At 70.6% G+C, this 56,850-nt stretch carries 52 protein-coding genes and 1 pseudogene (1 of these 53 only partly in view); 36 read left to right on the top strand and 17 right to left on the bottom strand.

Annotated elements, in window-relative coordinates; translation table 11 throughout:
- The 3 genes from ACFV6V_RS20055 to ACFV6V_RS20045 form a co-directional block, all read left to right on the top strand.
- On the top strand, positions 1-1,762 hold the 3' portion of the coding sequence (locus ACFV6V_RS20055) for an ABC transporter permease/substrate binding protein (RefSeq protein WP_385566686.1). 35 nt of this gene lie to the left of the window's left edge; the window shows 1,762 of its 1,797 coding nt (coding positions 36-1,797); its start codon lies off the left edge, out of view; its stop codon occupies positions 1,760-1,762.
- 134 nt (positions 1,763-1,896) lie between these two features.
- Positions 1,897-2,445, top strand: coding sequence for a helix-turn-helix domain-containing protein (locus ACFV6V_RS20050; protein WP_385566684.1), 549 nt, complete (start codon positions 1,897-1,899; stop codon positions 2,443-2,445).
- Entirely contained in the window at positions 2,442-3,155 is a 714-nt protein-coding gene (locus ACFV6V_RS20045; protein ID WP_385566681.1) for a helical backbone metal receptor, read from the top strand. Before ACFV6V_RS20050 ends, ACFV6V_RS20045 begins: the two co-directional genes overlap by 4 nt.
- 216 nt (positions 3,156-3,371) lie before the next feature.
- On the opposite strand, the gene ACFV6V_RS20040 is transcribed toward ACFV6V_RS20045, so the two are convergent.
- The 3 genes from ACFV6V_RS20040 to ACFV6V_RS20030 all read right to left on the bottom strand — a co-directional run bounded on the left by ACFV6V_RS20040 (position 3,372) and on the right by ACFV6V_RS20030 (position 6,389).
- A complete protein-coding gene (locus ACFV6V_RS20040) occupies positions 3,372-4,049 on the bottom strand; it encodes a gamma-glutamyl-gamma-aminobutyrate hydrolase family protein (RefSeq protein WP_385566679.1) in 678 nt (225 codons plus the stop codon).
- 30 nt (positions 4,050-4,079) lie between these two features.
- Complete coding sequence (eat, locus tag ACFV6V_RS20035) at positions 4,080-5,528, bottom strand: ethanolamine permease (protein ID WP_385566676.1); 1,449 nt, start codon at positions 5,526-5,528, stop codon at positions 4,080-4,082.
- Positions 5,529-5,651: 123 nt separating this feature from the next.
- Positions 5,652-6,389, bottom strand: a complete 738-nt coding sequence (locus ACFV6V_RS20030) for a FadR/GntR family transcriptional regulator (RefSeq protein WP_385566674.1) — start codon at positions 6,387-6,389, stop codon at positions 5,652-5,654.
- 78 nt (positions 6,390-6,467) lie between these two features.
- Here ACFV6V_RS20030 and ACFV6V_RS20025 point away from each other — a divergent pair, with 78 nt between their 5' ends.
- The 3 genes from ACFV6V_RS20025 to ACFV6V_RS20015 are packed head-to-tail and all read left to right on the top strand — an operon-like array spanning position 6,468 to position 10,014.
- Positions 6,468-7,847 (top strand): glutamine synthetase family protein, encoded by a 1,380-nt coding sequence (locus ACFV6V_RS20025; protein WP_385566671.1) that lies wholly within the window; start codon positions 6,468-6,470, stop codon positions 7,845-7,847.
- An 8-nt stretch (positions 7,848-7,855) separates the two neighbouring features.
- Positions 7,856-9,226, top strand: a complete 1,371-nt coding sequence (locus ACFV6V_RS20020) for an aldehyde dehydrogenase family protein (protein WP_385566669.1) — start codon at positions 7,856-7,858, stop codon at positions 9,224-9,226.
- 5 nt (positions 9,227-9,231) lie between these two features.
- The gene (locus ACFV6V_RS20015; RefSeq protein WP_385566666.1) at positions 9,232-10,014 is read left to right on the top strand and encodes a 3-oxoacyl-ACP reductase; all 783 of its coding nucleotides are present in this window, start codon (positions 9,232-9,234) and stop codon (positions 10,012-10,014) included.
- 75 nt (positions 10,015-10,089) lie between these two features.
- Here the strand turns inward: ACFV6V_RS20015 and ACFV6V_RS20010 are convergent, their stop codons facing one another.
- Positions 10,090-11,292 (bottom strand): amino acid deaminase/aldolase, encoded by a 1,203-nt coding sequence (locus ACFV6V_RS20010; protein ID WP_385566664.1) that lies wholly within the window; start codon positions 11,290-11,292, stop codon positions 10,090-10,092.
- 468 nt (positions 11,293-11,760) lie between these two features.
- On the opposite strand from ACFV6V_RS20010, the gene ACFV6V_RS20005 reads away from it, so the two are divergent.
- From ACFV6V_RS20005 to ACFV6V_RS19935, 15 genes and pseudogenes are all read left to right on the top strand, one after another.
- Complete coding sequence (locus ACFV6V_RS20005) at positions 11,761-12,597, top strand: hypothetical protein (protein WP_385566743.1); 837 nt, start codon at positions 11,761-11,763, stop codon at positions 12,595-12,597.
- Entirely contained in the window at positions 12,594-13,799 is a 1,206-nt protein-coding gene (gene mycP, locus ACFV6V_RS20000) for a type VII secretion-associated serine protease mycosin (protein ID WP_385566661.1), read from the top strand. The genes ACFV6V_RS20005 and mycP overlap by 4 nt, the downstream gene beginning before the upstream one ends.
- A gap of 79 nt (positions 13,800-13,878) precedes the next feature.
- Positions 13,879-14,229, top strand: a pseudogene (locus tag ACFV6V_RS19995) (response regulator transcription factor); the annotation flags it as partial.
- Between the two features lie 62 nt (positions 14,230-14,291).
- The gene (locus ACFV6V_RS19990) at positions 14,292-14,531 is read left to right on the top strand and encodes a hypothetical protein (protein ID WP_385566748.1); all 240 of its coding nucleotides are present in this window, start codon (positions 14,292-14,294) and stop codon (positions 14,529-14,531) included.
- A 20-nt stretch (positions 14,532-14,551) separates the two neighbouring features.
- On the top strand, positions 14,552-15,328 hold the full coding sequence (locus tag ACFV6V_RS19985) for an SseB family protein (RefSeq protein WP_385566659.1): 777 nt from the start codon (positions 14,552-14,554) through the stop codon (positions 15,326-15,328).
- A 24-nt stretch (positions 15,329-15,352) separates the two neighbouring features.
- Complete coding sequence (locus ACFV6V_RS19980; RefSeq protein WP_385566656.1) at positions 15,353-15,748, top strand: DUF1844 domain-containing protein; 396 nt, start codon at positions 15,353-15,355, stop codon at positions 15,746-15,748.
- A 319-nt stretch (positions 15,749-16,067) separates the two neighbouring features.
- Positions 16,068-16,754, top strand: a complete 687-nt coding sequence (gene infC, locus ACFV6V_RS19975) for a translation initiation factor IF-3 (protein WP_385566654.1) — start codon at positions 16,068-16,070, stop codon at positions 16,752-16,754.
- 105 nt (positions 16,755-16,859) lie between these two features.
- Positions 16,860-17,054, top strand: coding sequence for a 50S ribosomal protein L35 (gene rpmI / locus ACFV6V_RS19970; RefSeq protein WP_017945471.1), 195 nt, complete (start codon positions 16,860-16,862; stop codon positions 17,052-17,054).
- Between the two features lie 108 nt (positions 17,055-17,162).
- Complete coding sequence (gene rplT / locus ACFV6V_RS19965) at positions 17,163-17,555, top strand: 50S ribosomal protein L20 (RefSeq protein ID WP_385566651.1); 393 nt, start codon at positions 17,163-17,165, stop codon at positions 17,553-17,555.
- A gap of 164 nt (positions 17,556-17,719) precedes the next feature.
- On the top strand, positions 17,720-18,568 hold the full coding sequence (locus ACFV6V_RS19960) for a TrmH family RNA methyltransferase (RefSeq protein ID WP_385566648.1): 849 nt from the start codon (positions 17,720-17,722) through the stop codon (positions 18,566-18,568).
- Between the two features lie 107 nt (positions 18,569-18,675).
- The gene (locus ACFV6V_RS19955; RefSeq protein ID WP_385566646.1) at positions 18,676-19,869 is read left to right on the top strand and encodes an ATP-binding protein; all 1,194 of its coding nucleotides are present in this window, start codon (positions 18,676-18,678) and stop codon (positions 19,867-19,869) included.
- Between the two features lie 137 nt (positions 19,870-20,006).
- Positions 20,007-21,149, top strand: a complete 1,143-nt coding sequence (gene pheS, locus ACFV6V_RS19950; RefSeq protein ID WP_385566644.1) for a phenylalanine--tRNA ligase subunit alpha — start codon at positions 20,007-20,009, stop codon at positions 21,147-21,149.
- Positions 21,149-23,683, top strand: a complete 2,535-nt coding sequence (gene pheT, locus ACFV6V_RS19945; protein ID WP_385566642.1) for a phenylalanine--tRNA ligase subunit beta — start codon at positions 21,149-21,151, stop codon at positions 23,681-23,683. Before pheS ends, pheT begins: the two co-directional genes overlap by 1 nt.
- Positions 23,684-24,091: 408 nt before the next feature.
- Positions 24,092-25,435: a transcriptional regulator gene (locus ACFV6V_RS19940; protein ID WP_385566639.1), complete on the top strand. Its 1,344-nt coding sequence runs from the start codon at positions 24,092-24,094 to the stop codon at positions 25,433-25,435.
- A 55-nt stretch (positions 25,436-25,490) separates the two neighbouring features.
- A complete protein-coding gene (locus ACFV6V_RS19935) occupies positions 25,491-26,021 on the top strand; it encodes an NUDIX hydrolase (protein ID WP_385566636.1) in 531 nt (176 codons plus the stop codon).
- 77 nt (positions 26,022-26,098) lie between these two features.
- On the opposite strand, the gene ACFV6V_RS19930 is transcribed toward ACFV6V_RS19935, so the two are convergent.
- A complete protein-coding gene (locus ACFV6V_RS19930) occupies positions 26,099-26,959 on the bottom strand; it encodes a 3-hydroxybutyryl-CoA dehydrogenase (RefSeq protein ID WP_361285951.1) in 861 nt (286 codons plus the stop codon).
- Positions 26,960-27,159: 200 nt separating this feature from the next.
- Here ACFV6V_RS19930 and ACFV6V_RS19925 point away from each other — a divergent pair, with 200 nt between their 5' ends.
- The gene (locus tag ACFV6V_RS19925; RefSeq protein ID WP_385566632.1) at positions 27,160-28,428 is read left to right on the top strand and encodes a glycoside hydrolase family 10 protein; all 1,269 of its coding nucleotides are present in this window, start codon (positions 27,160-27,162) and stop codon (positions 28,426-28,428) included.
- Positions 28,429-28,436: 8 nt separating this feature from the next.
- Here ACFV6V_RS19925 and ACFV6V_RS19920 read toward each other — a convergent pair whose 3' ends face one another.
- Positions 28,437-28,628: a DUF1918 domain-containing protein gene (locus ACFV6V_RS19920; protein WP_385566629.1), complete on the bottom strand. Its 192-nt coding sequence runs from the start codon at positions 28,626-28,628 to the stop codon at positions 28,437-28,439.
- Between the two features lie 232 nt (positions 28,629-28,860).
- Here ACFV6V_RS19920 and ACFV6V_RS19915 point away from each other — a divergent pair, with 232 nt between their 5' ends.
- Positions 28,861-29,436 carry a histidine phosphatase family protein gene (locus ACFV6V_RS19915; protein WP_385566627.1) on the top strand — a complete coding sequence of 192 codons (576 nt, stop codon included), beginning with the start codon at positions 28,861-28,863 and terminating at the stop codon, positions 29,434-29,436.
- Here the strand turns inward: ACFV6V_RS19915 and ACFV6V_RS19910 are convergent.
- Positions 29,413-30,435 (bottom strand): pyridoxal-phosphate dependent enzyme, encoded by a 1,023-nt coding sequence (locus tag ACFV6V_RS19910; RefSeq protein ID WP_385566625.1) that lies wholly within the window; start codon positions 30,433-30,435, stop codon positions 29,413-29,415. The two genes, ACFV6V_RS19915 and ACFV6V_RS19910, sit on opposite strands and share 24 nt — an antisense overlap.
- A gap of 133 nt (positions 30,436-30,568) precedes the next feature.
- On the opposite strand from ACFV6V_RS19910, the gene ACFV6V_RS19905 reads away from it, so the two are divergent.
- Both ACFV6V_RS19905 and ACFV6V_RS19900 read left to right on the top strand, forming a co-directional pair.
- Entirely contained in the window at positions 30,569-31,066 is a 498-nt protein-coding gene (locus ACFV6V_RS19905; protein WP_385566622.1) for a DUF2975 domain-containing protein, read from the top strand.
- Positions 31,066-31,296 (top strand): helix-turn-helix domain-containing protein, encoded by a 231-nt coding sequence (locus ACFV6V_RS19900; RefSeq protein ID WP_385566620.1) that lies wholly within the window; start codon positions 31,066-31,068, stop codon positions 31,294-31,296. The genes ACFV6V_RS19905 and ACFV6V_RS19900 overlap by 1 nt, the downstream gene beginning before the upstream one ends.
- A gap of 110 nt (positions 31,297-31,406) precedes the next feature.
- Here ACFV6V_RS19900 and ACFV6V_RS19895 read toward each other — a convergent pair whose 3' ends face one another.
- Entirely contained in the window at positions 31,407-31,880 is a 474-nt protein-coding gene (locus ACFV6V_RS19895; protein WP_385566617.1) for a carboxymuconolactone decarboxylase family protein, read from the bottom strand.
- 163 nt (positions 31,881-32,043) lie between these two features.
- Here ACFV6V_RS19895 and argC point away from each other — a divergent pair, with 163 nt between their 5' ends.
- From argC to ACFV6V_RS19870, 5 genes are read left to right on the top strand one after another with little or no spacing between them, the layout of a single operon-like run.
- Positions 32,044-33,072, top strand: a complete 1,029-nt coding sequence (gene argC / locus ACFV6V_RS19890; protein ID WP_385566616.1) for an N-acetyl-gamma-glutamyl-phosphate reductase — start codon at positions 32,044-32,046, stop codon at positions 33,070-33,072.
- The gene (gene argJ / locus ACFV6V_RS19885) at positions 33,069-34,223 is read left to right on the top strand and encodes a bifunctional glutamate N-acetyltransferase/amino-acid acetyltransferase ArgJ (protein WP_385566613.1); all 1,155 of its coding nucleotides are present in this window, start codon (positions 33,069-33,071) and stop codon (positions 34,221-34,223) included. Before argC ends, argJ begins: the two co-directional genes overlap by 4 nt.
- A gap of 20 nt (positions 34,224-34,243) precedes the next feature.
- Entirely contained in the window at positions 34,244-35,173 is a 930-nt protein-coding gene (gene argB / locus ACFV6V_RS19880; RefSeq protein WP_385566611.1) for an acetylglutamate kinase, read from the top strand.
- Entirely contained in the window at positions 35,170-36,387 is a 1,218-nt protein-coding gene (locus ACFV6V_RS19875) for an acetylornithine transaminase (protein ID WP_385566609.1), read from the top strand. The genes argB and ACFV6V_RS19875 overlap by 4 nt, the downstream gene beginning before the upstream one ends.
- Before the next feature lie 7 nt (positions 36,388-36,394).
- Complete coding sequence (locus ACFV6V_RS19870; protein ID WP_385566607.1) at positions 36,395-36,958, top strand: arginine repressor; 564 nt, start codon at positions 36,395-36,397, stop codon at positions 36,956-36,958.
- A 12-nt stretch (positions 36,959-36,970) separates the two neighbouring features.
- On the opposite strand, the gene ACFV6V_RS19865 is transcribed toward ACFV6V_RS19870, so the two are convergent.
- The 3 genes from ACFV6V_RS19865 to ACFV6V_RS19855 are packed head-to-tail and all read right to left on the bottom strand — an operon-like array spanning position 36,971 to position 42,955.
- On the bottom strand, positions 36,971-37,579 hold the full coding sequence (locus ACFV6V_RS19865) for a hypothetical protein (protein ID WP_385566604.1): 609 nt from the start codon (positions 37,577-37,579) through the stop codon (positions 36,971-36,973).
- On the bottom strand, positions 37,576-37,992 hold the full coding sequence (locus tag ACFV6V_RS19860) for a hypothetical protein (protein ID WP_385566601.1): 417 nt from the start codon (positions 37,990-37,992) through the stop codon (positions 37,576-37,578). Before ACFV6V_RS19860 ends, ACFV6V_RS19865 begins: the two co-directional genes overlap by 4 nt.
- On the bottom strand, positions 37,979-42,955 hold the full coding sequence (locus ACFV6V_RS19855; RefSeq protein ID WP_385566599.1) for a caspase family protein: 4,977 nt from the start codon (positions 42,953-42,955) through the stop codon (positions 37,979-37,981). Before ACFV6V_RS19855 ends, ACFV6V_RS19860 begins: the two co-directional genes overlap by 14 nt.
- 184 nt (positions 42,956-43,139) lie before the next feature.
- Here ACFV6V_RS19855 and ACFV6V_RS19850 point away from each other — a divergent pair, with 184 nt between their 5' ends.
- On the top strand, positions 43,140-43,907 hold the full coding sequence (locus tag ACFV6V_RS19850) for an alpha/beta fold hydrolase (protein WP_385566596.1): 768 nt from the start codon (positions 43,140-43,142) through the stop codon (positions 43,905-43,907).
- Positions 43,908-43,919: 12 nt separating this feature from the next.
- On the opposite strand, the gene ACFV6V_RS19845 is transcribed toward ACFV6V_RS19850, so the two are convergent.
- The 5 genes from ACFV6V_RS19845 to ACFV6V_RS19825 form a co-directional block, all read right to left on the bottom strand.
- Entirely contained in the window at positions 43,920-44,675 is a 756-nt protein-coding gene (locus ACFV6V_RS19845; protein WP_385566740.1) for an FAD:protein FMN transferase, read from the bottom strand.
- A gap of 41 nt (positions 44,676-44,716) precedes the next feature.
- Positions 44,717-45,175 (bottom strand): FMN-binding protein, encoded by a 459-nt coding sequence (locus ACFV6V_RS19840; RefSeq protein WP_385566594.1) that lies wholly within the window; start codon positions 45,173-45,175, stop codon positions 44,717-44,719.
- An 8-nt stretch (positions 45,176-45,183) separates the two neighbouring features.
- Positions 45,184-46,560 carry a ferric reductase-like transmembrane domain-containing protein gene (locus ACFV6V_RS19835; protein ID WP_385566591.1) on the bottom strand — a complete coding sequence of 459 codons (1,377 nt, stop codon included), beginning with the start codon at positions 46,558-46,560 and terminating at the stop codon, positions 45,184-45,186.
- Between the two features lie 123 nt (positions 46,561-46,683).
- Positions 46,684-47,265: a pyridoxamine 5'-phosphate oxidase family protein gene (locus ACFV6V_RS19830; protein ID WP_385566588.1), complete on the bottom strand. Its 582-nt coding sequence runs from the start codon at positions 47,263-47,265 to the stop codon at positions 46,684-46,686.
- A 37-nt stretch (positions 47,266-47,302) separates the two neighbouring features.
- Positions 47,303-48,772 (bottom strand): hypothetical protein, encoded by a 1,470-nt coding sequence (locus tag ACFV6V_RS19825; protein ID WP_385566586.1) that lies wholly within the window; start codon positions 48,770-48,772, stop codon positions 47,303-47,305.
- A 130-nt stretch (positions 48,773-48,902) separates the two neighbouring features.
- On the opposite strand from ACFV6V_RS19825, the gene ACFV6V_RS19820 reads away from it, so the two are divergent.
- The 3 genes from ACFV6V_RS19820 (at position 48,903) to ACFV6V_RS19810 (ending at position 54,010) form a co-directional block, all read left to right on the top strand.
- Positions 48,903-50,096 (top strand): argininosuccinate synthase, encoded by a 1,194-nt coding sequence (locus ACFV6V_RS19820; protein WP_385566583.1) that lies wholly within the window; start codon positions 48,903-48,905, stop codon positions 50,094-50,096.
- Positions 50,097-50,200: 104 nt separating this feature from the next.
- The gene (gene argH, locus ACFV6V_RS19815) at positions 50,201-51,628 is read left to right on the top strand and encodes an argininosuccinate lyase (RefSeq protein WP_385566582.1); all 1,428 of its coding nucleotides are present in this window, start codon (positions 50,201-50,203) and stop codon (positions 51,626-51,628) included.
- 162 nt (positions 51,629-51,790) lie between these two features.
- Entirely contained in the window at positions 51,791-54,010 is a 2,220-nt protein-coding gene (locus ACFV6V_RS19810) for an NADP-dependent isocitrate dehydrogenase (protein WP_385566579.1), read from the top strand.
- 86 nt (positions 54,011-54,096) lie between these two features.
- On the opposite strand, the gene ACFV6V_RS19805 is transcribed toward ACFV6V_RS19810, so the two are convergent.
- Positions 54,097-54,603 (bottom strand): hypothetical protein, encoded by a 507-nt coding sequence (locus tag ACFV6V_RS19805; RefSeq protein WP_385566577.1) that lies wholly within the window; start codon positions 54,601-54,603, stop codon positions 54,097-54,099.
- Between the two features lie 84 nt (positions 54,604-54,687).
- On the opposite strand from ACFV6V_RS19805, the gene ACFV6V_RS19800 reads away from it, so the two are divergent.
- A complete protein-coding gene (locus ACFV6V_RS19800) occupies positions 54,688-55,239 on the top strand; it encodes a helix-turn-helix domain-containing protein (protein ID WP_361285736.1) in 552 nt (183 codons plus the stop codon).
- A complete protein-coding gene (locus ACFV6V_RS19795; protein WP_385566574.1) occupies positions 55,236-56,783 on the top strand; it encodes an MFS transporter in 1,548 nt (515 codons plus the stop codon). The genes ACFV6V_RS19800 and ACFV6V_RS19795 overlap by 4 nt, the downstream gene beginning before the upstream one ends.
- The last annotated feature ends 67 nt before the right edge of the window (positions 56,784-56,850 follow it).

Here is a 56,850-nt window from a genome sequence, read left to right as displayed (position 1 = left end):
CGGTGTCGACTGGCTCCAGTCCCATCTGTCCTGGCTGTTCGACGCCATCACCTCCGTCGTCACCGGTATGTACGACGGCATCGACGCCGCGCTCTCCGCGCCCGAACCGCTGCTCTTCGCCGGCCTCCTCGCCGTCGTGGCCTGGTGGCTGCGCGGTCTGCTCGCCGGTGTACTCGCCTTAGCCGGCTTCGCTCTGATCGACTCCGTCGAGCTGTGGGACGACGCCATGTCGACCCTTTCGCTCGTGCTCGTCGCGACGATCGTCACCCTGGCCGTGGCGGTGCCCCTGGGTATCTGGGCCTCCCGTTCCAAGGCGGTCAGCGCGCTGCTCCGGCCCGTGCTGGACTTCATGCAGACCATGCCGGCCATGGTGTACCTGATCCCGGGCATCATCTTCTTCGGCGTGGGCGTGGTCCCCGGAATCATCGCCACCATCGTCTTCGCCCTGCCGCCCGGGGTGCGGATGACGGAGCTCGGCATCCGCCAGGTCGACAAGGAACTCGTCGAGGCGGCCGAGGCGTTCGGCACCACCCCGCGCAACACCCTGCTGCGCGTCCAGCTGCCGCTCGCCCTGCCCACGATCATGGCCGGCGTCAACCAGGTCATCATGCTGGGCCTGTCCATGGTCGTCATCGCGGGCATGGTCGGCGGCGGTGGCCTCGGTGGCGCCGTCTACCGCGCCATCGGCAACGTCGACATCGGACTCGGCTTCGAGGCCGGCATCTCGATCGTCGTCCTCGCCATGTACCTGGACCGGATGACCGGCGCGCTGGGCCGCCAGGTCTCCCCGCTGGGCCGCCGCGCCCTCGCCAAGGCCGGGAGCGCGGCCGGCGCCCTGCGGATCTGGAACCACCGGCCCCAGCCCGTGGTGGCCCTCACCGGCGTCGCGGTCCTCGCGCTCGTCGCGGGCGGCATCGGGATGTACGGCGGCGACTCCACCGCCACCGCGTCCGGCGCCGCCAACGTCGGCAAGGGGAAGAAGATCTCGCTGGGCTACATCCCCTGGGACGAGGGCATCGCCTCCACGTTCCTCTGGAAGGAAGTGCTGGAACAGCGCGGCTTCGAGGTCGACGCCAGGCAGCTGGAGGCCGGGGCGCTCTACACCGGTCTCGCCGGAGGCCAGATCGACTTCCAGACCGACTCCTGGCTGCCGGTCACCCACGCCCAGTACTGGGACAAGTACCGGGACAGGCTGGAGGACATGGGGTCCTGGTACGGCCCGACCTCCCTCGAGCTCTCCGTTCCCGCCTACATGAAGGACGTCGACTCCCTCGACGACCTCGCGGGCAAGTCGGGGAACTTCAAGGGCCGCATCGTCGGCATCGAGCCGAGCGCCGGCATGATGCGCATCCTCAAGGACAAGGTGCTCAAGAAGTACGGCCTGGACGGCGAGTACAAGGTGGTCGACGGCTCCACGCCCGGAATGCTCGCCGAGCTGAAGCGCGCGTACGACAAGAAGGAACCGATCGTCACCACCCTCTGGTCGCCGCACTGGGCCTACAGCAAGTACGACCTGAAGAAGCTCAAGGACCCCAAGGGCACCTGGGGCAAGGGCGACGGCATCCACACCCTGGCCCGGAAGGGCTTCGCCGGGGACAACCCGCAGGTCGGCACCTGGCTCAAGAAGTTCCGGATGAGCGAGCAGCAGCTCACGGACCTCGAGGCCACCATCCAGGAGACCGGAAAGGGCAAGGAGCAGGAAGCGGTCCGCGCCTGGCTCAAGAAGAACCCGGGCGTCGTCAACCGCCTGGCGCCTCTGTAGACCATTCTCCATCCCCCCACCGGTCGGGGCCCCGTCACATACAGTGGCGGGGCCCTCACCGTTGCGCGAGAGGCGTCGGTGCGATTGAGTTCCGGGATCTGCGTAAGGTACTGAGAAGGAGGGAGGGACGCGCGATGGCAGACAAGGAGACACTCCGCGTGGGCTCCGCCGTCCGAAGACGGCGTAGGGCTCTCGCGCTCACACTCGCTGCGGTGGCCGAGCGCAGCGGACTGTCGGTGCCCTTCCTCAGCCAGATCGAGAACGAACGGGCCCGTCCCAGCCTGCGCTCCCTCGACAGGGTGGCCGTAGCCCTGGACACCACGGCGGCCGAACTGTTCGCCGCGGCGGACTCCGCGCGCGTCGTGGACGTGGTCCGGGCCGAGGAGCCCGACGATCTCCCGGACGTGGGCATACGGTCCCTCGTGCGCGGCCACCACCAGCTCCGCGCCGTCGAGTTCACCGGGGAACAGGAAGGCGACCGGGAGTACCAGCACCGCAACGACGAGTTGATGTACGTGGCCGACGGGGCCGCGGAGGTCGAGGCCGAAGGCCGTGCCTACCGCCTGGAGAAGGGCGACACCCTCTACCTGTCCGGAGGCGTGCGCCACCGCTGGCGCGCCACCCTGCCGGGCACCCGGCTCCTCGTCGTCGCCCTCGGCGGCCACGTCGAGGCCGGGCCGTGAAGCGGGTCGTGTCCCTCGTCCCCTCCCTGACCGAGGCGGTTGCCGTCAGCGCGCCCGGACTGCTGGTGGGAGCCACCGACTGGTGCAGCCATCCGGGCGGCCTCGATGTCGTGCGCGTCGGCGGCACCAAGAACCCTGACGTCGCGACGATCACGGCCCTCGCGCCCGGCCTCGTCATCGCCAACGAGGAGGAGAACCGGGCTCCCGACATCGCGGCCCTCCGGGCAGCGGGGCTCGATGTGCTGGTCACCGAAGTGCGCACGCTGCCGCAGGCGTTCGCCGAACTGGACCGGGTCCTGCGGGCCTGCGGCGCCGGTCGGCCCCGCTGGCTCGACGAGGCCCGCGCCGCGTGGGACCCGGTGGCGCCGACCGTGCCGGGTGGTCCCCGGCGGGCTGTCGTGCCGATCTGGCGGCGGCCCTGGATGGTGCTGGGACGTGACACCTTCGCGGGGGACCTGCTCGCCCGTCTCGGCGTCGGGAACGTGTACGCAGCACATTCCGAGCGGTATCCGCGCATACCGCTGGAGGAGCTCAACACGGTGGGCGCGGACCTGGTGGTGCTGCCGGACGAGCCGTACCGCTTCACCGCGGAGGACGGGCCCGAGGCGTTCCCGGAGGTGCGGTCCGCGCTGGTGGATGGGCGGATGCTGACGTGGTACGGGCCGTCGCTGGTGACGGCGCCTTCCGTGCTGCGTGCCGCACTGGGCTGACTCTCCGGCGGCTGCGGGCGGGGTTTCGCGGTGTGCCGCACCCTCTGGCGGCATCCGGAGCGTCCGTTCTCGACGCCGGACGGGCTGATACCCGGTCCTGCCGCAACCGTCAGGTGACAGCCGGCCGGGCTTGGTCAGGACGCCGCGACGGGGCGGGGGCGCACCGCGAAACCCCGCACCCCGTGGCCGCGGCACCAACCTCTCCGGACAACACACCTAGCCCGCGGCGCCTACGAGCCCCGACATCACGCGGGTGTCCTCCCCCATCTCCGGGTGCCACTGCACTCCCAGCACCCAGCCGCGTCCCGGCAGTTCCACCGCCTCCACCGTGCCGTCGTCCGCGTGGGCGGAGGCGATGAGGCCGGTGCCCAGCCGGTCGACGGACTGGTGGTGATAGGTGGGGACCGGGGAGACCTCCGGTACCAGACCCGCGTAGAGGGTGTCCGGGACCGGGATCACAGGGTGGTGGCTGAAGACACCGGGGGCCTTGGCGTGGCCCTCCATGTGCTGGATCAGCGTCCCGCCCAGGGCGACGTTCAGGAGCTGCATCCCGCGGCAGATGCCCAGCAGCGGGGTGCCCGATTCCAGCGCCGCGTCGATCAGGGCGAGCTCCCAGGTGTCCCGTTCCCGGGCCGGGGGGCCCGTCCGGGGGTCGGGGGCGGCACCGTAGCGGACGGGCTCCACATCCGGGCCGCCCGCCACGACCAGGCCGTCCAGCCGGGCCACCGTGCGCGCCGCGCGCTCCGGGTCGTCCGGCGGGAGCATCGCGGCGATGCCCCCGGCCGCCTGGACGAGCCGCGGATAGCCGAGCGGCAGCAGCGCGGCGGGCAACTGCCACACGCCCCACGAGGCCGTGTCCAGGTAGGTGCTGACGCCGATGAGCGGCTGGGTCACGGTGAGGTTCCTCCTGTTGGCTTGATGATGTCAGTCGCGTTCGAGTTCGGCCTCGGCTGCGGCCAGCGCCGCGAACTCCTCCTCCGGAGCCCGGGCCACCAGACGGTGCCGACTGTAGAAGGCGAAGTACGCCAGAGCGACGCCGTACACCGCGAGCGCGATGAACGCCGCGTCCTTGTCCACCAGGAACGTCGCGACCAGCGCAGACAGCGCGAGGACGAACGCCACGGAGGAGGTCAGGACGCCACCGGGTGTGCGGTACGGCCGCGGGAGGTCAGGCTCGCGCCGTCGCAGCACGATGTGGGACAGCGCCATCAGCGCGTACGAGATGGTCGCGCCGAAGACCGCGATGTTCAGCATCCGCGCCCCGTCCCCGGTGCCCGCTGCCAGGGCGAAGCCGAGAGCGCCGGGGATCAGCAGCCCGAGGTACGGGGACTTGCGGCGGCTGGTCAGGGAGAGGAAGCGGGGCAGATAGCCGGCCCGGGAAAGGGCGAAGAGCTGCCGCGATCCGGCGTAGATCAGCGAGAAGAACGAGGCGACCAGACCCGCGAGGCCCGCGTAGTTGACGAAGCGGCTCAGCGCGGTCGGGTCGCCGTCGCCCTGCAATGCCACCACCAGCGGGTTTCCGGCTTCCTGGATGGCCGCCGAGCCCTGGGCCCCGGTGGCGGCGAAGAAGGTGATCAGGGCGAGCAGGGCCAGGATCGACATCGACAGGGCGAGCGCCTTCGGCATCGAACGCACCGGGTCCTTCGCCTCTTCGGCAGCCAGCGGCACGCCCTCGACGCCGAGGAAGAACCACATGCCGAAGGGGAACGCCGCCCAGATACCGAGCAGCCCGAACGGCAGCCAGGAGCTGGACCCGAGCGCGTCCTTGTCCACCGGGATGTCGTCGAGTCCGCTGACGTGGAAGTCGGTGAACGCGCCGACCGCGAAGATCAGCAGCGCCGCGACCGCGATCGCGGTGACGATCAGGCTGAAGCGCAGGGCCTCGCCCACGCCCCACAGGTGGATCCCGATGAAGATCACGAAGCAGGCGAGATACACCGGCCAGCCCGACTCCAGGCCGAAGAGCCCCAGCGACTCGACGTAGTCGCCGATGAAGATGGCGATGGCGGCGGGGGCGAGGACGTACTCGATGAGGATCGCCGTGCCGGTGAGGAAGCCGCCCCAGGTGCCGAGCGCGCGGCGGGCGAAGCCGTAGCCGCCGCCCGCTGTCGGCAGGATCGCGGAGAGCTCGGCGAGCGCGAAGACGAGGCAGGCGTACATCAGCCCCATCAGCACGGTCGCCACGGCGAGGCCGCCGAATCCGCCCTTGGACAGGCCGATGTTCCAGCCGGAGAAATCACCGGAGACCACATAGGCGACCCCGAGCCCGGTCAGCAGCAGCCAGCCCGCACTGCCGCGCCTGAGGGTCCGGCGCTGGAGGTAGTCGTCATCCGGTGGGGCGGTCTTGTTCCCTGTGGTGTCTTCGAGCGTCATGGTAGAGCTCCCGCGTAGGGCCCAATGGAATGACGCCATACCTTTGCGCTCGACTCGGGGTAACGCAAGGCCTGGGGGTTACGTTCGGGTTACGGCCTCACGGCGCACGGCGGCCGGGCAGGGCTACGCCAGGAAGCCGCGCAGCAGTGCCGCCGTGCCCGCGCAGTGCTCGCGCATGACTTCGCGCGCCGTGTCCGCATCCCCCTCCAGCACCGCGCCCACCAGCGCGATGTGCTGCTGCTGGGAGTGCTCCAGGTTGCGCACGAGCAGCGGGATGACGTCCAGCAGATCGTTCACCGTCGCCCGCACCGCCGCGTACTGCGTGGTCAGCGTGGGGGAGCCGGACAGCTCGGCGAGGGTGAGGTGCAGGAGCGTGTCGCAGCGCCGGTAGTCGTCCAGAGTCGCGTCATGGGTGGCTGCCAGGGCCCTCCGCAGCCGCTCGGCAGCCTCGGGTCCCAGTCCATGGGCCGCGCACAGCCCCGCCGCACCCACCTCGAGCACCTCGCGGAAGCGCAGGGTGTCTTCCAGATCGACAGCGGCGACCCGGCGGCGCAGCTCCTCCTCGTCCGTGGTGCGCAGCCGCCGGCGGACGAACGTCCCGCCGTACCGGCCGCGGCGGCTCTCCACCAGGCCCTGCTCCTGCAGGACCTTGAGCACCTCGCGGAGTGTGACCCGGCTGATGCCCATGCGGTCGGCCAGCTCCCGCTCGGCCGGCAGCCGCTCGCCCCCCGGCACCAGCCCCAGCCGCACCACCTGGAGGACCTGTTCCAGAGCCTCCTCGAAGCCGTTGCCCCCGCGCACCGGCCGCAGCACGGATGTCAGCCGGTCCGCCGACTCCGTCGACTCACTGTTTTCCGCCACCTTGCGGTTCCCCCTTCCCAATCAATGGTCTTCGGCAATACCTTATGGCTTCCGGCTGACCTTAGGAGGCAGATTCCCGTGGCAGACCGCACACCCCCGCTGAGCGTCGAGGAGCTCAGGGCCCTCGTCGCGAGCGGTGAGATCGACACCGTAGTCCTGGCCTTCCCCGATATGCAGGGGCGCCTCCAGGGCAAGCGGTTCGCCGCGCCGTTCTTCCTCGACGAGGTGCTCGAGCACGGCACCGAAGGCTGCAACTACCTGCTCGCCGTCGACACCGAGATGAACACGGTGGACGGCTACGAGATGTCGTCCTGGGACCGTGGCTACGGCGACTTCGCCATGCATCCCGACCTCGGCACTCTGCGCCGGGTGCCCTGGAACGAAGGCACGGCGATGCTGATCGCCGACCTCGCCTGGAACGACGGAACCCCGGTCGTGGCCGCACCGCGCCAGATCCTGCGCCACCAGCTCGAGCGGCTCGCCACCTTCGGCTACACCGCACACGTCGGTACCGAGCTGGAGTTCATCGTCTTCAAGGACACCTACGAGCAGGCCTGGGACGCGAACTACCGCGATCTGACGCCCGCCAACCAGTACAACATCGACTACTCGGTGCTCGGCACCGGCCGGGTCGAGCCACTGCTGCGCCGCATCCGCAACGAGATGGCCGCGGCCGGGCTGACCGTCGAGTCCGCCAAGGGCGAATGCAACCCCGGTCAGCACGAGATCGCCTTCCGCTACGACGAGGCCCTGCTCACCTGCGACCAGCACGCGATCTACAAGACCGGTGCCAAGGAGATCGCCGCGCAGGAAGGCGTCTCTCTCACCTTCATGGCGAAGTACAACGAGCGCGAGGGCAACTCCTGCCACATCCATCTGTCGCTCCAGGACGCGGATGGACGCAACGTCATGGCGGCGGACACCGACGGACATGACGCCGGGCACGGCATGTCGAAGACCATGCGGCACTTCCTGGCCGGCCAGCTCGCCGCGCTGCGCGACTTCGCGCTGCTGTACGCCCCGAACATCAACTCGTACAAGCGCTTCCAGCCCGGCTCGTTCGCCCCCACCGCCGTGGCCTGGGGCCACGACAACCGGACCTGCTCCCTGCGCGTCGTCGGACACGGCCGCTCCACCCGGTTCGAGAACCGGGTCCCGGGCGGTGACGTCAATCCGTATCTCGCCGTGGCCGGACTGGTCGCCGCCGGAATCTACGGCATCGAGAACGAGCTGGAGCTCCCCGAGGTCTGCGCGGGCAACGCCTACGCCGCCGACTACGCACACGTCCCGACCACCCTCAGCGAGGCCGCCGAGCTCTGGGAGAACAGCCCCATCGCCAAGGCCGCCTTCGGAGCCGAGGTCGTCGCCCACTACCGCAACATGGCGCGGGTCGAGCTCGCCGCCTTCGACGCCGCGGTGACCGACTGGGAGCTCCGCCGCTCCTTCGAACGTATGTGAGGCACCACTTGTCGCAATCGTACGAACTCGATGTGCTGAACCCGGCCACCGAGGAAGTCATCGCCACCGTACCCGGCGCCGTCGAACAGGACGTGGACACCGCCGTCGTACGGGCCGCCGCCGCCCAGCGCGCCTGGGCGGCAGCAGCCCCCGCCGACCGCACCCGGCTGCTGCGCCGCTTCGCCGGCGTCGTGGACGACCACATCGGGGAGCTCGCACAGCTCGAGGTGCGCGAGGCCGGACACACCATCGGCAACGCCCGCTGGGAGGCCGGGAACGTCCGCGATCTGCTCGACTACGCGGCCGGGGGAGTGGAACGGCTCACCGGCCGCCAGATCCCGGTGCCCGGCGGGATCGACCTGACGATCCTGGAACCGCTCGGCGTCGTGGGCGTCATCGCCCCGTGGAACTTCCCGATGCCGATCGCGGCCTGGGGCACGGCCCCGGCACTCGCCGCGGGCAACGCCGTCATCCTCAAGCCGGCCGAGACCACCCCGCTGACCGCGCTGCGGCTCGCGGAACTCGCACTGGAGGCCGGGCTTCCCGAGCACCTCTTCCAGGTGCTGCCCGGCCGGGGTGACATCGCGGGCGACGCACTCGTACGCCACCCCGGGGTCGCGAAGATCGTGTTCACCGGTTCGACCCGGATCGGCAAGCAGATCATGTCGCTCTGCGCGGACCGGGTGAAGCGGGTCACCCTCGAACTCGGCGGCAAGAGCCCCAACATCGTCTTCGCGGACGCGGACATCGAGGCGGCGGCAGCGGCCGCACCGATGTCCTTCCTCGACAACAGCGGCCAGGACTGCTGCGCCCGGACCCGTATCCTGGTCCAGTCCTCGGTGTACGACCGCTTCGTCGAACTGCTCGCCCCGGCGATCGAGTCGGTCGTGGTCGGCGACCCGGCCGACGAGCGCACCCAGATGGGACCGCTGATCTCGAAGACCCAGCTGGAGCGGGTGCGTTCCTACGTACCCGACGAGCTGCCGGGCATTCGCGGCACCGTCCCGGCGGGCCCCGGCTTCTGGTTCCCGCCGACCCTCCTGACCGGCCTCGCGCCCGATGCCCCCGCAGCGGTCGAAGAGGTCTTCGGCCCGGTCGCCGTCGTGCTGCCCTTCGACGACGAGGAGGAAGCCGTACGCCTCGCCAACGCCACCGAGTACGGGCTCTCCGGCTCGATCTGGACCCGTGACGTCGGCCGTGCGCTGCGCATGTCCGGCGCCGTCGCCGCGGGCAACCTGTCCGTCAACTCCCACTCCAGCGTGCGCTACTGGACCCCCTTCGGCGGCTACAAGCAGTCCGGCCTCGGCCGTGAACTCGGCCCCGACGCACTCACCGCTTTCACCGAGACCAAGAACGTCTTCATCAGTACGGAGGCCTGACCACCATGACCGACACGTCCCAGTGCCGCCGCCTCGTCGGCCGCACCGCAGTCATCACCGGCGCGGGCAGCGGAATCGGCCTCGCCACCGCGCGCCGCCTGGCCTCCGAGGGCGCGAACGTCGTCTGCGGCGACATCGACGAGATCGCGGGCAAGACCGCGGCCGACGAGGTCGGCGGTACGTACGCCAAGGTCGACGTCACCGACGCCGAGCAGGTCGAGGCGCTCTTCAAGACCGCCTTCGACACCTACGGCAGCGTCGACATCGCCTTCAACAACGCGGGCATCTCGCCGCCCGACGACGACTCGATCCTGGAGACCGGCCTGGACGCCTGGAGGCGGGTCCAGGAGGTCAACCTGACCTCCGTGTACCTGTGCTGCAAGGCGGCCATCCCCTACATGCAGCGCCAGGGCAAGGGCTCCATCATCAACACCGCCTCGTTCGTGGCACGGATGGGCGCGGCGACCTCCCAGATCTCGTACACGGCCTCCAAGGGCGGTGTGCTGGCGATGTCCCGCGAGCTGGGCGTGCAGTTCGCCCGAGAGGGCATCAGGGTCAACGCGCTCTGCCCGGGCCCGGTCAACACCCCGCTGCTCCAGGAACTGTTCGCCAAGGACCCGGAGCGCGCCGCCCGGCGGCTCGTGCACATCCCCGTCGGCCGTTTCGCGGAGGCCGAGGAGATCGCGGCGGCCGTGGCCTTCCTCGCGAGCGATGACTCGTCGTTCGTGAACGCGACCGACTTCCTGGTCGACGGCGGTATCTCGGGGGCGTACGTCACCCCGCTGTAGCAGCCGGTCCCATGCGGTTCGGTCATCCGGTCCCGGCGGGCATCGCGCCCGTCGGGACCGGGGCTTGCGGCGCTGTCAGAGGAACGTGCGCCCCTCACCCCGGTACGTCGGGACGGACGCGACCACCCGCTCGCCCTCCACCAGTCGCAGTTCGTCGAACCGCTCACACAGCTCACCGGCCTTCGCATGCCGGAACCAGACCTTGTCGCCGATCAGCAGATCGTCGGCGACGGCGCCGAGCAGTGGTGTCTGCACCTCGCCCGGACCCTCCATCGGGTCGTATCTGAGGCCCTCCGGCAGATACGGAACCGGCAGCCGGTCCTGCCCCGCGGCCCCGGACGCCGGGTAGCCGCCGCCGAGCACCGTCACCACCCCCACACCCGGCCGGCGGACCACCGGCTGAGCGAACAGTGCCGCGGGACTGCCGTTGAAGGACGTGTAGTTGTCGAACAGCCGCGGCACATAGAGCCCCGAGCCCGCCGCGATCTCGGTGACCGCGCCCTCGGCCGCGGTGTGCTGCACACTGCCGGTGCCGCCGCCGTTCACGAACTCCAGGTCCGGCACCTCGGCGCGGACCGCGGCCACCACGGCCGACCTGCGCTGCGCCAGCTCGCGACGGGCCGCGGACTGCATCAGCCGGATCATCCGCGAACGCACCGGACTGCCCGCCACCGCGTCCCCCACCCCGGCCACATGCCCCTCGTAAGCCATCAGACCCACGAGCCGGAAGCCGGGCCGTCGGGCTATCTCCCTGGCCAGCGATGCCAGTTGGGCCGGTTCGCGCAGCGGTGAGCGGCGTGCGCCCACACGCAGCCGCCCGCCCAGCAGGCGCAGCGCGGTGTCCAGCTCCAGACAGACCCGGATCTCCTCGCCGCCGCCTGCACGCGACCGGTCGATCAGGTCGAGCTGTGCCGGGTCGTCCACCATCAGCGTGACGGCGGCGGCGAGTTTGGCGTCCCCCGCCAGCTCGGCGAAACCCGCGCGATCGGCGGACGGATACGCGAGCAGCACATCGCCGAAGCCCGCACGGACCAGCCAGATCGACTCGTCAAGGGTGAACGACATGATCCCCGCGAACCCGTCCATGGCGAGCACACGCTCCAGCAGGGCACGGCAGCGTACGGACTTGCTCGCCACCCTGATCGGCTTTCCCCCCGCCCTTCGGACCAGGTCCGCCGCGTTCGTGTCGAAGGCTTCGAGATCGACGATGGCGAGCGGGGCGTCGAGATGGGCCGTTGCCCGGTCGTACCGGGCCCTGTCGGCGGCACGGGGAATCATGGACCGAGCTTGCCAGACCCTGTGTACCCAAGGGTAGGGGGACGTTCTGGGCAGATGCCCCGGGCCCGGCGTCCCGTGCCCTGAGTCCCTCGGCAAGCCGTAGAGTGACCGTCACGCGGTGACGAACGGGCCTGCCTTGAAGGCCGATCCGAAGGCGTGCACGGACATCGGAACGGGGGGCGGATGAGCACCGAGGTACCAAGCTCCTCCCGTGTCACGGAAGCTCTGCTCCCTCCTGTGCCTCCCCGGCCTCCTGCGACCCCTCAGCCTCCCGCGCCGCGTAGTGCGGCCGCGGGTGCCGATGGGCGTACGGAGCCGGCTTCTGCGCCGGTGCCACCGCCCCGGACGGACGGCGCAGCGACGCCGCCCCTGCCGCCGCTGCCCGCGGCGTGGTCGTCCGCGACGGTGCCGCCGCCCCCGGGCCCACCCCTCGCCACCGGTCCCACGGCCTGGCCGCCGCGCCACTGGATGCCCGTCCCGGGCTCTCCGGGCTTCCACCCCGAACGGCCCACCGAGATCACCACCCGGCTGCGCCCCGTGCGCACCCGGCACCCCGCGCGGACCCCGGCGGCCATCGCCTGCCTCGTCCTCGGGCTCGGGCTGATGGGGGGAGCCGCCGCCGGAAGCTGGCTCGTGGACGGGTCCGCCGCCGTCGCTCCCGCGGTTGGCACCGACTACGACGGCGTACGCACCCTCTGGCACACCGTCCCCGTCGACGCGCTGTTCCCCACCACCCTCAAGGGCACCGGAGCCGGTCCCGGTGGCGCCGACCGTGTGTGGAAGAGGGTCGGCGTCGCACCCGACGGAACCTGCGCCGAGGCCCTCGACCCGCTGCTGGCCACAGTGGTGCGGCCGGTCGGCTGCGTTCGCGCGCTGCGCGCCACCTACACCGACGCCACCTCCAGCAGCGTCACCACCGTCGGCATGCTCTTCACACAGGCGGACCGGCAGGTCATGGCCACGCTCCGCGTCAGGTTCGCGCAGGAGAAGCTCGGCGAACGCGACGACCTGATGCCCCGGGCGTACCCCGTCCCCGGCACCGCCGCCGAAGGCTTCGGCGACAAGCAGCGGGCCACCTGGACGGTCAGCGTCCTGAGCGATGCCCCGGTCATCGTCTACGCCGTGTCCGGCTTCGCCGACGGCCGCACGGTGGCCGACCCGAGCCCGGCGGGCGAGGCGACCGTCGCGGGCGCCGCCTCCGCGCCCGCGCAGGCGGGGCTCGGCCACGAGGCCAAGGGCCTGGCGGAGGCCATCGAACGAGCCATGCGCGGCTCCGCGGCCACGTCGGCGGGGAAGCCCGAATGACCGCGCAGCCACCGCTTCCTCTTCCCCTGCGCCGACGGCTCGGGCGCCGGCTGACCGGTGGCGTCGCCGCCGCCCTCGCCGTCGTCCTGGTGTCCGTCGCGCCCGCCCATGCAGACAGCATCCGTGCCCGCCAGTGGGCCCTCGACTCGCTGCACCTGGACCAGGCCTGGCGGACCACCAAGGGCAAGGGCGTCACGGTCGCCGTACTCGACACCGGAGTCGACGACAGCCACCCCGACCTCACGGGTCAGGTGCTCCCGACCAAGGACCTCGTCGGCTTCGGGGCCGGGCGCGGCGACCGGGCGTGGGCACGGCACGGGACCGCCATGGCCGGGATCATCGCCGGACACGGCCATGGGCCCGGACGTGAGGACGGAGTGCTCGGCGTCGCACCACAGGTGAAGATCCAGCCGGTCCGGGTGATCCTCGAAGGCACCGACCCGTCGCGTGCCCAGGCCCGCAAGACCCGGAACTCCGCGCTCGCGGACGGAATCCGCTGGGCCGCCGACCACGGTGCCGACGTCATCAACCTCTCGCTCGGCGACGACAGCGAGTCCGCGCACCCGGAGAAGGGCGAGGACGCAGCCGTCCAGTACGCACTCGCCAAGGGTGCCGTGGTCGTCGCGTCGGCCGGGAACAGCGGCGAGAAGGGTGACCACATCTCGTACCCCGCCGCCTACCCGGGTGTCATCGCGGTCGCCGCCGTCGACCGCTTCGGCACCCATGCCTCCTTCTCCACCAGCCGCTGGTACGCCACGGTCAGCGCCCCCGGCGTGGACGTGGTCATCGCCGATCCCGACCGCAGGTACTACGAGGGCTGGGGCACCAGCGCGGCGGCGGCGTTCGTCTCCGGAGTCGTCGCTCTCGTACGGTCCGCCCAGCCCGGGCTGACCCCGGCCCAGATCAAGCGACTCCTCGCGGACACCGCCCGGGATGCGCCCAAGGACGGTCGCGACGACGCCAGGGGACACGGCACCGTGGACCCGGTGGCCGCGCTCAAGGCGGCGGGCAGGCTCGCGCAGGGCGAGCCGGAGGCCGCGTCCGCGCCGGGCTACCGGCAGCGCTACTTCGGCACCGGCCCGGCGCCCGCGCCGGACACCGGTGCGGCAGGCGGGCTGCTCGTGCCTCTCGCCGGGGGCGGCGGTGCGCTGCTGATCGTCTGCGCGGTGGTGCTGTGGCGCGGTGGACGCCGCCGTACCTGAACGGGGCCTGAAAGAAGTCTGACGCGCGGCCTCCACCGGCGTACCGGAGCTCACAGGTCGCCGTCCTACCATCGCGCGCATGAAGGTGACGACCTCGGGGGCGAACGCCCGGCGGCCACGCGCCAGGATCCTCCTCGTCGAGGACGACGAGCCCATGGCCGAGCTGCTGGAAGCGTCTCTGCGGCACGAGGGCTACGAGACCGTCACCATGACGAGCGCCCGTCAGTGCCTGTCAGCGGGCCCGGCCCCCGAGTGCGATCTGCTGCTCCTCGATGTCACCCTGCCCGACATCGACGGGTTCGAGCTGTGCGGGCGACTGCGCAGGGCCGGCTGCGAGCTGCCGGTCATCTTCCTCACCGCCCGGGACGGCCGTGCCGATCTGCGTGCGGGATTCGCCCAGGGCTGTGACGACTATCTGACGAAACCGTTCAGCCTGGAACGGTGTGACAGTGCGCCGACCTCGACGAGTGCCATGGGCGCACCGGCAAGGTGGTGTGGAACGGCAGGGAGAGGACGATCTACCACTACAGCGCCACCCTGGAGTTCCCCTACACCGTCGGCTGCTACCGCGGCACACCGGTCGACGCCCCGAAGCACGACCGCACGGGGAACAGCCAGCGGGGTGGGCGGCAGCGCCCGGTCCAGGGACAGAACCAGGGACAGGTACAGGAGCAGGGGCGAGGTCGTGGGCGGGGCACGGGCCAGGGACAACAGGGCCGGGAGGGGCACTGATGCTGCACTAGGCTCGTCGCGTGGCGCTCAAGAACATTCCCGACTCCCCGTTCCCCGACGACGACGGCTCCGCCGACCCCGCCCTCACCGCGGCGCTCGCAGCCTGGGCCGAGGACAGGAACGACGAAGGTCCCGTCCTCGAGGCACTCAGAGGAGCCCGGTTGCTCGTCCCCGTGGTCGCGCTGCTCGGTGAGGTCGAGGAGGCCGGCGAACGGGGTGAAGCGTCGGACCAGGGCGGTGGTGGCAGACGGGGGAGCGGGCTGCGCCACGAGAAGACCAGCGACATGGCCGTACCCACGCTGACCCTGGGGGACCGCCGGGCGCTGCCCGCGTTCACCTCCAACGAGACGCTCGCCCGGTGGGACCCCCAGGCCAGGCCGGTCGCCGTGCCACTGCACCAGGCGCTTGCCGCCGCTGTGCACGAGAAGGCGGACACGCTCCTGCTGGACCTCGCGGGCCCCGTCCCTTACCCGCTGACGGGGCGGGCGCTGCTGGCCCTCGCGGAGGGGCGCACCAGCACCGACCCGCTGGCCGATCCGGCCGTACGGGAAGCGGTGCGCGCGGTGGTCGCGGCCGAGCCCGGAGTGATCCGCGCCCATCTGGGCCCCGGCAGTGCCGACGGCACCCTCGCACTGGTGCCGGGACCGGGCGTCGTGCCCGCCGAGTCGGCCCAGCGCGTGGCCCGTGCCCTCGCGGCGGACGAGACACTGCGCGCCCGCCTCGTCCGCGGTCTCGATCTGGCCGTGCTGCCCCCGGAAGCCGTGCCTCCGGGGGAACCCCTCTACGTACGCCCGTAAGCGGCACCGCATATCGTGTGGCACATGAGTGACGCGACCCCCAGCTATGAGACGCCGACCGGCGAGCCTGCCGAGTCTTCCGCGGCTCCCGACTTCGACGCCATGACCCGCGACATCGCCGAGGTGCCCGCGGTCGAAGTGATCGTCACGGTCGCGGTGAACCTGATGAGTGCCGCCGCGGTGAAGCTCGGACTGACCGAGGACGGCGAGGAGCACAAGGACCTCGACGAGGCACGCAAGCTGGTGCACGCGCTGGCCGGTCTGCTCGACGCGGGTGCCACGGAGATCAGCTCCTTCCACGCGGCTCCGCTGCGTGACGGCCTGAAGTCGCTCCAGCTGGCCTTCCGCGAGGCGTCGCTCGTCCCGGACGAGCCGGGCCAGGGCCCGGGCGAGAAGTACACCGGCCCGGTCTACGGCTGATCCGGACGCCTCCGTATCCGCTCCCCGCTCCTCCCGGTTCGCTCCCGCTGACCGGAGCTGCTAACCTGTTGTAACGACCGGTCGGGCACCTGTATGCCCGGCCCACAAGTGGAGGCTCCGAACTCCCACCTACCGCCCCTCGTAGGGCGGCGGGTCACCGGTCAGGCGGCGCCCATCGTTCCGTACGGACGATGGAAGCCGCCCGATGCAGCGCCCCGCGGTTCGCCGTGCGGTGTTCCGGTAGTCCTGGAGCCCCGCCTGTGCCCGTCGGGGCATTTTTCATGAGCCGGCGCGGTTGGTCTAACGAAAAAGACGTTGCGTGGCTGTTTTCCAGAGTGCCGCGCAGTGCTACCGAGGAGGATCCATCAGCGCCGAGCCCCGCATCAACGACCGGATTCGCGTTCCCGAAGTGCGACTTGTCGGTCCCAGCGGCGAGCAGGTCGGGATTGTTCCGCTTGCCAAGGCCCTGGAGCTTGCCCAGGAGTACGACCTCGACCTGGTCGAGGTGGCGGCGACCGCCCGCCCGCCCGTGTGCAAGCTCATGGACTACGGGAAGTTCAAGTACGAGTCGGCCATGAAGGCTCGTGAGGCGCGCAAGAACCAGGCGCACACGGTCATCAAGGAGATGAAGCTCCGGCCGAAGATCGACCCGCACGACTATGACACCAAGAAGGGTCACGTCGTCCGGTTCCTCAAGCAGGGCGACAAGGTCAAGATCACGATCATGTTCCGTGGTCGCGAGCAGTCCCGGCCGGAGCTCGGCTACCGGCTGCTCCAGCGGCTCGCGGAGGACGTCCAGGATCTCGGTTTCGTAGAGTCGAACCCGAAGCAGGACGGCCGGAACATGATCATGGTTCTGGGTCCGCACAAGAAGAAGACCGAGGCGATGGCCGAAGCCCGCGAGGCGCAGGCCGCCCGCAAGGCGGAGCGCCAGGGGCAGCCCCACTCGGTGGACTCCGCCGAGGAGCCTGCCGAGGTGCCTGCCGAGGAGCCCGCCGAGGCCTGATTCCGGGACAAACCGTCCTGGACATCAATCGATACATCTGACGCTTTCGCCTGCCGGTTTTCGAACCGGTGACGAAAGCGCCACTGACGAGGAGAGTACGGCGCGATGCCGAAGAACAAGACGCACAGCGGTGCCAAGAAGCGCTTCAAGATCACCGGCTCCGGCAAGGTGCTCCGCGAGCGCGCCGGCAAGCGCCACCTGCTCGAGCGCAAGTCGTCCAAGCTGACGCGTCGCCTCACCGGCAACGCCGAGATGGCCCCGGGTGACGCCGCCAAGATCAAGAAGATGCTGGGCATCTGAGCTTGATTTCGTGCCCCCGGGCGACGGGGGCCTCCGGGCAAAGACCGGGACCCAATCGTTTCCGGGTCGTGTGAGCACAACCGCGACCCCGCTACAAGGAGTTAACAAGTGGCACGCGTCAAGCGGGCAGTCAACGCCCACAAGAAGCGCCGGGCGATCCTCGAGCAGGCCAGCGGATACCGCGGCCAGCGTTCCCGCCTGTACCGCAAGGCGAAGGAGCAGGTCACCCACTCCCTCGTCTACAACTACAACGACCGCAAGAAGCGCAAGGGCGACTTCCGTCAGCTGTGGATCCAGCGCATCAACGCCGCTGCCCGCGCCAACGGCATCACCTACAACCGCTTCATCCAGGGTCTGAAGGCCGCCAACGTCGAGGTGGACCGCAAGATCCTGGCCGAGCTCGCGGTCAACGACGCCGCCGCGTTCGCCGCGCTGGTCGAGGTCGCCCAGAAGGCGCTCCCGAGCGACGTCAACGCCCCGAAGGCCGCGTCCGCGGCCTGACGGCTGCCTCTCGCGTCCTCCTCGGACCGTTCCGGACCCGCAGGCCTCTGGCCTGCGGGTCCGGGTGCTTCGCGGGCCGGATCACCGCCTGCTCGGTCACCCGGCCCTCCGGCCACCCGCCCACCGTGCGCCCGTGCGCAACAAGAGAAGTGAGTGTGCACCCCATGGGCACCTTCGAGCTGATCTCCCCGCGATCACCCCGTGTCGTCGCCGCCCATCGACTGGCCAAGCGGAACTTCCGGTCGAAGGAGCGCCGGTTCATCGCGGAGGGACCGCAGGCCGTACGGGAGGCGGTGGAGCACCGGGGCGGGGACGGGGAGCCGACGCTGGTGGAGCTGTTCACCACCGTCGAAGCCGCCGAGCGGTACGCGGACATCGTCGACGCGGCCCGGGCCGCCGGGGCGCGGATCCACCACGCCGCCGACAGGGTGCTGGCCGAGGTCTCGCAGACCGTCACCCCGCAGGGGATCCTCGGTGTCTGCCGCTTCCTCGACTCGCCGTTCGAGGAGATCCTCGCCGCCCGGCCCAGGCTGGTCGCCGTGCTCGCCCACGTGCGCGACCCCGGTAACGCGGGCACCGTGCTGCGCTGCGCGGACGCCGCGGGCGCCGACGCGGTCGTGCTCACCGACGCGTCGGTGGACCTCTACAACCCCAAGTCGGTGCGGGCCTCGGTCGGTTCCCTGTTCCATCTGCCCGTAGCCGTGGGCGTACCCGTCGAGCGGGCCGTCAGCGGGCTGAAGGACGCCGGGGTCCGTGTCCTCGCCGCCGACGGGGCCGGAGACGACGACCTGGACGACGAGCTCGACGCTGGCACGATGGTCGGACCCACCGCGTGGATCTTCGGGAACGAGGCATGGGGCCTGCCCGAGGAGACCCGAGCGCTCGCGGACGCCGTCGTCCGGGTGCCGATCCACGGGAAGGCGGAGAGCCTCAACCTGGCGACGGCCGCCGCGGTATGCCTCTACGCCTCCGCACGCGCTCAGCGCACCTCCGGTGGCTGCCGGGCGCGCTGAGCCGCGCTCGTGCCTCTCGGCGGCAGGACTGTCGCTCCCTCGCCGCCGCCTAGTAGGGTGACCAACTCGGGGACCCACTGCACCGGTTCGAGAGGTGGGGTACGGGGATGGCTGTCGGCACGAGCAGGCCGTCGAAGTCCGCTGCGGAGTTGGTCGGCACGTCCGTCGGGAGTCCGGCCGCGCCGTCCGCCGCGTCGGCGTACAGGGCCCCTGCCGGCCCGCCGCTGGTGGGCCTCAGCGACCTCGACATCGACCCCGACGACCTGCCCGACGGGCTCGTCGTCGCCGATGAGGCCGGCCTGGTGGTCTGCTTCAACGCTGCGGCGGTCCGGATCACCGCAACCTCCAGGGCCCAAGCCATAGGACTTCCGCTGGAGCACGTCCTGCCCCTGGAGGACCTCAAAGGACGCCGCTGGTGGCCGCTGACCGATCCGTACGGCGGCCTCGCCACCCGCGTCGGCCAGCCCGAGCGCAATCTGCTGCTGCCCGGCGTCCGCGAGGTGCTCGTCTCCGCGCGGTACATCCGGGAGACCCCCACCGGACCGGTCCGCCGGGTCGTGGTCACCCTGCGCGGCACCGAGGCCCGGCGCCGCACCGAGCGCAGTCATGCCGAGCTGATCGCGACCGTCGCCCACGAGCTGCGCTCCCCACTGACCTCGGTCAAGGGCTTCACCGCCACCCTGCTCGCCAAGTGGGAACGATTCACCGACGACCAGAAGCGGCTGATGCTGGAGACCGTCGACGCCGACGCTGACCGCGTCACCCGGCTGATCGCCGAGCTCCTCGACATCTCCCGGATCGATTCCGGGAGGCTGGAGGTCCGCCGCCAGCCCGTCGACATAGCCGCGGCCGTCGGCCGCCACATCCAGGCACAGACTGCCCGCGGCCAGTCGCCCGACCGCTTCTTCGTGCGCGTCGGGCGCGGGCTGCCCGCGCTGTGGGCCGATCCTGACAAGATCGACCAGGTGCTCGGCAACCTGCTGGAAAATGCCGTGCGCCACGGCGAGGGAACGGTCACCATCGAGGTGGCACCAGCGTCCGGAGAGCCCGGAGAGCGCGAGGCGAAGGGAACGGCCGTCACCGTGAGCGATGAGGGCCCCGGCATTCCCGAGGAGTCGATGGGCCGTGTCTTCACCCGCTTCTGGCGGGGGAGCAAGCGCGGTGGTACCGGTCTTGGTCTGTACATCGTCAAGGGTATCGTCGAGGCGCACGGCGGGACGATCACCGTCGGCCGCGGTCCCCGCGGCGGTGCCGAGTTCCGATTTATCCTGCCCGTCGGCGCCCCGGCGTATCTCGGCTGAGCACCCTCGCCGAGTCCCGCCCCGTGGACCACGGGCTCTCTCGTATACCTCACCCCGCTAAACTCGACCTTTGGCACCTTTGCGTCCTCGGTCGTCGAGCGGGGTCCCCAGCCAGCCCATCGGAAGCACGGGAAGAAATGTCGGCACCCAATAAGTCGTACGACCCAGTAGAGGTCGAGACACTGAAACCGGAAGAGATCGAGCGCATGCGGGACGAGGCGCTTGCCGCCTTCGCCGCCGCAGGTGACCTCGATGCGCTTCACGAGGCGAAGATCGCGCACACCGGCCCCGCCTCGCCGCTGGCCCTCGCCAACCGCGAGATCGGAGCCCTGCCGCCGCACGCCAAGGCCGAAGCCGGAAAGCGCGTGGGCCAGGCCCGCGGCGCCGTGAACAAGGGCCTGGCCGCCCGGCAGACCGAGCTGGAGGCCGAGCGGGACACCCGTGTGCTGGTGGAGGAGGCGGTGGACGTCACCCTGCCGTACGACCGCACCCCCAGCGGCGCCCGGCACCCGCTGACCACGCTCATGGAGCGCATCGAGGACGTCTTCACCGCCATGGGCTACGAGGTCGCCGAAGGCCCCGAGGTCGAGTCCGAATGGCTGAACTTCGACGCGCTGAACATCGCGGCGGACCATCCCGCCCGCGGTGAACAGGACACCTTCTTCGTCCGCGGCACCGGGGGCCCGGCGGGCGCCGACACGGCGGACCAGGGCTCCGGTGTCGTCCTGCGCACCCACACCTCCCCCGTACAGGTCCGCTCGATGCTGGACCGCGAGCCGCCGCTGTACGTGATCTGCCCCGGCCGCGTCTACCGCACCGACGATCTCGACGCCACCCACACCCCGGTGTTCCACCAGGTCGAGCTGCTCGCCGTGGACGAGGGCCTGACCATGGCCGACCTCAAGGGCACCCTCGACCACATGGTCCAGGCGCTCTTCGGCGAGGGCATGAAGACCCGGCTGCGACCCAACTTCTTCCCGTTCACCGAGCCGTCCGCAGAGATGGACATGGTGTGCTACGTGTGCCGCGGCGAGTCCGTCGGCAACCCGGACCGCCCCTGCCGCACCTGCTCCAGCGAGGGCTGGATCGAGCTCGGCGGCTGCGGGATGGTCAACCCGAAGGTGCTGGTCGCCTGCGGCGTCGACCCGGAGAAGTACAGCGGGTTCGCCTTCGGGTTCGGCATCGAGCGGATGCTGATGTTCCGCCACAACGTCGACGACATGCGAGACATGGTCGAGGGTGACGTCCGGTTCACCCGGCCCTTCGGGATGGAGATCTGATGCGGGTCCCGCTTTCATGGCTGCGGGAGTACGTCGACCTGCCGGCGACGGAGTCCGGCCGTGACGTACAGGCCAAACTGATTGCCGCCGGGCTCGAGGTCGAGTCCGTCGAGCAGCTCGGCGCCGGGCTCACCGGTCCCCTCGTCGTGGGCCAGGTGGCCACCATCGAGGAGCTGACCGAGTTCAAGAAGCCGATCCGCTTCTGCACCGTCGACGTGGGCCAGGCCAACGGCACCGGGGAACCGCAGGAGATCATCTGCGGCGCCCGGAACTTCGCCGTCGGCGACAAGGTCGTCGTGGCCCTGCCCGGCGCCGTGCTGCCCGGTGACTTCCGTATCGCCGAGCGCAAGACCTACGGACGGGTGTCCCGCGGCATGATCTGCTCCAGCGACGAGCTGGGCATGGGCGAGGACAGCACGCACGGCATCATCGTGCTGCCGCCCGAGATCGAGGTCGGCACCGTCGCCACCGAGCTGCTGGAGCTGTACGACGAGGTCCTCGACATCGCCGTCACCCCCGACCGGGGCTACTGCCTGTCGATGCGCGGTGTCGCCCGTGAGGCCGCCATCGCGTACCGACTGCCGCTGCGCGACCCCGCGCTGCTCGACGTGCCCGCGCCCAACTCGTTCGGCCACGCGGTACGGATCAGCGACCCGATCGGCTGCGACCGCTTCACCGCGCGCACGGTGGTCGGTCTCGACCCCGAGGCCCGCTCCCCGATCTGGATGCAGCGCCGCCTCCAGAAGGCGGGCATGCGCCCGATCTCGCTGGCCGTCGACGTCACCAACTACGTGATGCTGGAGCTGGGGCAGCCCCTGCACGCCTACGACCGGGCGCGCCTCGACGGACCGATCGGGGTGCGCCGCGCCGAGGCCGGCGAGAAGTTCACCACCCTCGACGGCGTCAAGCGTGTGCTGGACGCCGGGGACCTGGTCATCACCGACGACCGTGGACCGATCGGCCTCGCCGGTGTGATGGGCGGTGCCAACACCGAGATCGCCGACTCCGTCACCGACCCGGAGACCGGCGAGGTCCGCGGTACCACCGAAGTCGTCATCGAGGCCGCCCACTTCGACCCGGTATCCATCGCCCGCACGGCGCGCCGCCACAAGCTCTCGTCCGAGGCGTCCCGGCGCTTCGAGCGCGGTGTCGACCCGCAGGCCGCCTCCGCAGCCGCACAGCGCACGGTGGACCTGCTCGTGCTGCTCGCGGGCGGCACCGCCGAGGCCGGGGTCACCGAGGTCATCGCCCCGTCCGCGCCACGCACGATCACGATGCCCGCCGACCACCCCGACCGCGTCGCGGGTGTCGCGTACGGGCGTGAAACCGTCGTGCGCCGCCTCCAAGAGGTCGGCTGCGACGTCTACGGACAGGACGAGCTCGTCGTCACCGTCCCGTCGTGGCGGCCCGACCTGCACGCGCCGAACGACCTCGCCGAAGAGGTCATCCGGCTGGAGGGCTACGAGAACCTCCCGTCCACCCTGCCCACGCCGCCGTCCGGGCGCGGACTCACCGTCCGCCAGCGGCTGCACCGCCGGGTCGGCCGGGCGCTGGCCGGAGCGGGCTATGTCGAGGCGCTGAACTACCCGTTCATCGGGGCCGCCGTGCTCGACCAGCTCGGGTTCGGGGAGGACGACCCGCGGCGCACCGTCGTCACGTTGGCCAACCCGATCTCGGACGAGGAACCGGCGATGCGCACCACGCTGCTGCCGGGACTGCTCACCGCTCTGCGGCGCAATGCCGGCCGCGGCGCGCATGATCTGGCCCTGTTCGAGACCGGACTGGTGTTCCGCCCGACAGGGGAGGAGGCGACCGATTTCCCGGAGAACCTCTCTGTGGACCGCCGCCCCACGGACGAGGAGATCGCCCTGCTGAACGCGGCCCTGCCGCGTCAGCCGAGGCGCGTCGCCACCGTGCTCGCCGGTGCCCGCGAACAGGCCGGCTGGTGGGGCGAGGGACGCCCGGGCGACTGGGCGGACGCGGTCGAGTCGGCCCGTACGGTGGCCCGCGAGGCCGGCGTCGAGCTCGTCATCCGTGCCGACCAGCACGCCCCGTGGCACCCCGGCCGCTGCGCCGCGCTGTACGCCACGGTCGACGGCGAGGAAACCCTCGTCGGCCACGCCGGTGAGCTGCACCCGCGCGTCATCAAGGCGCTCGGAGTGCCCGAGCGGACCTGCGCGATGGAGATGGAGCTGGACCTGCTCGAGCGCGCCGGCGAGGGCGCGGTCCAGGCCCCGCGTATCTCCACCTTCCCGGTGGCCACGCAGGATGTCGCCCTGGTCGTCTCCTCCGACGTGCCGTCGGAGGAGGTCGAGAGGGTGCTGCGGGAGGGCGCGGGCGGACTGCTGGAGTCCATCCGGTTGTTCGACGTGTTCGCCGGCGCGCAGATCGGCGAGGGCAAGAAGTCGCTGGCCTACGCCCTGCGCTTCCGTGCCCCCGACCGCACCCTGACCGTCGACGAGGCCTCGGCCGCGCGTGACGCCGCGATCGCCCTCGCGACGGAACGCGTCGGGGCGGTGCTGCGCGGCGCCTGACGGCCGCCTTTGCGTGAGGGCCCGCACCCGGAGGTCATCCGGGTGCGGGCCCTTCTGCGTGAGCGGGTTGCCGCCGCACCCCCACACCGCCTGGGCACCCGGAGCGTCCGGAATCCGGGGGAAGACGCTCCGGGTCCCCACCGCGCGGGGAGCGGCGCACGGCGAAAGCGCCGTCCGTCCTGCTGCGGAGTATCGGGCAGATCAGCAGGACGGACGGCGCGGAAGCGGGCCGCCGCACTTACGAGGGGGAGCCGGCGGCCCGGCTGCCTCCTTGAGAGGGAAGTTCAGTCAACCGGCTGCGGCGCGGCGGCGGCAGAGCGTGTGCGGCACGGACATACGCACTTGTTTCACACCCCGTGCGAACCGCGCTGCACTACGCTGGCCCACACCGAGCCAACGGAGGGCCCCATGCAGCCCAACACCCTGCTCGACGCCCTGCTGGACGAGGCCGGCATCTCCCACGCGGGCCTTGCGGCCCGTGTGAACCTCGCCGGCCGGGCGCGGGGTGTGGCGCTGCGGTACGAACACACGGCCGTCGCCCGATGGCTGAAGGGTCAGCGTCCCCGGGGGCAGGTGCCCGATCTCATCTGCGAGGTCCTTGCGGCCCGGTTGCGCAGGACGGTCACCCTCGACGACATCGGTCTGGGAGTGCCCGAGGGATCCCCGAGCGCCGCGCACGGTTCGCAGCTCTCCGGCTTCGTCGAGCGTGCCACCGCCCTGTGGCGCTCCGACGAGCAGCGGCGCCCGCATGTCATCGGCGCGGCGGCGTTCACGGGCACGCCCGCTGTCATGCCGGTCTGGGAGTGGGAGAACCCACCGGATGACGCGGATGTCTCGCGCGACGGCCGTACCCGGGTCGGCCCGGCCGACATCACCATGCTGCGGGCCGCCCGTGCGCACTACGAGCTCATGTACCGCAAGGCGGGCGGGATCGCGACCCGGTCCAGGATCGTCGGTTTCCTCAACACCGAGACCGCACCGCTGCTGCGCGGTGCCTATGGCGACGCCCTGGGGCGAAGGCTGCACCGCGCCACCGGGGGACTGGTCGCCATCGCGGGTATCTGCGCCTATGACTCGGATGCACACGGGCTCGCGCAGCGCTACTTCCACCAGGCGCTGCGCCTCGCCAAGGCGAGCGATGACCGGGGCTTCGGCGCCTATGTCGTCGCCTTGCTGGTCAACCAGTCGCTGTTCATGGCGGAGTACCGGCAGGCGGTCGCCTTCGCGGAGGCCGCGCTGCGGACGGCGGGGGAGCAGATCACCCCGGCACTGGCCGCCGATCTCTCGGCGATGCAGGCGAAGGCGTACGCCCGGATCGGTGACGGCGGCAGCGCGCTGGTCTGCATCGGGCGGGCCGAGGCTGAGGCGGAGCGGATCCGCCCGGGCAGCGAGCCGGACGAGACGGGGTACGTGCAGCCCGGCCTGGTGAACGTGCAGGTGGCGGAGGCGCTGCTGAGCCTCGGGGATCTCACGGCGGCCCGTGAGCACGCCGCCGCCGCGGCCCGGGCACCGGCCCACGACCGGGGCCGGGTGCACCGGCTCGCCCTGCTGAGTCAGATCGAGCTGTGCCAGGGCGAGGCCGACCGTGCCGCGGTGACGGCGACCGAAATGGCCGAGCTGGCGCGGGGGATGGAGTCGCAGCGGCTCAGGGACCGGCTGCGGGAGGTACGGCGGCATCTCGTGGCGAACGGGTCCCCGCCTGCCACCGAGGCGGCCGAGCGCATCGACGGAGCCATGCGCGTTCCCCTGTGAGCCGGCAACTGCTGCGATATTGCCATCAACTTGTCGGTCGGAAGGTGGCAGAAACGTGCAGTGGACGAACTTAGGCGAACAAACCGTGTATCAGAACCGCTGGTTCAGGGTCGCGCTGGCCGATGTGGCCCTGCCCGACGGCCGGCACCTGGACCACTTCCTCATCCGCCTTCGCCCGGTCGCCGTGGCGACGGCCGTCAACGAGGCCAACGAGGTCCTGCTGCTCTGGCGGCACCGGTTCATCACCGACAGCTGGGGCTGGGAGCTCGCCGCCGGTGTGGTGGAGGACGGGGAGGCCATCGAGACCGCCGCGGCCCGCGAGATGGAGGAGGAGACCGGCTGGCGGCCGGGGACGCTCCGGCATCTGCTGACCGTCGAGCCGTCCAACGGGCTCACCGACGCCCGACACCACCTCTACTGGTCCGATGGGGCGACCTATATCGGTCACCCCGAGGACGACTTCGAGTCCTCGCGCCGCGAGTGGGTCCCGCTGAAGCTGGTCCCCGACATGATCGCCAGGGGCGAGGTCCCGGCAGCCGGGATGGCGGCCGGTCTGCTGATGCTGCACCATATGCGGCTGGGCTGACCACCGTCCGGGGGCGGCCGGGAGCGTGTGCGCACGAGATGGCGAACACGCTCCGACACCCCAGGGCTCAACAGGGTTCAGGAGTACGGGTAGAAGCCCGAACCCGTCTTCCGGCCCAGCCGGCCCGCGTCCACCATCCGCTGAAGCAGCGGCGGCGCCGCGTACAGCGGCTCCTTGAATTCGGCGTACATCGAGTCGGCCACCGACGCGACCGTGTCCAGACCGATCAGGTCGGAGAGCTTCAACGGACCCATCGGGTGGGCGCAGCCCATCTCCATGCCGTTGTCGATGTCCTCGCGGCTCGCGATTCCCGACTCGAACATCCGGATCGCGGACAGCAGATACGGGATCAGGAGCGCGTTCACCACGAAGCCCGAGCGGTCCTGGGCACGGATCGCGTGCTTGTCCAGCACCTGCTGGACCACGGCCTCCGCCCGCTTGATGGTCTCCTCGGACGTCGTCAGCGCCGGGATCAGCTCCACCAGCGCCTGGACGGGAGCGGGGTTGAAGAAGTGGATGCCGATGACCTGGTCGGGCCGCGAGGTGGCGACTGCCAGCTTCACCAGCGGAATGGAGGAGGTGTTCGACGCCAGAATGGCGTCCTGACGGGTCACCACCTGGTCGAGCACCTGGAAGATCTCCGTCTTGACCTGCTCGTTCTCCACGACGGCCTCGATGACGAGATCGCGGTCGGCGAACTCGCCGAGATCCGTCGTGAAGCTCAGCCGTGCCAGCGTGGCATCGCGCTCCTCCTCGCTGATCTTTCCGCGCTCGGCGGCCTTGGCGAGGGAGTTGTGCAGACGGGTACGGCCGATCTCGAGGGCCTCGCCGGTGGTCTCCGCGACCTTGACCTCGAGTCCGCTGCGGGCGCACACCTCGGCGATACCCGCGCCCATCTGGCCACAGCCCACCACTCCGACGCGGGTTACGTCGGCCACAGTTTCGGTCACTTCGTGCCTTTCGCTGGTTTTCGTGGCATTTAGCCCGGCAGGTCCTCCGTATGGTTCCGGCTGCCCACCTCGACCCCACGACGTTACTCCGAGGGTGCGTGTGCTCGGGGGGCCGGGGCGGCATGCTGTCCGAGGACAAGTAGTACAGCAAGTGAACAATCGGCACAGAGAGGTGCACGGAGTCACTTATGGGACAGATCAGTAGAAGAGGATTCGTCACGGCGGCCGGTGCGCTCACCGCGCTGACCGTGACCGGTGAGACTCCGATCCAGGCCGCCCCGGCCGCCCGCGCCACCGAGGCGGCGCCCGCCCGCCAGGGGGCTGCCGCCGCCCGGGAGTTCCGTGGGATGTGGCTCGCCACCGTCGCGGGCCGCGACTGGCCGTCCGCTCCGGGGCTGTCCGCGGCCAAGCAGCGCGCCGAACTGCTGCGTCATCTGGACGCGGCGGTCGCCAGGCGGCTCAACGCGGTGGTCTTCCAGGTCCGGCCCGCCGCCGACGCCCTGTGGCCCTCGCGGTACGAGCCCTGGTCGCAGTGGCTCACCGGCGTCCAGGGCCGCAACCCGGGCTGGGATCCGCTGGGCACCGCGGTGAAGGAGGCCCATGCCCGCGGTCTCGAGCTGCACGCCTGGTTCAACCCGTACCGGGTCGCCACTCACGGGGACCTGTCGAAGCTGGTCGCCACCCACCCCGCGCGACGCAACCCCGGGTGGGTCGTCGCATACGGCGGGAAGCTCTACTACAACCCCGGGCTCCCCCAGGTCAGGAAATTCGTCCAGGACGCGATGCTCGACGCCGTGGCGCGCTACGAGATCGATGCGGTCCACTGGGACGACTACTTCTACCCGTACCCCGTGGCCGGGCAGCAGTTCGCCGACGGGGCCGCGTACCAGCGCTACGGAGCGGGCTTCTCCAGCAAGGCCGCCTGGCGGCGCGACAACATCAACCGTCTGGTGCGGGAGATGGCCGTACGAATCAAGGCGCTGCGGCCCGGTGTCCGTTTCGGGATCAGCCCCTTCGGGGTCTGGCGCAACGCCGACACCGACCCCCTGGGTTCGAACACCGCGGCAGGTGTGGAGACATTCGACGACCTGTACGCGGACACCCGGGCATGGGTGCGCCAGGGGTGGATCGACTACATCGTGCCGCAGCTCTACTGGCACATCGGCTTCACCGCCGCCGACTACGCGCGCCTGGTGCCCTGGTGGGACGCGCTGGTGCGGGGAACCGGTGTGGACCTCTACATCGGCGAGGCGCTGTACAAGGCGGGTGACCCGGCACAGGCGAAGGCCTGGCAGGACCGCCGGGAGCTGTCGCGTCATCTCACCTTCGCCGACCGGTACGCCAACGTGCGCGGTCACTGCTTCTTCTCGGCGAAGGAAGTGGCGACGGACCGGATCGGAGCGATGGCCGCCGTAGTGGCGGATCACTATCCGACCCGGGTCCGGTCCCCACGATGAGCTGCTGATCAGCCCTTCTCGTGGCGTACGACGGTGTCGGGACCTGGGGACATCAGGCACTCGTGGCCGTCGTCCTCGAAACGGACGCGATACGGGGGAGTGCCGTGATCGCCCAGGACCTCCATGACTTCGGCGAGCCGGTCGTGCTGGCCGACGACCCGGCCGTGTACGAGCAGCTTGTCGCCCACACTCGCTTCCATCGGGCGTGACCTCCTTGAGGGGGCGCGATCGGTATTTCGAGTTTACGTCCGGGAGCGTGAGGCGCATCACTCCGGAGCGATGGTGGAGCGGCGGCGCCCCGGCGCCGCTGCTCCCTCGGAGTCGCGGACTCCTGAGGGTCGGTTGCAGAGACCGGCCGAGGTCTGGGGTGAACTTCACTAACGGTGAGTAACCTCTCTTGACCTGGGGAGCCCGCGGCCTCACGATCCCGCCATGAGTGTTCGGGTCACCCTCGTCACCGCCGCGCGCAGTTGCCCGCGGCTGGCCGAGCGCTTCGACGACGACCGGCCGCTTGACGAGGCCGGCTGGTACGAGGTCCAGCTCGCCGCGCGCCAGCTCGTGCCGCTCGGTGCCGCGGAACTGCGCTACTGCTCGCCCACGGCCCGGAGCAGGGCGACCGCCGACGCGCTCGGCTACGCCCCCCTCGCACAACCCGCTTTGAGCGACTGCGACATGGGCCGCTGGCGCGGCTACACGCTGACCGAGGTGGCTGCCAGGGAGCCAAACGCCGTCGACGCCTGGCTCACCGATCCGCGCTCCGCTCCGCACGGGGGAGAGCCGCTCCTCGGCTTCATCAACCGGGTGGGCGGCTGGCTGGACACCCGTCCCGTGGACGACGGCGGATCGGTGCTGGCCGTCGCCGAGCCCGCCGTCGTACGGGCCGCTCTGGTCTACGCCTTGAAGGCCCCGCCGTCGACGTACTGGAACGTCGACGTGCGCCCGCTGTCCACCGTCGTGCTCACCGGGCGATCGGGCCGCTGGAACCTACGCCTGGAGACTGGCGGCTGAGCAGGAGCGGGGCGCCCGCTCCCCGGCAACCATCACGACACTGCCCGGGGCGCCGGATTCCTTCATACGGGTCAGCAGATGGCGCACGGCCCAGCCCACTGCCCCGGTCGCCAGGCCGAGGCCGCCCTCGCTCCCGTATGCCGCCTCCGTTCGCAGCCAGTGCAGGCCGTCCTCCGCGGCTTCCTCGCCGACCGGGATCACCAGGTCGAGCAGCTCCGGACGGAACGCGGGCTCCGTGCGGGGCCGGCCGAGCCCGGGGATCGCGGACGGCAGGCCGGTCGTGTAGTCGGCGCAGCCATTCGCCCAGGCCGGGAAGTACGCCGAGTACTCCGCGTCCACCCCTGCCACCCGCGGCCGGCTGCCGTCACCGCCGAGTGCGCTCGCGTAGCGGCCGAGCGTCGCGGTGGTCGTGCCCGTGCCCATGCCCGCCACCAGCCAGGCCGGCTCGGATGCCGCCGTATCAGCGAGCTGGCCGAACAGCTCCCGGGCGAGATCCGGCAGCGGACAGCGGGCGATCGCCCGCTCCGAGTCGGCGAAGTGGTCCAGAAAGTGGCCGCCGAGGCGAGCCGCCAGCCCGCGGGCCTCTTCCTGGAGGTCGGCGGGCACCGTCGCGATACGCCAGCGGCCACCGTGACGCTCGACCGACTCCCGTACGGACGGCGGCGTCTTGGCGGGCACCAGGGCGACGAACGGCACACCGACCCGGTGCGCGCAATACGCGCCCGCCACCGCGGCGGGCCCGCCCGTCCCCATCACCACCGTCATGTCCTCGCGCACGGCGCCGTCCAGGATCGCCTCGCAGAGCAGCGCCCGCACCAGCCGATGCTTGAGGGTCCCCGAGGGGTGAGCGGACTCGTCCTTGACGTACAGCTCGGTCGTCCATCCGGGTGACCCGGTCTCGCCGGCGGTGCCGCTCGCCCGGAGTAGCGGCGTCGGTCGCGCGTCCGCGCACAACTCACGTACCGCTTCAGCCGCCCAGCCGTTCTCCGCACGCACCATGCGCCTATGATCCCCGCCCGCCCCCGGGCTCGCCTGGTCGGCTCGTCCACACGGACCTCATGCGACCCCTTGCTGAATCTATCGACTATCGATAAATTCACATCGTGATTCGATTGATGGTGAGGGAGGGGCGATGGGGAAGCTGACCGTGCTCGCACTGCGCGGTGTGATGGTGGCGCTGCTCGCCGGCTCGCTGTTCGTGCAGGCCGTGATGGTGCCGCTGCTGGCCATCGACATGGAGGAACTCGACACGGAGGTTGCCCACCTGCGCACGCCGACCCTCGTGATCACGGTCCTGGGGCTGGTGGCGGCCCAGATCGTCCTGGTCTGCGTGTGGCGTCTGGTGACGATGGTGCGTCGGGGGACCGTGTTCTCCCGCGGTGCCTTCCGGTACGTGGACGTCGTCACCGGCGCGTTCTGCGCCGCTGCTCTCCTGGTCTTCGCGTTCGGGGTGGTCCTGGCCCCGGGCGAGGCCGTCCCGCCGGGCGTCGTCCTGCTGGTCGGCGGGGTGGGGCTGGCCGTCCTCGGCGTCGCGCTCGTCGTCCTCGTGCTGAGGATGCTGCTCGCCCAGGCTGTCGCACGCGATGTCGAGGCGAAGCGGATGCAGGTCGAGCTGGACGGGGTGATCTGATGCCCATCGCGGTCGACATCGATGTGATGCTGGCCAAGCGGAAGATGTCGGTCGGCGAACTCGCGGAGCGCGTCGGCATCACGCCCGCCAATCTGGCGGTGCTCAAGAACGGCCGGGCCAAGGCCGTCCGCTTCGCGACCCTCGCCGCGCTCTGTGGGGCGCTCGAGTGTCAGCCGGGCGACCTGCTGCGCTGGGAGGCTCGGGGCGCCGAGGACACCGAAGGCGGGTGAGGGGCGGCGACGTGATGCGATGGCGCGCCGGCAGGGCCCGGCCCTGACACGCGGGCGCTCCGCCCGGGCATGGCCGCCAGGCGGAGCGCCCGGGCGTGCGGCGCGTCAGCTCACCCGAACTGGCCGGGCTGGTAGTCACCGGCGGGCATCTTGAGCATGACGTTCACGCGGTTGAAGGTGTTGATGACGGCGATGACACCCACCAGTGCGGCGAGCTGCTCCTCGTCGTAGTGCTTGGCGGCATTGGCCCAGACCTCGTCCGGGACGCCCCCGGCCGCGTCGGCGACGCGGGTGGCCTCCTCGGTGAGCTCGAGCGCCGCGCGCTCTGCCTCGCTGAACACCGTGGCCTCCCGCCAGGCGGCGACCAGGTTGAGGCGCTCCGCGGACTCCCCGGCGTGCACGGCGTCCTTGAAATGCATGTCGGTGCAGAAGCCGCAGCCGTTGATCTGACTGGCGCGGAGCTTCACCAGCTCCTGTGTCGGGAGGGGCAGGGTTGATTCCCCGAGCGCCTTGCCTGCGGCGACAATGTGCTTGACGGCCTTGCCCAGGACCGGGCTGGCGAAGGGGTTCAGACGGGCTTCCATGGTGTGCTCCTCTGCGGTGTTCGGCGGTTGCACACTTCTGACGGAACGGCTCGGGCGGTTGTGACAGGAACCCGTGTGGCGTGTGCCACTCCCGCTGCGCGAGAACACGTTGCATAGGTCTGCGAAGTTACGTATAGTCATGCCATCGAGCGCGGAGGATCCGATGGTGGTACGTACAGCAGTCGCGGGAGCGAGCGGATATGCGGGCGGAGAGCTGCTCCGGCTGCTGCTCACCCATCCCGCCGTCGAGATCGGCGCGCTCACGGGCCACTCCAACGCCGGGCAGAAGCTCGGGACCGTCCAGCCGCATCTGCTGCCGCTGGCCGACCGGGTGCTCGAACCCACCACGGCCGAGGTGCTCGCCGGACACGACGTCGTCTTTCTGGCGCTGCCGCATGGCCAGTCCGCCGCCGTGGCCGCACAGCTCGGCGACGAGGTGCTGGTCATCGACATGGGCGCCGACTTCCGGCTCAGGGACCCCGCTGACTGGGAGCGGTTCTACGGCTCGGCCCATGCGGGGACCTGGCCCTACGGCCTCCCCGAGCTGCCGGGTGCCCGGGCCGCGCTGGCGGGGTCCAAGCGCATCGCGGTTCCCGGCTGCTACCCGACGGCCGTCTCGCTCGCCCTCTTCCCGGCGTACGCGGGCGGTCTCGCCGAGCCCGAGGCGGTGATCACCGCGGCGAGCGGCACCTCGGGCGCTGGAAAGGCGCTCAAGCCGCATCTGCTCGGCTCCGAGGTGATGGGCTCCATGAGCCCGTACGGAGTCGGTGGCGGGCACCGCCACACACCCGAGATGATCCAGAACCTCAGCGCGGTCGCGGGCGAGCCGGTCACCGTGTCCTTCACCCCGACCCTCGCGCCCATGCCCCGCGGCATCCTCGCCACATGCAGCGCCAAGGCCAAGCCGGGGACCACGGCCGACGCGGTGCGCGCCGCCTACGAGAAGGCGTTCGCGGACGAACCGTTCGTCCATCTGCTCCCCGAGGGGCAGTGGCCCGCAACGGCGTCCGTCTACGGTTCCAACGCCGTTCAGATCCAGGTCGCCCATGACGCCGCCGCCGGACGCATCATCGCGATCAGCGCCATCGACAACCTCACCAAGGGCACGGCGGGCGGCGCCGTCCAGAGCATGAACACCGCCCTCGGACTCGACCAGACCACAGGCCTTTCCACGATCGGAGTCGCACCATGACGGTGACGGCAGCAAAGGGATTCACCGCCGCGGGCATCGCCGCCGGAATCAAGGAGAACGGCAACCCCGACCTCGCCCTCGTGGTCAACACCGGACCGCGCCACGCCGCCGCCGGAGTCTTCACCTCCAACCGGGTCAAGGCCGCGCCGGTCCTGTGGTCCGAGCAGGTACTCAAGGGCGGCGAGGTCTCCGCCGTCGTCCTCAACTCGGGCGGCGCCAACGCCTGCACCGGACCCAAGGGCTTCCAGGACACCCACGCCACCGCCGAGAAGGCCGCCGAGGTGCTCGAAGGCCACAGCGCGGGCGAGATCGCCGTCGCCTCCACCGGGCTCATCGGCATCCTGCTGCCGATGGACAAGCTGCTCCCCGGTATCGAGAAGGCCGCGGCCGAGCTCAGCACCCGCGGTGGCGAGAAGGCGGCGATCGCCATCAAGACCACGGACACCGTGCACAAGACCGCGGTGTACGAGGGCGACGGCTGGACCGTCGGCGGCATGGCCAAGGGCGCCGGCATGCTCGCTCCAGGCCTCGCCACCATGCTCGTCGTCCTCACCACCGACGCCGACCTCGACAGCGGGGTCCTGGACCGCGCCCTGCGCGACGCCACCCGCGTCACCTTCGACCGGGTCGACTCCGACGGCTGCATGTCCACGAACGACACCGTGCTGCTGCTGGCCTCCGGCGCCTCGGGCACCACCCCCGGCTACCACGACTTCGCCACCGCGGTACGGACCGTCTGCGACGACCTCGCCCGCCAGCTCATCGGCGACGCCGAGGGCGCGTCCAAGGACATCCGTATCGAGGTCGTCAACGCCGCGAGCGAGGACGACGCCGTCGAGGTGGGCCGCTCGATCGCCCGCAACAACCTCCTCAAGTGCGCCATCCACGGCGAGGACCCCAACTGGGGCCGTGTGCTGTCCGCGATCGGCACCACCAGTGCCGCGTTCGAACCCGACCGGCTGAACGTGGCCATCAACGGCGTCTGGGTGTGCAGGAACGGCTCCGTCGGCGAGGACCGCGAACTGGTCGACATGCGCTACCGCGAGGTGCGGATCACCGCGGACCTGGCGGCGGGCAGCGAGTCGGCCGTCATCTGGGCCAATGACCTCACCGCCGACTACGTTCACGAGAACAGCGCCTACTCATCCTGAGAACCAGGGACAAGGGATCGATGAGCACTCGCAAGCACACCGCACTTCCCAAGGCGCAGACGTTGATCGAGGCGCTGCCGTGGCTCACCCGGCACCACGGCAAGACGGTCGTCATCAAGTTCGGCGGAAACGCCATGGTGGACGACGAGCTCAAGGCGGCCTTCGCCCAGGACGTGGTCTTTTTGCGGCACGCCGGCCTCAAACCCGTCGTGGTGCACGGCGGAGGGCCCCAGATCAGCGCCCAGCTCGACAGGCACGGGCTGATCAGCGAGTTCAAGGCCGGGCTGCGGGTGACCACCCCGGAGGCGATGGACGTCGTACGGATGGTGCTCGCCGGTCAGGTCCAGCGCGAGCTGGTCGGGTTGCTCAATCAGCACGGTCCGTTCGCCGTCGGCCTCACCGGCGAGGACGCCCGCACCATCACCGCCACCAAGCACCGCCCCACCATCGACGGTGAACTCGTCGACATCGGCCGGGTCGGCGAGATCACCACGATCGACACGGGGGCGATCACGGCGCTGCTGGAGGACGGCCGGATCCCGGTGATCTCGTCCATCGCCCGCTCAGCCGACGACGGCCATGTCTACAACGTCAACGCCGACACCGCGGCGGCGGCCCTCGCCGCCGCGCTCGGCGCCGAGACCCTGATGGTCCTCACCGATGTCGAGGGCCTCTACGAGGACTGGCCCGACAGTGACGAGGTGATCAGCCGGATCACCGCGAGCGAGCTGGAGAAGCTGCTGCCGGAGCTCTCCAGCGGCATGGTGCCCAAGATGCAGGGCTGCCTGCACGCCGTGCGGAACGGGGTCAACACCGCCCGGGTGATCGACGGCCGGGTGCAGCACTCGATCCTGCTGGAGATCTTCACGGACGAAGGCATCGGCACGATGGTCGTGCCCGACGGAACCGAACCCGACGTACCCGACGCAATCGAAGGGGCAGCCGCATGACCGACGCCAAGGCCCGGGCCCAGCAGGCGGAGCAGGGGCTTTCGCAGCGCTGGCGGGGCGCGATGATGGACAACTACGGCACCCCGCAGCTCTCCCTGGTACGCGGCCGGGGCGCGAAGGTCTGGGACGCAGAAGGCACCGAGTACCTCGACTTCGTCGGCGGTATCGCCGTGAACGCACTCGGGCACGCCCACCCCGCGATCGTCGAGGCCGTCTCGCACCAGATCGCCTCCCTCGGCCATGTCTCCAACCTGTACGCCGCCGAACCGCCCATCGCCCTCGCCGAACGGCTGCTCCAGCTCTTCGGCCGCCCCGGACGCGTCCTCTTCTGCAACTCGGGAGCCGAGGCCAACGAGGGTGCGTTCAAACTGGGCAGGCTCACCGGGCGCACCCAGATGGTCGCCACCGCGGGCGGCTTCCACGGCCGCACCATGGGCGCCCTGGCGCTCACCGGCCAGCCGGGCAAGCAGCAGCCGTTCCTCCCGCTGCCCGGCGACGTGACACACGTGCCGTACGGGGACGCCGAGGCGCTGCGTGCCGCGGTCACCACCGACACCGCCCTGGTGATCATCGAGCCGGTCCAGGGCGAGAACGGTGTGGTCGTCCCGCCCGCGGACTACCTGAAGGCTGCCCGTGAGATCACCCGTGCCACCGGCACCCTGCTCGTCATCGACGAGGTCCAGACCGGCATCGGGCGCACCGGCCACTGGTTCGCCCACCAGGCGCACGGCATCGAGCCGGACATCGTCACCCTCGCCAAGGGCCTCGGCGGCGGACTGCCGCTCGGCGCGGTCGTCGCCTTCGGTGAGGCCGCCGACCTGTTCAAGCCGGGACAGCACGGCACGACCTTTGGTGGCAACCCGGTCGCCTGCGCTGCCGGACTCGCCGTGCTGACCACCCTCGACGGCAGGCTCGACGAGGTGAAGCGGACCGGTGAGCGTCTCAGGGACGGAATCGAGTCGCTGGGCCACCCTGCGGTCTCCCACGTCCGCGGTGCGGGCCTGCTGCTGGGTATCGTGCTCAACGAGCCGCTCGCGTCCTACGTGCAGCAGGCGGCTCAGGATGCCGGTCTGCTGGTCAACGCGCCCGCCCCCGATGTCGTCAGGATCATGCCGCCGCTGATCATCGGCGACGCGGAGGTCGACGCCTTCCTCCGGGTCTTCCCCGGCATCCTCGACGCAGCACGGCACGGGGATGGACGATCCGGAGAATGAGACGACGATGACCGAGCCGCAGCACACCGAGAACTGGGGTTCCCCCCAGGCGGAGTCCGGGGCAGGGCCCTCCGTGCCGCAGACCCGCACGGCCCGCCATCGCCGGATCGTGGACATCCTCAACCGGCAGCCGGTGCGCTCGCAGAGCCAGTTGGCGAAGCTCCTCGCGGACGACGGACTCAGCGTCACCCAGGCCACCCTCTCCCGGGACCTGGACGAACTCGGTGCGGTGAAGATCCGCAACACCGGCGGCGAGCTCATCTACGCGGTGCCCAGCGAGGGTGGATTCCGGACCCCGCAGGCACCGCTGGGCGAGTCCGCCAAGGAGGAGCGGATGCGCCGCCTCTCCGGGGAACTGCTGATCTCGGCGGAGGCCTCGGCGAACCTGGTGGTGCTGCGTACCCCACCGGGCGCGGCCCAGTTCCTCGCATCCGCCATCGACCAGGCCGAACTTCACGCCATCCTGGGCACGATCGCGGGCGATGACACTCTGCTGCTCATCTCACGCGATCCGGCCGGTGGGCAGGCGCTCGCCGACCATCTGCTGCGGTTGGCACAGAAGGCGCGCTAGAACCGGGGGTCGTCAGCAGGAGGTGACCGGAGTGAGCGTGACCAGCGCCCTACGCGCCACGGTACGCAGCTTCCGGTCGCCGCCGCCCTGGCCGCTGCGCACCACCATGCCCTCCCGGTCCGCGCTGACCAGCTCTCCGCAGATCTCGGCCGTCGCCGTACGCACCCGGACCAGATGGTCGGGCGGTGCCCCGGCCGCCGTCCACGTCACCCCCACCGCCGAGGCCGCCAGGACCAGGCCGGCGACACAGGACACCGCGGCCCGGCGGATGGAGCGGGTGACGCGGACGGTCTCGTCCTCGGTCCACCTCCGCAGCGCCTGACCGCCGAGCACGATCTCACTGCCGGGCCGGCCGTGGGAGGCGCGTACGGCGAGAAGGGTGCCGGTCACCAGGAGGGCGAAGGCGGTCGTCACCAGCGCGGTGGCGGCGTACCGGGCCGGAGTGCTCAACTGCGCCAGATTGTCCTGTCCCTTGAGGACCACGAGCACGGCCAGCAGAGCGGTGAGACCGCTGAGCGCCGTCCGCCACCCCTCAGCCTGTCTGCGCAACTCAGGCAGCTGATGGAACTCCAGGTCACGGGCGAGTTCGGCCCAGCGGCGCGCCGACGGCGGGGGCGTCATGAGGCACTGCCGCCGTCGGTGTTCCCTGCCCCGGTGCGGATCCGCCAGCTCGCACCGCAGCCGACGAAGACGGCGTGAGCGGGCATCGACGGGTGCGCGTGGCCGCACTCGCAGAAGTGCACCTCGCCGCCGACCAGATCGGCCCCGGCGGCCACCGCTGACGACTGCGTGGCCTGGCGACCGTTGAGCCGCGACAGCGGACCCTTGGTCCCGGCACCCGGTATGCCGCGGCGGTATTCGGTCGTGGTCTCTCCATGGCAGCGGGGGCAGCAGCCCTGCACCAGGTATCCGCGGCCGTCGGGGGAGGCCCGCTGCACGAACGGCAGGTTCACCTCGCCGAGGTCCCGCTCGGCATAGACCGCGGCGAAGTCGTGTGGCTCGAGATCGCCGTGCGGGTGTTCATTCTGAGTCACCGTCGTCCAGCTCCAGTTCGAACATGGTGGCATACAGGGACAGCCGACTCCTCACCCAGGCCTCGGGCTCGCCCAACTGGGATGCGGCGAAGGCGATGTGGCGTCGGCTCACCGTGCCGCGCAGGGAGGGCAGATGTCCATCCAGGTGCTCGGTGAGGAGCGCCAGGTCCTGCCACAGCGGAACGGCGTCCACACCATCGGGGAGGTGCTGCGACGGTTCGAAGGGCAGGTACGGGACCAGACGTTCACGTACCTCGTTGACCGTCTCACCGAGTCTGGCCGCGATGCTGACCAGATCGAGTGGTGTCCGAGGTGCCTCGCGATGAGTGACGCGATGTGAGTCGGACAGCGCCAGGGCGTCTCGGACGTCTGGTGCAAGACCACGAAGCCGCTCCAGCGATCCGGCGTCCAGGACAGGTACGAGCGCACCGATCGGGCGCAGGGCGGCCAGCCGCTCGTAGGCGAAGGCAACGCCCTTTCCCAGGGCGCTGGCATACGCGATCAGGCCGTGTGCGCGCAGGGGTGCCCAGTACGGAGCGCCGTACGCGAAGTCGTGTTCGCCGTACTTGATGAGGGTCTCGATCTCGTGACCCTTGGGAATGAATCCCGCCAGTGACACCGGCAGTTCGGGCAGCACCAACCCGTATCGGTCGGCGGCCTGCCTGGCGATGACCCAGGTCCTCCCCAGGGACTCGCTGATGCCACAGGCGGCGGCGAAGAGTACGGCCGCGGTCGGCTCAGGGGCCGGATGGTTTCCTTCCTCGACATTCGGTTCCTTGCCGGACAGCACATACCGGGCGTGGAGCGGGAGCTCGTCCCACTCCACGATGACAGCCGACTGGTCGGGGACCGTGACGCCGATGCTGCGCAGTTCCTCGACGGCGAACAGGAACTCTGTCTCGTCCACTTCGGCCGCCAGCTTCGCGAGGGCGAGTGCTTCCAGATCCAGGCCGTCTTCGAGCCGGTGGCCTTCCCTCTGCGCCTCCCACACGAGGGCACCGGTGCCCTCGCCGGGAACGAGTTCGACCAGCTGCGCCTCCGCGTCGGTGAGCCGACGACGGAAGTCGATACCCACATGGGATGTGACCTCGGCGAGCAGGTCCTCGGTCTCGCCCAGGGGCAGCGCGTGGTCGCAGGCATAGTCCACGACTGCGCCCCAGCTCAGCTCCGATTGACCGTCCTGCCGTCGGCGGCTGAAGGTCCGCAGGAGGCCGACCACACCGTCGTCCAGCGCCGTCCATTTGGCCACCTCGGCGGCGGGAGGTGCCTCCCAGCCCAGCCACGAGAAGCGGGCGAGGCACTCGAGTACGTGAGCGGGCTCTGCACTGCTGCGATGGATGGCCCGCGCGACTTCGGACGGCAGCTCCACCCGCCGGATCCGCTGGCTGTAGCCCCGCCCCTGGATACGGAAGAGCTGATTGAGGTCGTCGGCCGTACACACGGTGTCCGCATGGTGCTCCGGGACGTGGGGCACCGGGATGGCGCCCAGGTGCCTGTAGCGGGCAAGCCGCAGGGCCAGCTCGCCGAGGGTCATACCGAGTTGCGCCGATGTGATGACCAGTCTCCCGCGGTCATCCATGCCGCTGAAGAGCCTTTCACGGGTGTGGAGGTCGGAGGGGACGACGCCGAAAAGGCGGGCGACGCTCTCGTCGGGCATGGTGAAGGCATGGGCGATCGCGAGGTCGATGTCGTCCGGTATCCAGTCGAGGTCGCCGCCGACCGTCGGCGGTGGACCCTCCTTGGGGTGCACCACACGCAACCGGCGTTGCCGTCCGATGACATGGGCGACGGGGAAGCCGTGCTCCGCGGCGTGGGCTATCACGGATGCCCAGTACCTGTCGGCGGCCCGCGATATCCCCGCATCACCCGGCTGCGGCACGGGATGGCCCACCAGACTTCGAGGGGCAGTGGCCGATAGGCGACCGCCTTGCCCGCCGAGCGCCGCCGATCTCCACGGCCCGTAGCGTTCGAGGTCTCCGTGGGGTGCCATAGGGCTCCTCACGTGTGTGATCACAGACCTGTCATGGGCGCACCAGCCGAGCTCATCAAGATCATGGACGGAACCGTCGTCCTCCGATCTCACGCGGATTCCCTTACCGCTCCACTGGTCCCACACGGTCCGCGCCGCGGGGAGGCTCTCGCTCTCCAGCAGCCAGAGCCATTCAAGAGTCAGTTCAGGCCACTCGGGAAGCTCTTGCGCGCCCCGGGCCCAGTTCTCCGCCATCCATTCGGTGTCATAGGCCAGCAACTCCCTGCGGTTCACGTTCAGCGTGCCGCGGTGCTCACCGGTGAGGTTGAGGACATAGCCCCAGGGAGCCTGGTCCGTGACGATGCCGTCGCAGAGAACGGCCCCCTTTCCGTGCACCCACCACAGCACGCCGGGAACGCCTTCCTGAGCGTTTGCCCACTGCCCGGAGGGGGCTTTGTGCAGGTTGCCGGGCTCCCAGCGCTCGGGACGGCCCGTCGCGTCACGTACCTCCAGGTCGAACTCGCTGACCGCGACCACATCACGCAGCGTCCGTACGCACGAGAGGGTTTCGGGTACGTCATCGCGCAGATAGAGCCGCACCAGCGTGCCGCCCGAGCCCAGACCGTCGGGCAGGGCATCGGCGTCCTGCCGCAGCCGGAAGAGCCCTCCGCTGCTCGGGACGTCCACCTGGAGCGCGTGCGGCGCCGGGATCCCGTTCGGCGAGACCTGCCGGGTCACGATCGTCATCTCGTCCGCGAGCATGAAGTAGCTCAGCACACCGATGCCGAACCGGCTGTTGGGGTAGAGACGCAGGCTCCGGTCGTGTCGCAGCCAGCTCGCCTGCTCCTGGCGGAACGACAGGGAGCGCTCGAAGCGGCTTCCGGCTCGCGCGAAGGTGCTCTTCAGCTCCTCCATGCCCATGCCGACGCCGTTGTCCCGGCACTCGATGAATCTGCCCCTGGCGTCCTCACCCGCCACGATGGTGATCCGGCCGGTCCAGTCGGCGGGCTGCTTCCCGCGACCGCGCAGATACCTCCACCGCATCGCGCGGTAGCGGCAGGCGTCCATCGCGTTCTGGTAGAGCTCCCGCAGGGCCAGCGCGGGATCCCCGTAGAGCTGCCGGCCCATGAGCAGTTCCCTTACCTCGGCCTGGGCGAGCTGGAAGCGCAGCAGCGGGACCTCGTAGGCCCTCTTGCCGTCCGTCACCCGTGGCCGCAGCCCGCGAGCCGTGACCCGGGTGGAGGTCCCGGCGAGCAGGGCCGACTCGGGGCCCGGCAGTTCGTCCGCGAGTCTGCGGGTCGCGTCGGCGAGCCGGTCGGCCCGCTCGGCGATCTCCACGAGCGCCGCGTGGACCGACTGGTGCCCGCACAGCCCGTCCAGGTGCAGCGCACCCCGGTCGGTCTCCCAGGCCACCGCGCGGGCAGTGGAGACGAGGTCCCAGGGGAGCACCGGGTCAGGGCCGGCGAGATGGTCGGCAACGACCTCGGGAAGGGTGCGGACGTCCACGGCGAGGGTCCCCGCCAGCCGTAGCAGTGCGGCCAGCGGTCGGACGCGCAGCGGCTGACGGCCTTCCGGCAGGGCCACCTTGTGCGGGAGAGAGTCCATGGAGTCGTCGATGGGCGGCTCCGGTGTCATGGCGGCGGCGATCGCCCGCAGCGCGCCGGACAGTTCGTGCACCCGGTCGGTGTGGACGTCGGCGGCGCCGAGCAGGTCCCGGGCGAACGCGAGTGCGAGGTCGGCCGGCACCGGCTCCGCGTCGGTCTCGAACCGCTCGGCGATCCAGCGGTGCACCAGCCAGAGCTCGATGGACTGCGCCTCGTCGTGGCGACCGCGCGCCACACAGCGGGCGTGCTTCTGCACCAGATACGGATGCAGCCCGCACACCTGCTCGAAGCGGTGGCGGTGCTCCGTGCCGCAGCGGTGGCCGTCGCCGGACACCCCGCCCAGCTCGGCCGCCTCGCTCAGCCGCTGCGCCCACGCCGCCTCGCGCAGAAACGGCGCCGCGATGACAGCCGCGAGCTCCAGGGCGGACAGACCGGGCTCCGGGGGCAGCAGCCGGGGAACGACCTCCCGGAGCAGCCGTAGGGGGAAGTGGTCGTCGACCCAGGGATCCTGGAGCCGCTGCTGGGCCTGGATGACCCGCCAGGCGCAGGACTTGACGAGCTCCAGCAGGCACTTCCGTATCCGGTCCGCCCCGTCGCCACCCTCGGTGCCGTCCGCCGCCACGAGCCGCCACAGCCGCTCGTCGACCACCGCCGACTGCCAGTCCTCCAGCAGCGGCCTGCCGTCGCTGATCTCCACGAGGTGGGTTTCCCCGTAGTGGATCCACGGCCGCTGCGTCAGACCGTGGGCGTGCGCATGCCGCACGGCATCTGCCTGCGCCGCCGTGAAGACCTCCTCGACGGTCCTGGGCTGCGTCATCGGGCCCAGGGCGTGCGCGAGGCCCTTGGTGAAGAAGCTGCCCTCGGTGCTGTACCCGCAGCGCTGGCCCGGCTCGCAACCCAGGATGACGGCGAAGCCCCTGCGTGGTGACTCCCTGAGCACCCGGCTGCCGAACCCGTCGGGCCCGTCGGTGGCGGAGCGGCAGGCGTCGACGACCCAGAGCACGGTGTCCGCCCGGCACTCCTCCAGGTAGTCGCTGATGTCCGCCGGCAGCAGCGAGTCCCGGTGCGCCCGCCGCCACTCGCCGTCGTCCTTCGGCGCTCGTGCGTCCGCGGGCACCAGGTAGTCCTCGTCGCCGATCCGGACGCCGTGTCCCGTGAAGTAGAGCAGCAGCGTGCCGTGCTCGGGAGCCGAGCGGGCCGCCTCGGAGATCCGCCAGATGATGTCGTTGCGATGTGCGGCGGCGAGTGTCTCCACCTCGTAGCCGACGCCTTCCAGCGCCACGCGCATGGCCTGGAGATCTGCCGTGACCGGTTCGTCCAGCGGCTCGAACACGCCGAGCGCCTCTTCGGCGCACTCGACCCCGATCAACAGCGCCTTGCGCGAACCCACCCGCACCCCTCCCCAGCACCAGGAGCCCATGATGGCACGTCAGAACCCCTGAAGAGGGCGGGAAGAGGCGGAGACGAGGCTGCGAAGAACACAGGTGCGAAGCGATGCCGGCGATGGCTACTCTCGTCGCTTCGCCGACGGACACGTCGAGGGAAAATGAGGGGAAATCGAGGGGGAGCTGACTGTGCACAACGCCGTGGTGACACCCGAAGGCGACCGGATGCGCTGGGTCGAGCTGCCGGGGAAGGAGCCGCCCCGCGTCTACGTGCACGGGCTGGGGGCCAGCTCACCCGCCTACTTCACGCAGGTCGCGGTCCATCCTCTGCTGGCCGGGCGCCGTTCGCTGCTGATCGATCTGCTGGGGCACGGCATCAGCGACCGGCCGACGGGCTTCGACTACACGCTCGAATCGCATGCCGACGCGCTCGCCGTGGCCCTGACCCGCGCGTCCGTCAGCGGTGCGGAGCTGATCGCGCACAGCATGGGCGGCTCGGTCGCCATCGTGCTGGCCGCCCGGCACCCGCATCTGGTTTCCCGGCTGGTCCTGGTCGACGCCAATCTCGATCCGCTCCGCCCCCTGCGCGGCACCGGGGGCAGCAGCGACATCGCCTCCTATACCGAGGGGGAGTTCCTCGCGGAGGGCTGGAAGGAGTTCCGTGACCGGGCGGGCGCACACTGGTGGGCCACGATGCGCCTGACCGGTCGTGCGGCCCTGCACCGCAGCGCCGTCCATCTCGTCCGTGGCACCACTCCCACCATGCGGGAGCTGCTGCTGGACCTGAGGATTCCCCGCAGCCACCTCCTGCCCGGGGCCGACGGTCCGCTGCCCGGGGCACGCGAGCTCACCGCAGCCGGGGTGTCCGTCGTCGCGATCCCGGACTGCGGGCACAACATCATGCTGGACAATCCGGAGGCCTTCGCGAGCGCCACCGCGGCGGCGCTCGCGAACTGACTCCAGGACCGGTCAGGCGGCCTTGCCGTCCGGGCGGAGCGGGACCGCCGCCAGGTGGCGGGCGAATCCGCTGGTCTGCCAGACGGCGCCGTCGGCGGTGACGGCGAAGCCCTCCGTGTCGGGGAGCCCCTCGAGCCAGTCGCGGGCCCGCTCGCCCATGGCGTACGCCGCCGTGGCCCGGGCGTCGGCCTGGGTGAGCCCCGGGCACACCACGGTCAGGGACGCGACGGCCCCCTTGGGGGGCCTGCCGGTGCCCGGGTCCACGATGTGGCAGCCGCGTTCGGCCGGACCCGACGTCGCGACGGCGAGGGTGCGGTGCGCCTCGACCACCGCGACGAGACCGCCGGGGCCCAGCGGATCGGAGATCCCGACCCGCCACGGGCCGCCGTGGAGCTGGATGTCACCACCGCCGTTGAGGCAGACCGCCGCGGCGCCGGACGACGCGAGCATCCGCACGGCGCGTTCCACCGCCCAGCCCTTGACCAGCCCGGTCGGGTCAAGGCCGCTGCCGTAGCGCGCGGTGAAGTAGCCATCGCTGAGCCGCTCCTCGGCGGCGCAGTGCCGCAGCACCTCGGTCACATCCGCGTCGCAGTCCTCCAGCGCGATCTCACCCCGGCCCAGCCTGCTGATCTGGCTCTGCGCCCGATAGGTCGAGAACACCTCGTCCACATGGTGCAGACCCTCGAGCGCGGCGGTCAGTCCGGCCCGTACACGCTGCTCGTCAGCCGCGCCGAAGGTGCGGACATCGAACGAGAACACCGTGCCCATCGCATGCTCGACATGGCGCAGCCGCCCCTGGCCCGCCGCCGTCACAGGCCGGCCTTGTCGATCGCGCTCTGGAGGGACTCGGCGTAGCCCTGGCTGGTGTAGGTGGCGCCGGAGACGGTGTCGATCTGGGCGCTCTGGGTGGCGACGGTGGCTTTGTTGAGCTGGGGGATGGCGTTGGCGGCGATCTTGCGGCTGTTGGGGTCGGTGTCGGGGGCTTTGACGGCTTCTGCCGCGGTGATCCGGCCGCCGTTCATGGTCAGCTTGACCTGTACGGGGCCGTACTGGGTCTGCGCCTCGTCGCCGACCACCGACTGACCGCCGGCGGGCTCGACCCCGCCGCCTGCGGGTGCCGACACTCCAGGCGCTTGAGCCCCACCGGCCTGCGACGACGCGCCCGCCAGAGGTGCGCCCGGCTGTTTCATGGCGAGCAGGAGTACCACCGCGGAGGTGGTGCCGGCGACGGCGATCATGATCCGGCGCAGGGGGTGCTTCCTCTTCACGGAGGGCCTCACATCTCGAAGGACTCGTGATGGATACGGCGGGCCGGTACGCCCGCCGCGCGCAGTGCGGAGTAGGTCTCCTCGGCGAGCCCGGGCGGCCCGCAGAGGTAGACGTCGTGCTCGTCGATGTCCGGGAGGACCTGCTGGAGCCGTTCGGTGCTGATCTCGGGTCGCGCACCGTCCGGACCGTTCACGGCGTACATCAGCCTGGCGCCCCGTACTTCGGCGATCTCCCGCAGCTCGCTCCACAGCGCCAGATCCTCGGTGCGTCCGGCCCGGTAGAGCAGGGTCAGATCGCCCGGGCCCCCGGGCAGGGTCTCGAACAGGGCACGCATCGGGGTGATACCGGCACCGCCGGCGATCAGCAGCACCTTGTTGCGGCTGCGCCGAGCGGCGGTCATGGCGCCGTACGGGCCCTCCGCCCACACCCTCGTACCGGGCTCCAGCCGGGACAGTGCGGTGCTGTGGTTGCCGGCCGCCTTGACGGTGATACGCAGCAGGTCAGGGCGCGGCGGAGCGGAGAGCGAGTACGGATTGGCGCTCCAGCGGAGGCTCTTGGTGAGGAACCGCCAGCGGAAGAAGTGGCCCGCCTCCGCGCCCAGCCTGTGCAGCCGCCGCCCGGTGATCAGCACGGACACCACCCCGGGCGCCTCCTCCACGACCGCCTCCACCTCCATGCGGTGCCAGAGGTTCAGCCGGACGGGGGCGAGTACCCGGTACCAGAGCAGCAGCGCCCCGACGGTTCCGTACATCACGTACCAGACGGTGCGTGCGGTCGGACTGGCCACGAACTCGGCGCCGGTGGCGAGCTGGTGCCAGAACGTCAGGTACACGGCGACATAGGTGAGCAAATGCAGGTAGTACCAGGCCTCGTAGCTCATCCGGCGGCGCACCATGCCGGCCGAGACAAAGCCGATCAGGAGGAAGAGCCCCGTGCCGATCGCGGCCTTGACCATCTCGGGGAAGTCGACCACGACGGTGACGGACTGTTCGACGAATCCGGTACGGGCCTGGACCGCGTAACCCCAGACGGTCAGCACGACGTGGGCGACGATCAGACTGATCGCGTACCGCCCGCTCATCGCATGCCAGCGGGTGGCCCGGTCGGAGCCCACACGCCGCTCCAGCGCAGGTACACGGGCCATCTGGAGCACCACGAGCGCGATCATGTAGCCGCCGAGCAGCCCGGTGATCCGGCCTCCTCCGATCAGCCACTGCGCCGTGTCCATCCGTACGACCGCGGTGTTGTCCCACCACAGCCACAGCACGGCCAGCGCTCCCGCCCACGCCAGCCCCAGCAGCATCGCTGCCGGATTCCGGCGCGGCTGGATCGCGCGCATGGTCTGGCGCCTTGCGGCCCGACCGCTCTGAATCATCGTCGCCACGGCTGCTCCTCGGCTCCTCCGTATCGCTCACGTGAATACGGAGCAGGGCACCGAGAAGTTCAATCACGGCGGACGGGTGCCGCGAATCCCGGCCGGCCGGGCCGCGGCCGGCCGGGGAGGGTCTCAGCTGGTACGGGCCGGGAGGGGGAGCGGCAGCGCGGGCAGTCCGTCGAGGCTCACGCCGACGTGCGGCTTCTGCTCGCAGTACGCCGCGAACTCCTCGTCCGTCTTGCGTGCGAGGTGCTCCGCGTGCTGGGTGCGCTCCTCGCGGTAGTCCATGAACGGGACGGCGAAACCGCAGGCATCGCCGATCCGCAGGGCGCGTACGACGATGACCGCGCGGGCACCGGCGCCGTCGGCCTCCCCGAAGAGCGGGATCAACTCCGCCCACCGTGGATCGTCACGGAAGACCGCTTCCCCCTCGCCGTGCACCCGCAGCACCTTCGGCGCCCCGCTGAAGGCGCACCACATCAGCGTGATGCGGCCGTTCTCCCGGAGGTGTGCGATGGTCTCGGCGCCGCTGCCGCCGAAGTCCAGATAGGCCAGCGTCAGCTCGTCGATGACGACCAGGGTGCCCTTGCGGCCCTTGGGGGAGAGATTGATGTGACCGTCGCCCGTGAGCGGTGCGGTGGCGGTGAAGAACAGGGGCTGCTCTTCGATGAACGTGCGAATGCGGCCTTCTATGCGTTCATACGTCTGTCCCATGGATTCAAGTATCCGCGAGGGAAGCGCGCGGACAGGCCTAGCGGATACCGGCCTCCCGGCGCAGCCACTTCATCGCCCGATCGCTGAACAGACTCGTGCACTGGTCCAGTAGTTCGGCGATCTCGGCGCGGTCGTGACGCTCGACGGCGCCCGGTATCCACTGCTGGACGGCGGGCACCGCGAGGGCGCTGAGCCTCGGTTCGGTGTCGTTCAGCAGGCGCACCGCCGCCCGAAGGCAGGCCGCGGGACTGTGGGCGCGAAGCAGCCGGAACGCCGCGAGCCGGGTGTACACGGGCCGGTCGGCGGCGAGCCGGTGCAGTAGCCGGTCCTCGGGGAGCCCGTCCGCGAACGGAAGCAGCGCCGTGGCCGTCTCGCGTGCCACGGCGGGCGCCGGGTCATCGAGCAGCGGAAGCAGCCGTGCCGTGTGGGTCGCGTCGATGGTGAGCAGTACGCGCAGTCCGGCGACCGCGCGGGCGCGCACCGGGGCGGCGGGATGGGCGAGCAAGGGCCAGAGCAGCTCGGTGTCCTCGGGCCTGCCGCACTCGGCCAGCCCGAGTGCGGCCCAGGGCGCCGAGCCCAGGGCACGGGGGTCCGCGCAGAGCTCCCGGTACACCGCCAGCGGCTCCTGGCCGCCCTGCCGGAGTACGTAGCGGGCGCAGGCCCGCACCATCCCGGAGCGGTCGGTCAGATAGGGCGCTGCCTCGGCATGCCGCCCCGCCCGGCGCAACGCGGTGACGCCCGCGGATCGCGCCCGGGGCTGCCGCGAGGTGAGCAGGGGGCGGAGTATCTCTTCCGGCACCTCGTCCGGGGTGCCGTTCCGAATCCGGGCGAGTGCCGCCTCCGCGCAGAGGTCCTGGATCAGCACATCCGTGTCCTGGGCGGCGATGGACGCCAGCCGGGCGGGTGAGAGCAGCCCCTCATCGACTGCGAGCCGGTGGATGGTGCGGCGGGTCGCACGGTCCGGGGTGAGCAGCAGCCGCTCGACCGTGGCACGGTGCCGGGCCTGGCGCAGGTGCCGGTCGACGAGCTCCCGCGCGAACTCCCCGTGCCAGCGCCGTGCGAGGCGTACGACGAGTACGGTGAGGTTCTCCAGAGCCCCGCCTTCGACGGATTCCAGCTCATCCGTCAGCAGTGTGCGGGCTCTCTCGCGTACCGGTTCGGCCCAGTCCGAGCAGCGGACCGCCACCAGCGGCAGCAGTGCGGGCCGGCCGGCGGCCCAGTTCAGCGCGGCGTACCGGATGCGCTCCTTCGGATGGCACAGTCCGAGGACGACCTCGGACTCGCCGGGCGGGCGCGGCCTCCACAGCGGTCTGCGGCCGTCCATGCGGGCCGCCGACGGCAGCGTTCCGGGCCGGGTGATCGCGAACTCGCGCACCACACGGTCAAGCCCGGTCCAGACCCGCTGGTCGGCCACATCCAGCGCCAGCCGGACCGGGACCCCGGCCGTCAACCGCTCCACCGCCGCCCAGGCCGGATGCCTCGTCTCTGCCCTGCCCCCGTTGTGCATGCCGCGGAGCATAGGCCGGTGCGGGAGGCCCGCGCCTCCGCAATCCCGCGCAGGACCTGCCTGCATTGACAAAACATACAGAGGTCTGCATAGTTATACCCATCACGTCATGCACCGTAAGGAGAAACCCGTGACCGAGCGCGTCGTACTCGCCTACTCTGGCGGTCTGGACACCTCCGTCGCCATCGGCTGGATCGCCGAGGAGACGGGCGCCGAGGTCATCGCCGTTGCCGTGGACGTCGGCCAGGGCGGCGAGGACCTGGACGTCATCCGCAAGCGCGCGCTCGCCTGCGGTGCCGTCGAGGCGGAGGTCGCGGACGCCAGGAACGAGTTCGCCGATGAGTACTGCCTCCCGGCGATCAAGGCGAACGCCCTCTACATGGACCGCTACCCGCTGGTCTCCGCCCTCTCCCGGCCGACCATCGTCAAGCACCTCGTGGCCGCCGCGAAGAAGCACGGCGCTTCGATCGTGGCCCACGGCTGCACCGGCAAGGGCAACGACCAGGTGCGCTTCGAGGCCGGTATCGCCTCCCTCGCGCCCGACCTGAAGTGCATCGCCCCGGTCCGTGACTACGCCATGACCCGGGACAAGGCGATCGCCTTCTGCGAGGAGAAGCAGCTCCCGATCGCGACCACCAAGAAGTCCCCGTACTCCATCGACCAGAACGTCTTCGGGCGCGCCGTCGAGACCGGCTTCCTCGAGGACATCTGGAACGCGCCGATCGAGGACATCTACGAGTACACCTCCAACCCGGCAGCCCCGCGTGAGCCCGACGAGGTGATCGTCTCCTTCAAGGAGGGCGTCCCGGTCGCCATCGACGGGAAGCCCGTCACCGTGCTGCAGGCCATCCAGCAGCTCAACGAGCGTGCCGGCGCCCAGGGCATCGGCCGGATCGACATGGTCGAGGACCGTCTTGTCGGCATCAAGTCCCGCGAGGTCTACGAGGCCCCGGGCGCGATCGCGCTGATCACCGCCCACCAGGAGCTGGAGAACGTCACGGTCGAGCGGGAGCTCGCCCGCTACAAGCGGCAGGTCGAGCAGCGCTGGGGCGAGCTCGTCTACGACGGCCTGTGGTTCTCGCCGCTCAAGCGGGCCCTGGAGGGCTTCATCAACGAGGCCAACCAGCACGTCACCGGCGACATCCGGATGACCCTGCACGGTGGCCGTGCCGTTGTCACCGGCCGGAGGTCCGAGCAGTCGCTGTACGACTTCAACCTCGCCACCTACGACTCGGGCGACACTTTCGACCAGTCCAAGGCGCAGGGCTTCATCGACATCTTCGGCCTGTCGTCGAAGATCGCCGCGAAGCGCGATCTCGCCTGATTCCATACGCGTACCGCCGCCGCCTCCCCGCCGGTCAGTGGCAGGGAGGCGGCGGCATATCCAAAGCCCGGCACGGGTTCGGCACGTCTTGAGGAGCAACAGCTGTGAGCAGCAACAACGGTGACGTCCGGCTCTGGGGCGGCCGGTTCGCCGACGGTCCGTCCGAAGCGCTGGCCCTGCTGTCCGCGTCGGTTCACTTCGACTGGCGACTCGCGCCGTACGACATCGCGGGTTCCCGTGCCCACGCCCGCGTCCTCCACAAGGCGGGCCTGCTCACCGCCGACGAGCTGGAGAGCATGCTCGCCGGGCTCGACCGGCTCGAAGCGGACGTGGCATCGGGCGAGTTCACCGGCACCGTCGCCGACGAGGACGTCCACACCGCCCTGGAACGCGGGCTGCTGGAGCGGCTCGGCCCGGACCTGGGTGGCAAGCTGCGGGCCGGCCGGTCCCGCAACGACCAGGTCGCCACCCTCTTCCGGATGTATCTGCGCGACCACGCCCGGATCATCGGAGGACTGATCGCCGACCTCCAGGAAGCGCTGGTCGGGCTTGCCGAGGCACACCCGGACGTCGCCATGCCCGGCCGCACCCACCTCCAGCACGCCCAGCCCGTGCTGTTCGCCCACCATGTGCTGGCCCATGTCCAGGCACTCTCCCGGGACGCCGAGCGGTTGCGGCAGTGGGACGAGCGCACGGCGGTCTCCCCGTACGGCTCCGGCGCGCTCGCCGGGTCCTCGCTGGGGCTCGACCCCGAGGCGGTCGCCCGGGACCTCGGCTTCGAGCACGGCTCGGCCGGCAACTCGATCGACGGCACGGCATCCCGTGACTTCGTCGCCGAGTTCGCCTTCATCACGGCGATGATCGGTGTGAACCTGTCCCGTATCGCCGAGGAGATCATTATCTGGAACACGAAGGAGTTCTCCTTCGTGACCCTCCACGACGCCTTCTCCACCGGCTCGTCGATCATGCCGCAGAAGAAGAACCCGGACATCGCCGAGCTGGCACGGGGCAAGTCCGGCCGCCTCATCGGCAATCTGACCGGGCTGCTCGCCACTCTCAAGGCACTCCCGCTCGCGTACAACCGCGACCTCCAGGAGGACAAGGAGCCCGTCTTCGACTCCTGCGACCAGCTGGAAGTGCTGCTCCCCGCCTTCACCGGGATGATGGCGACGCTGACCGTCAACCGGGAGCGGATGGAAGAGCTCGCCCCCGCGGGGTTCTCGCTGGCCACCGACATCGCCGAGTGGCTGGTCAGGCAGGGTGTGCCGTTCCGGGTCGCGCACGAGGTCGCGGGCGAGTGTGTCAAGGAGTGCGAGGCGCGTGGAATCGAGCTCGACCAGCTCACCGACGACCAGTTCGCCAAGATCTCCCCGCATCTGACGCCCGAGGTCCGCACCGTGCTGAACGTCCCGGGCGCGCTGGCCTCCCGCAGCGGGCGGGGCGGCACCGCACCATCGGCCGTCGCCGTCCAGCTCGCCGAGGTCAAGGCGGACCTGGCCACTCAGCACGCCTGGGCCGCCGCCAAGCGGTAGCCGGGCTGCCCGGGCAAGCCGGCGACAGGCTGTCGACATGCCGGCGGCATGAGGTGACGCGTTCCGGCCGCATGGGCAGGGCCCTGTCGGAGAGCGGCCGGACGCGAGATATCTTGATGTCGAGCAATGTTGCAGACGTGGAGACGTGGAGCGGAGCGCACGGTGACTGACTCGACCATCATCTATACGCACACTGACGAGGCTCCGGCCCTCGCGACGTATTCGTTCCTGCCGGTGATCCAGGCGTACGCCGAGGCCGCCGGGGTCACTGTGGAGACCCGTGACATCTCCCTGGCCGGACGGATCATCGCCGCGTTCCCGGAGAGCCTCGAGGAGAGCCAGCGGATCGGCGACGCCCTCGCCGAGCTCGGTGAGCTGGCCAAGACGCCCAGTGCGAACATCATCAAGCTGCCGAACATCTCGGCATCGATCCCGCAGCTGAAGGCGGCCGTCGCCGAGCTCCAGCAGCAGGGCTACGCGCTGCCGGACTACCCGGACGACCCGAAGTCGGACGAGGAGCGCGACGTCCGCGCCCGTTACGACAAGATCAAGGGCAGCGCCGTCAACCCGGTCCTGCGCGAGGGCAACTCGGACCGCCGCGCCCCCGCGTCGGTCAAGAACTACGCCAAGGCCCACCCGCACCGCATGGGCGCCTGGACCCCCGAGTCCAAGACCAATGTCGCCACCATGGGCGTGGACGACTTCCGGTCCACCGAGAAGTCCGTGGTGATCTCCGCGGCAGGCTCGCTGCGTATCGAGCTGAAGGGCGACGACGGCTCCACCACGGTGCTGCGTGAGTCCGTGCCGGTCCAGGCGGGCGAGGTCGTGGACGCCTCCGTGATGCGGGTCGCCGCGCTGCGCGAGTTCCTCACCGCGCAGATCGCCCGGGCCAAGGCGGAGGGCGTGCTGTTCTCCGTGCACCTCAAGGCCACGATGATGAAGGTCTCCGACCCGATCGTCTTCGGCCACGTGGTGCGGGCCTTCTTCCCGAAGACCTTCGCGAAGTACGGCGAGGTGCTCGCCGCCGCGGGCCTCACCCCGAACGACGGTCTCGGCGGAATCTTCAAGGGCCTGGAGGGGCTTCCCGAGGGCGCCGAGATCAAGGCGTCCTTCGACGCCGAGCTCGCCGAGGGCCCGGAGCTGGCCATGGTCGACTCCGACCGCGGCATCACCAACCTGCATGTCCCGTCCGACGTGATCGTGGACGCCTCCATGCCGGCCATGATCCGCACCTCCGGCCACATGTGGGGCCCGGACGGTCAGGAGCACGACACCATCGCCGTCCTCCCGGACAGCAGCTACGCCGGTGTCTACCAGGTCGCCGTCGACGACTGCCGCGCCAACGGCGCCTACGACCCGTCGACCATGGGCTCGGTCCCGAACGTCGGTCTGATGGCGCAGAAGGCCGAGGAGTACGGCAGCCACGACAAGACCTTCGAGATCCCGGTGACCGGCACCGTCCGCCTGGTCGACGAGGCCGGTGACGCCGTCATCGAGCAGACGGTCTCCGCCGGCGACATCTTCCGCGCCTGCCAGACCAAGGACGCCCCGATCAAGGACTGGGTGAAGCTGGCCGTCACCCGCGCCCGTGCCACCGGCGACCCGGCGGTGTTCTGGCTGGACGAGACCCGCGCGCACGACGCCAACCTGATCGCCAAGGTCAAGCAGTACCTGACCGAGCACGACACCGAGGGCCTGGACATCAGGATCCTCTCCCCGGTCGAGGCGACCAAGCTCTCCGTGGAGCGCATCCGCCGTGGCGAGAACACCATCTCGGTAACCGGCAACGTGCTGCGTGACTACCTCACCGACCTCTTCCCGATCCTGGAGCTGGGCACCAGCGCCAAGATGCTGTCGGTCGTCCCGCTGATGGCGGGCGGCGGCCTCTTCGAGACCGGCGCCGGCGGCTCCGCCCCGAAGCACGTCCAGCAGCTGGTCAAGGAGAACTACCTGCGCTGGGACAGCCTGGGCGAGTTCTTCGCGCTCGTGCCCGCCCTGGAGCAGTACGCGAAGGCCACCGGCAACGCCCGCGCCCAGGTGCTGGCCGACACGCTCGACCGCGCCACCGGGACCTTCCTCAATGAGGACAAGTCGCCGAGTCGCCGCCTCGGTGGCATCGACAACCGCGGCAGCCACTTCTACCTGGCCCTCTACTGGGCCCAGGAGCTGGCCAGGCAGACGGACGACGCGGAGCTCGCCAAGGCGTTCGCCCCGCTCGCCCAGACGCTGACCGAGCAGGAGTCCGCGATCGTCGACGAGCTGATCGCGGTCCAGGGCTCCCCGGTCGACATCGGCGGCTACTACCAGCCCGACCCGGCCAAGGCCGCCGCCGTCATGCGCCCGTCGGCGACCTTCAACGAGGCGCTCGCCGCCCTCGTCTGACCCTGGGGCCGCGGACACCTCCGCAGCACCCGAACCGCCCCCGGCCCGGCTCTCCGCCCGGCCGGGGGCGGTCGTGTCACCGCGGGCTACAGCGCCTCAGCCCAGTCCGCCAGGGCGGCGAAGTCCGGCCGGGCAAGCCCTATGCGGTGGTCGATGTGCATCAGCAGGGCGCCGGACGGGTGGCGCTGGTCCACGTACTCCCGGTCCAGCCCGGTGATCTCGTCATCGATCCAGGCGAAGGGCCGCCCCACCGCGTAGTCGAGCACGTACTGCGTCTTCCAGAACGTGCCGCGCGGCGAGGCTCCGTGCATCACCGGCCAGTCGATGTACGGCAGCGCGGGCAGCCCGAGATGCGGCCCCACCCAGACATTCGCCTCGTCCTTCCAGGTGGTCGCCCACACCAGTTCGTACCACCGCGACAGCGCCAGCAGTTCCTCGCCGTGCCCGTGGTTGAGCCACACCCGCAGTGGCTTCGGGCCCGACCAGCCACTGGGGCGCATGCGGTGCGTCGTATAGCCATCGGGCCGTCGCTCGGGTTTCCCCCCGTACGGATTCAGCGGTCCGTCGATGTCGATCAGCAGCAGCGGTTTCATTTCCTTATGATCCTTTTCAGTCCTCTGTGAGGCGTTGAAATTTCGAGTGAGACATCAACGTCTCATTTGGTGTATGCTTGTCTCATGGCCATGGATCGTGAACAGGTGCTGCGCGCTGCCGCCGCCCTCCTCGCCCGCAAGTCGACCGCCACGATGGACGAGGTCGCACGCGCGGCGGGCATCGGGCGCGCCACCCTGCACCGGCATTTCGCTGGGCGCAGCGCCCTGGTCAAAGCCCTCGAATCGCTGGGTATCCAGGAATTCGAGGCGGCGATCGACCGGGCCGGGATCGACCGCGGCGACACGGTCGACGGGCTCCGCCGGCTGATCGCCGAGATGGAGCCGGTCGCGGACCTGCTCGCCTTCCTCGTCACCGAGAACGAGCTGTTCGAGGGGGACGAGATGGACGAAGGCTGGGCGAGGCTCGACGCCCGCGTATCCGCTCTCTTCCGGCGAGGCCAGGAGGAGGGCGCTTTCCGGATCGACCTCTCGGCCGCATGGCTCACCGAGGCGCTCTACGGCCTCATCGGCAGCTGCGCCTGGGCCGCGATGGACGGCCGGGTCGCCAAGAACGACTTCCAATTCATGATCGCCGAGCTGCTGCTCGGCGGAGCACGACGGAGTGTGCAGAAATGACCACCGGTACCGCCCAGCGCACGAGCGGGACGGACAACACCGTATACCGCCCGGGGCGTTGGCTCGCGCTGGCGGTCCTGGTGCTGGCCGTGCTGCTGGTCGCCGTCGACGCGACCGTGCTCGGTCTCGCGACCCCGTTCCTCAGCGAGGACCTCGAGCCGTCCGGCAACCAGCTCCTGTGGATCGGCGACGTCTATTCGTTCGTCATCGCCGGACTGCTGGTGTCGATGGGCAGCCTCGGCGACCGAATAGGCCGCAAGAAGCTTCTGCTGACCGGGGCCACCGCCTTCGGCGCGATTTCCGTCCTCAACGCGTACGCCGGCACCCCCGAGATGATGATCTTCGCCCGGGCGCTGCTCGGTGTCGCCGGTGCCACATTGATGCCGGCCACCCTCGCCCTGATCCGCAACATCTTCCACGACCCGCGCGAGCGCAGTATCGCCATCGGCATCTGGGGCGCCATGGCATCGGCGGGCGCCGCGGTCGGCCCCGTCGTCGGCGGATTCCTGCTGGAGCACTTCTGGTGGGGCTCGGTCTTCCTCATCAACCTTCCGGTGATGGCCGTCCTGGTCCTCGTCGGCATCAAACTCCTGCCGGAGTCCAGGAACCCGGTCGCCGGGCCCTGGGACCTGGCCAGCGTCGCGCTGTCCCTCATCGGCATCGTCGGCGTCGTGTACGCCATCAAGGAAGCCGCGAGCGAGGGCCCCACCTGGGCTGCCGGAGCCGCCCTGCTCATCGGTGCGGGCGCGCTCCACGGCTTCGTCCGCAGGCAGCTCTCCCTGCCCGCGCCGCTGCTCGACATGCGGCTGTTCCGCCACCGGGGCTTCTCCGCCGCGGTTCTCGCCGACCTGCTGACCATCCTCGGGCTGTCCGGGCTGGTCTTCTTCCTGTCCCAGTTCCTCCAGCTCGTCCAGGGCAGGCAGCCGCTCGAAGCGGGACTCGCGGAACTCCCCGCCGCGATCGGCGCGGTGGTCACCGGTCTGATCGCGGGCCGGTTCGCCCGGCGGTTCTCCGTACGGTCCGTGGTCGCCGGCGGACTCGGCGCCGTGGGCCTCGCGCTCGCCGTACTGACCGTGATCGGCCAGTCCACCGGCTACCCGGTGCTCGGTGCCGCCCTGCTCGTGGTGGGTGCCGGCGCGGGATTCTCCTTCACCGTCACGGCCGACGTCATCCTCTCGGCCGTACCCAAGGAGCAGGCCGGAGCCGCGTCCGCGGTCTCCGAGACGGCGTACGAACTCGGTGCCGCACTCGGTATCGCGCTGCTCGGCTCGATCGTGACGGGCGTCTACCGCGGCTTCACCGTTCCGGCCGGAGTGCCGTCGGACGCGGCGTCCGCGGCTCATGAGTCGCTCGGCGGCGCCGTCGAGACCGCGGCCTCGCTGCCGCACGAGCAGGGCGCCGCGCTGGTCGGTGCCGCCCAGGACGCGTTCGTGGAGGGGCTCAGGCTCGCCTCGGGCGTGGGCGCGGCGGTCCTGGTGGCCACCGCGGTCGCGGCGTGGTTCCTGCTGCGCGGCCAGAAGCTGTCCGACGGCGTCGAGCACTGACGCCCGGTCGTATACGAGAGCGGAACGAGACGCACGGACACACGGGGCACACGGCTCTGCTCGACGC

Source organism: Streptomyces sp. NPDC059828 (assembly GCF_042731955.1).
Lineage (GTDB): Bacteria > Actinomycetota > Actinomycetes > Streptomycetales > Streptomycetaceae > Streptomyces.
This window is presented reverse-complemented; position numbering and strand designations above follow the sequence as displayed.

Excerpts from the sequence above, each read along its gene's own strand:
- ACFV6V_RS20050 (WP_385566684.1), top strand. The coding sequence starts at position 1,897 with ATGGCAGACAAGGAGACACTCCGCGTGGGCTCCGCCGTCCGAAGACGG.
- eat (WP_385566676.1), bottom strand. The coding sequence starts at position 5,528 with ATGACGCTCGAAGACACCACAGGGAACAAGACCGCCCCACCGGATGAC.
- ACFV6V_RS20015 (WP_385566666.1), top strand. The coding sequence starts at position 9,232 with ATGACCGACACGTCCCAGTGCCGCCGCCTCGTCGGCCGCACCGCAGTC.
- ACFV6V_RS20010 (WP_385566664.1), bottom strand. The coding sequence starts at position 11,292 with ATGATTCCCCGTGCCGCCGACAGGGCCCGGTACGACCGGGCAACGGCC.
- ACFV6V_RS20005 (WP_385566743.1), top strand. The coding sequence starts at position 11,761 with ATGCCCGTCCCGGGCTCTCCGGGCTTCCACCCCGAACGGCCCACCGAG.
- mycP (WP_385566661.1), top strand. The coding sequence starts at position 12,594 with ATGACCGCGCAGCCACCGCTTCCTCTTCCCCTGCGCCGACGGCTCGGG.
- ACFV6V_RS19980 (WP_385566656.1), top strand. The coding sequence starts at position 15,353 with ATGAGTGACGCGACCCCCAGCTATGAGACGCCGACCGGCGAGCCTGCC.
- rpmI (WP_017945471.1), top strand. The coding sequence starts at position 16,860 with ATGCCGAAGAACAAGACGCACAGCGGTGCCAAGAAGCGCTTCAAGATC.
- ACFV6V_RS19960 (WP_385566648.1), top strand. The coding sequence starts at position 17,720 with ATGGGCACCTTCGAGCTGATCTCCCCGCGATCACCCCGTGTCGTCGCC.
- ACFV6V_RS19955 (WP_385566646.1), top strand. The coding sequence starts at position 18,676 with ATGGCTGTCGGCACGAGCAGGCCGTCGAAGTCCGCTGCGGAGTTGGTC.
- pheS (WP_385566644.1), top strand. The coding sequence starts at position 20,007 with ATGTCGGCACCCAATAAGTCGTACGACCCAGTAGAGGTCGAGACACTG.
- pheT (WP_385566642.1), top strand. The coding sequence starts at position 21,149 with ATGCGGGTCCCGCTTTCATGGCTGCGGGAGTACGTCGACCTGCCGGCG.
- ACFV6V_RS19940 (WP_385566639.1), top strand. The coding sequence starts at position 24,092 with ATGCAGCCCAACACCCTGCTCGACGCCCTGCTGGACGAGGCCGGCATC.
- ACFV6V_RS19925 (WP_385566632.1), top strand. The coding sequence starts at position 27,160 with ATGGGACAGATCAGTAGAAGAGGATTCGTCACGGCGGCCGGTGCGCTC.
- ACFV6V_RS19920 (WP_385566629.1), bottom strand. The coding sequence starts at position 28,628 with ATGGAAGCGAGTGTGGGCGACAAGCTGCTCGTACACGGCCGGGTCGTC.
- ACFV6V_RS19915 (WP_385566627.1), top strand. The coding sequence starts at position 28,861 with ATGAGTGTTCGGGTCACCCTCGTCACCGCCGCGCGCAGTTGCCCGCGG.
- ACFV6V_RS19910 (WP_385566625.1), bottom strand. The coding sequence starts at position 30,435 with ATGGTGCGTGCGGAGAACGGCTGGGCGGCTGAAGCGGTACGTGAGTTG.
- ACFV6V_RS19905 (WP_385566622.1), top strand. The coding sequence starts at position 30,569 with ATGGGGAAGCTGACCGTGCTCGCACTGCGCGGTGTGATGGTGGCGCTG.
- ACFV6V_RS19900 (WP_385566620.1), top strand. The coding sequence starts at position 31,066 with ATGCCCATCGCGGTCGACATCGATGTGATGCTGGCCAAGCGGAAGATG.
- ACFV6V_RS19895 (WP_385566617.1), bottom strand. The coding sequence starts at position 31,880 with ATGGAAGCCCGTCTGAACCCCTTCGCCAGCCCGGTCCTGGGCAAGGCC.
- argC (WP_385566616.1), top strand. The coding sequence starts at position 32,044 with ATGGTGGTACGTACAGCAGTCGCGGGAGCGAGCGGATATGCGGGCGGA.
- argJ (WP_385566613.1), top strand. The coding sequence starts at position 33,069 with ATGACGGTGACGGCAGCAAAGGGATTCACCGCCGCGGGCATCGCCGCC.
- argB (WP_385566611.1), top strand. The coding sequence starts at position 34,244 with ATGAGCACTCGCAAGCACACCGCACTTCCCAAGGCGCAGACGTTGATC.
- ACFV6V_RS19875 (WP_385566609.1), top strand. The coding sequence starts at position 35,170 with ATGACCGACGCCAAGGCCCGGGCCCAGCAGGCGGAGCAGGGGCTTTCG.
- ACFV6V_RS19870 (WP_385566607.1), top strand. The coding sequence starts at position 36,395 with ATGACCGAGCCGCAGCACACCGAGAACTGGGGTTCCCCCCAGGCGGAG.
- ACFV6V_RS19865 (WP_385566604.1), bottom strand. The coding sequence starts at position 37,579 with ATGACGCCCCCGCCGTCGGCGCGCCGCTGGGCCGAACTCGCCCGTGAC.
- ACFV6V_RS19845 (WP_385566740.1), bottom strand. The coding sequence starts at position 44,675 with ATGGGCACGGTGTTCTCGTTCGATGTCCGCACCTTCGGCGCGGCTGAC.
- ACFV6V_RS19830 (WP_385566588.1), bottom strand. The coding sequence starts at position 47,265 with ATGGGACAGACGTATGAACGCATAGAAGGCCGCATTCGCACGTTCATC.
- ACFV6V_RS19825 (WP_385566586.1), bottom strand. The coding sequence starts at position 48,772 with ATGCACAACGGGGGCAGGGCAGAGACGAGGCATCCGGCCTGGGCGGCG.
- ACFV6V_RS19805 (WP_385566577.1), bottom strand. The coding sequence starts at position 54,603 with ATGAAACCGCTGCTGCTGATCGACATCGACGGACCGCTGAATCCGTAC.
- ACFV6V_RS19800 (WP_361285736.1), top strand. The coding sequence starts at position 54,688 with ATGGCCATGGATCGTGAACAGGTGCTGCGCGCTGCCGCCGCCCTCCTC.
- ACFV6V_RS19795 (WP_385566574.1), top strand. The coding sequence starts at position 55,236 with ATGACCACCGGTACCGCCCAGCGCACGAGCGGGACGGACAACACCGTA.